The organism is Microcoleus sp. N9_B4, assembly GCF_036701635.1.
Classification (GTDB): Bacteria; Cyanobacteriota; Cyanobacteriia; order Cyanobacteriales; family Microcoleaceae; genus Microcoleus.
Window position 1 is genome coordinate 1 of record NZ_JAUBRC010000029.1, and the last position, 42,906, is coordinate 42,906.

General features: G+C 45.3%; 35 protein-coding genes, 1 tRNA gene and 1 pseudogene. 25 read left to right on the forward strand and 12 right to left on the reverse strand.

What is annotated here, in order from left to right:
* The first annotated feature begins 357 nt into the window (after nucleotides 1-357).
* From QUA43_RS19335 to QUA43_RS19380, 10 genes are all read left to right on the forward strand, one after another.
* Entirely contained in the window at nucleotides 358-585 is a 228-nt protein-coding gene (locus QUA43_RS19335; RefSeq protein WP_015178453.1) for a hypothetical protein, read from the forward strand.
* Nucleotides 586-903: 318 nt separating this feature from the next.
* Nucleotides 904-1,989, forward strand: a complete 1,086-nt coding sequence (locus QUA43_RS19340; protein ID WP_333375928.1) for an amino acid ABC transporter substrate-binding protein — start codon at nucleotides 904-906, stop codon at nucleotides 1,987-1,989.
* Between the two features lie 242 nt (nucleotides 1,990-2,231).
* Nucleotides 2,232-3,446, forward strand: a complete 1,215-nt coding sequence (locus QUA43_RS19345; protein WP_333375929.1) for an ABC transporter permease subunit — start codon at nucleotides 2,232-2,234, stop codon at nucleotides 3,444-3,446.
* A 64-nt stretch (nucleotides 3,447-3,510) separates the two neighbouring features.
* Nucleotides 3,511-4,119, forward strand: a complete 609-nt coding sequence (locus tag QUA43_RS19350) for a hypothetical protein (RefSeq protein ID WP_333375930.1) — start codon at nucleotides 3,511-3,513, stop codon at nucleotides 4,117-4,119.
* A 10-nt stretch (nucleotides 4,120-4,129) separates the two neighbouring features.
* Nucleotides 4,130-5,365, forward strand: coding sequence for an amino acid ABC transporter permease (locus QUA43_RS19355; RefSeq protein WP_333375931.1), 1,236 nt, complete (start codon nucleotides 4,130-4,132; stop codon nucleotides 5,363-5,365).
* Between the two features lie 66 nt (nucleotides 5,366-5,431).
* Entirely contained in the window at nucleotides 5,432-6,184 is a 753-nt protein-coding gene (locus QUA43_RS19360; protein WP_333375932.1) for an amino acid ABC transporter ATP-binding protein, read from the forward strand.
* Between the two features lie 116 nt (nucleotides 6,185-6,300).
* Entirely contained in the window at nucleotides 6,301-8,388 is a 2,088-nt protein-coding gene (uvrC, locus tag QUA43_RS19365; protein WP_333375933.1) for an excinuclease ABC subunit UvrC, read from the forward strand.
* A 143-nt stretch (nucleotides 8,389-8,531) separates the two neighbouring features.
* A tRNA-Gly gene (locus QUA43_RS19370) sits at nucleotides 8,532-8,602 on the forward strand.
* A 426-nt stretch (nucleotides 8,603-9,028) separates the two neighbouring features.
* Entirely contained in the window at nucleotides 9,029-9,706 is a 678-nt protein-coding gene (locus tag QUA43_RS19375; protein ID WP_333375934.1) for an actin-binding WH2 domain-containing protein, read from the forward strand.
* 29 nt (nucleotides 9,707-9,735) lie between these two features.
* Entirely contained in the window at nucleotides 9,736-10,446 is a 711-nt protein-coding gene (locus QUA43_RS19380) for a hypothetical protein (protein WP_333375935.1), read from the forward strand.
* A gap of 192 nt (nucleotides 10,447-10,638) precedes the next feature.
* Here QUA43_RS19380 and mutS read toward each other — a convergent pair whose 3' ends face one another.
* Nucleotides 10,639-13,266, reverse strand: a complete 2,628-nt coding sequence (mutS, locus tag QUA43_RS19385; protein WP_333375936.1) for a DNA mismatch repair protein MutS — start codon at nucleotides 13,264-13,266, stop codon at nucleotides 10,639-10,641.
* 715 nt (nucleotides 13,267-13,981) lie between these two features.
* On the opposite strand from mutS, the gene QUA43_RS19390 reads away from it, so the two are divergent.
* Nucleotides 13,982-15,148 carry a zinc-dependent alcohol dehydrogenase gene (locus tag QUA43_RS19390; protein ID WP_333375937.1) on the forward strand — a complete coding sequence of 389 codons (1,167 nt, stop codon included), beginning with the start codon at nucleotides 13,982-13,984 and terminating at the stop codon, nucleotides 15,146-15,148.
* Nucleotides 15,149-15,175: 27 nt separating this feature from the next.
* Nucleotides 15,176-15,385: an acetyltransferase gene (locus QUA43_RS19395; RefSeq protein ID WP_332982882.1), complete on the forward strand. Its 210-nt coding sequence runs from the start codon at nucleotides 15,176-15,178 to the stop codon at nucleotides 15,383-15,385.
* 187 nt (nucleotides 15,386-15,572) lie between these two features.
* Here the strand turns inward: QUA43_RS19395 and QUA43_RS19400 are convergent, their stop codons facing one another.
* Both QUA43_RS19400 and QUA43_RS19405 read right to left on the reverse strand, forming a co-directional pair.
* Nucleotides 15,573-16,721 carry an AAA family ATPase gene (locus tag QUA43_RS19400; protein WP_333375938.1) on the reverse strand — a complete coding sequence of 383 codons (1,149 nt, stop codon included), beginning with the start codon at nucleotides 16,719-16,721 and terminating at the stop codon, nucleotides 15,573-15,575.
* A gap of 15 nt (nucleotides 16,722-16,736) precedes the next feature.
* Nucleotides 16,737-17,528 (reverse strand): RNA ligase family protein, encoded by a 792-nt coding sequence (locus tag QUA43_RS19405; protein ID WP_333375939.1) that lies wholly within the window; start codon nucleotides 17,526-17,528, stop codon nucleotides 16,737-16,739.
* A gap of 128 nt (nucleotides 17,529-17,656) precedes the next feature.
* Between QUA43_RS19405 and QUA43_RS19410 the strand changes: the two genes are divergently transcribed.
* From QUA43_RS19410 to hpxZ, 3 genes are all read left to right on the forward strand, one after another.
* Nucleotides 17,657-18,526, forward strand: coding sequence for a prohibitin family protein (locus QUA43_RS19410; RefSeq protein ID WP_333375940.1), 870 nt, complete (start codon nucleotides 17,657-17,659; stop codon nucleotides 18,524-18,526).
* Nucleotides 18,527-18,760: 234 nt separating this feature from the next.
* A complete protein-coding gene (locus tag QUA43_RS19415; RefSeq protein WP_333024554.1) occupies nucleotides 18,761-19,180 on the forward strand; it encodes a peptidylprolyl isomerase in 420 nt (139 codons plus the stop codon).
* 224 nt (nucleotides 19,181-19,404) lie between these two features.
* A complete protein-coding gene (hpxZ, locus tag QUA43_RS19420; protein ID WP_333375941.1) occupies nucleotides 19,405-19,797 on the forward strand; it encodes an oxalurate catabolism protein HpxZ in 393 nt (130 codons plus the stop codon).
* A gap of 206 nt (nucleotides 19,798-20,003) precedes the next feature.
* Here the strand turns inward: hpxZ and QUA43_RS19425 are convergent, their stop codons facing one another.
* Nucleotides 20,004-21,128, reverse strand: coding sequence for a THUMP domain-containing protein (locus QUA43_RS19425; RefSeq protein ID WP_333375942.1), 1,125 nt, complete (start codon nucleotides 21,126-21,128; stop codon nucleotides 20,004-20,006).
* A gap of 116 nt (nucleotides 21,129-21,244) precedes the next feature.
* On the opposite strand from QUA43_RS19425, the gene QUA43_RS19430 reads away from it, so the two are divergent.
* From QUA43_RS19430 to QUA43_RS19445, 4 genes are all read left to right on the forward strand, one after another.
* On the forward strand, nucleotides 21,245-21,451 hold the full coding sequence (locus tag QUA43_RS19430) for a hypothetical protein (RefSeq protein ID WP_333375943.1): 207 nt from the start codon (nucleotides 21,245-21,247) through the stop codon (nucleotides 21,449-21,451).
* Nucleotides 21,452-21,573: 122 nt separating this feature from the next.
* Nucleotides 21,574-21,726, forward strand: coding sequence for a hypothetical protein (locus QUA43_RS19435; RefSeq protein ID WP_333375944.1), 153 nt, complete (start codon nucleotides 21,574-21,576; stop codon nucleotides 21,724-21,726).
* A 159-nt stretch (nucleotides 21,727-21,885) separates the two neighbouring features.
* Complete coding sequence (locus QUA43_RS19440) at nucleotides 21,886-23,034, forward strand: JmjC domain-containing protein (RefSeq protein WP_333375945.1); 1,149 nt, start codon at nucleotides 21,886-21,888, stop codon at nucleotides 23,032-23,034.
* A 75-nt stretch (nucleotides 23,035-23,109) separates the two neighbouring features.
* The gene (locus QUA43_RS19445) at nucleotides 23,110-24,156 is read left to right on the forward strand and encodes a sucrase ferredoxin (protein WP_333375946.1); all 1,047 of its coding nucleotides are present in this window, start codon (nucleotides 23,110-23,112) and stop codon (nucleotides 24,154-24,156) included.
* A gap of 25 nt (nucleotides 24,157-24,181) precedes the next feature.
* Here QUA43_RS19445 and QUA43_RS19450 read toward each other — a convergent pair whose 3' ends face one another.
* The 7 genes from QUA43_RS19450 to QUA43_RS19480 all read right to left on the reverse strand — a co-directional run bounded on the left by QUA43_RS19450 (nucleotide 24,182) and on the right by QUA43_RS19480 (nucleotide 31,105).
* Nucleotides 24,182-24,616: a GNAT family N-acetyltransferase gene (locus tag QUA43_RS19450; RefSeq protein ID WP_333375947.1), complete on the reverse strand. Its 435-nt coding sequence runs from the start codon at nucleotides 24,614-24,616 to the stop codon at nucleotides 24,182-24,184.
* Between the two features lie 89 nt (nucleotides 24,617-24,705).
* Entirely contained in the window at nucleotides 24,706-26,049 is a 1,344-nt protein-coding gene (locus QUA43_RS19455) for a TldD/PmbA family protein (RefSeq protein ID WP_333375948.1), read from the reverse strand.
* 61 nt (nucleotides 26,050-26,110) lie between these two features.
* Nucleotides 26,111-26,359, reverse strand: a complete 249-nt coding sequence (locus tag QUA43_RS19460) for a DUF4926 domain-containing protein (RefSeq protein WP_333375949.1) — start codon at nucleotides 26,357-26,359, stop codon at nucleotides 26,111-26,113.
* A complete protein-coding gene (locus tag QUA43_RS19465) occupies nucleotides 26,349-26,690 on the reverse strand; it encodes a DUF6883 domain-containing protein (protein WP_333375950.1) in 342 nt (113 codons plus the stop codon). Before QUA43_RS19465 ends, QUA43_RS19460 begins: the two co-directional genes overlap by 11 nt.
* A 20-nt stretch (nucleotides 26,691-26,710) precedes the next feature.
* Nucleotides 26,711-28,198, reverse strand: coding sequence for a TldD/PmbA family protein (locus tag QUA43_RS19470; protein WP_333375951.1), 1,488 nt, complete (start codon nucleotides 28,196-28,198; stop codon nucleotides 26,711-26,713).
* Between the two features lie 324 nt (nucleotides 28,199-28,522).
* Nucleotides 28,523-29,827, reverse strand: a complete 1,305-nt coding sequence (locus QUA43_RS19475; RefSeq protein WP_333375952.1) for an aspartate aminotransferase family protein — start codon at nucleotides 29,825-29,827, stop codon at nucleotides 28,523-28,525.
* Between the two features lie 240 nt (nucleotides 29,828-30,067).
* Complete coding sequence (locus tag QUA43_RS19480; protein ID WP_333375953.1) at nucleotides 30,068-31,105, reverse strand: adenosine deaminase; 1,038 nt, start codon at nucleotides 31,103-31,105, stop codon at nucleotides 30,068-30,070.
* 374 nt (nucleotides 31,106-31,479) lie between these two features.
* Here QUA43_RS19480 and QUA43_RS19485 point away from each other — a divergent pair, with 374 nt between their 5' ends.
* The 6 genes from QUA43_RS19485 (at nucleotide 31,480) to QUA43_RS19510 (ending at nucleotide 41,879) form a co-directional block, all read left to right on the forward strand.
* Entirely contained in the window at nucleotides 31,480-32,820 is a 1,341-nt protein-coding gene (locus QUA43_RS19485; protein ID WP_333375954.1) for an adenylosuccinate synthase, read from the forward strand.
* A gap of 54 nt (nucleotides 32,821-32,874) precedes the next feature.
* Entirely contained in the window at nucleotides 32,875-33,312 is a 438-nt protein-coding gene (locus QUA43_RS19490; RefSeq protein WP_333375955.1) for a hypothetical protein, read from the forward strand.
* A 17-nt stretch (nucleotides 33,313-33,329) separates the two neighbouring features.
* On the forward strand, nucleotides 33,330-33,698 hold the full coding sequence (locus QUA43_RS19495) for a hypothetical protein (RefSeq protein ID WP_333375956.1): 369 nt from the start codon (nucleotides 33,330-33,332) through the stop codon (nucleotides 33,696-33,698).
* Between the two features lie 64 nt (nucleotides 33,699-33,762).
* Entirely contained in the window at nucleotides 33,763-34,374 is a 612-nt protein-coding gene (locus tag QUA43_RS19500) for a 50S ribosomal protein L25/general stress protein Ctc (protein WP_333375957.1), read from the forward strand.
* Between the two features lie 544 nt (nucleotides 34,375-34,918).
* The gene (locus QUA43_RS19505; protein ID WP_333375958.1) at nucleotides 34,919-39,520 is read left to right on the forward strand and encodes a tetratricopeptide repeat protein; all 4,602 of its coding nucleotides are present in this window, start codon (nucleotides 34,919-34,921) and stop codon (nucleotides 39,518-39,520) included.
* Nucleotides 39,521-39,989: 469 nt separating this feature from the next.
* Nucleotides 39,990-41,879 carry a tetratricopeptide repeat protein gene (locus tag QUA43_RS19510; protein ID WP_333375959.1) on the forward strand — a complete coding sequence of 630 codons (1,890 nt, stop codon included), beginning with the start codon at nucleotides 39,990-39,992 and terminating at the stop codon, nucleotides 41,877-41,879.
* A gap of 25 nt (nucleotides 41,880-41,904) precedes the next feature.
* Here the strand turns inward: QUA43_RS19510 and QUA43_RS19515 are convergent.
* Nucleotides 41,905-42,906 (reverse strand): annotated as a pseudogene (locus QUA43_RS19515) (hypothetical protein); the annotation flags it as partial.

Genomic DNA, 42,906 nt, shown 5'->3' on the forward strand with positions numbered 1-42,906 from the left:
GAGAGTTCAGCCTTGTGGCTGGAAACGCTATGTACGGGCTTTCACCGTGATTTACGTTTCAACGAATCGCACTAATCCTTCCGATACAACCCGAATTGATATCAGTCCTCAAATCGCGTGTAAAGATTTTTAATCTTTTATCAAGATGTTTATCTCAATGTGAAGGAATTGGGAACTCTTATAACATCTTGTGTGTTGTAACTTATGACACTACTGTATTAAGTTATTGTGGTCAAATATAAAATAATCATTAAGCCGATGGCTCAGAGGGTGCTTTTCGTCTATCGGCTTGAAACACCAAGACCAGCTTTTCGCTATGCCCGCCCATTAGTGCGTATTTACGCTCAACGAGGTTTTATGACTCCAGTCATGTTACGCCAACTCTGGTCATTAATTGAGACCACCCAAGCTACTCTGTTAGTCAATTTAGACGATGCCACCCTGGTACAGTGGCTGCTGAAACAGTTAAAGACGAACTCTGCGCTCAATGGCAAAGAAGCAGATTTGTTGGACGAATACATCCAGTCTCGGCTGTCCCTAATCCGCGATTTAGCTGAGCAGCGGCTCGCACCAGAGCTACTGTGAGCGAATTCAATCAAAATCGGATAAATATTCCAGGGAAGGGCGATGATCGCTCGCGCTGGGCAGAAATAGCAGAAAAGAAACCGGGTTTCAGGGATAAATCTTAGGTTTGACGACCAGACCTCCAGCCAGAAACCGGGTTTCTAACTCTGGGCTCCCAGCTTGCTCAAAAAAAAACAGGCGGGTAGTCGGTGCACTTGTCGCTGTGCAGAACCGGATGCAGAACGGCTAATTTGAAACCGGAAGCTGTGTAGATCGCCGATCGCCACAGTTCTGACAGCTACAAGGTAGGATTGTCAGGAAAGCGTTCTATTAAAATCTATGCGTAAATGGGGATTTCTGCTACTAGCAAGTGTGTTGTTTGTGGCACCGTTGGCGTCTTGTAGGGATCGATCGGCACAAACCGGACAAACAACAGCAACAACTGCAGCAGGCGGCAACTCGCAACAAGGTTCCAGCCGGATAGATACAATTGTCAGCCGCGGCAAACTGATTTGTGGCATCAGCGGCGAACTACCGGGTTTTAGCTTTGTAGACGAAAAAGGCAAATATTCGGGACTGGATGTGGATGTGTGCAGGGCTGTCGCAGCAGCAATATTTGACGATCCCGAAAAAGTCGAGTACCGAAAACTCAACGCTAAAGATAGATTTACAGTTTTGCAGGCGGGAGAAATCGATATTCTCAGCCGAAATACCACCTACACCGCGAGTCGCGACAGCACTACCGGACTGGAATTTGCCCCGGTGATCTTTTATGACTCTCAAAGCATCATGGTCAAAAAAGACAGCGGCATCAAAAGTTTAAAAGATTTTGCGGGCAAATCTATCTGCGTGCAGACAGGTACGAGCACGGAACAAAATTTGTCCGATCAAATGCGAAAAATAGGAGTTAAATACACTCCTGTCGTGTTTGAAGATGTGAATTCTACCTTTGCTACCTATCAAGAAGGTCGCTGTCAAGGTGTTACTGCCGATCGATCGCAGCTAGTCTCGAAGCGCACAACTCTGCCGAATTCCGAGAATAATGTTGTTTTGCCGATCGTGATGTCAAAAGAACCCTTAGCCCCAGCGGTGAAAAGCGGCGATCCTAAATGGTCAGACGCAGTGAAATGGATTATTTTCGCGGCGATTGAAGCTGAAGATTTGGGAATAAATTCGGGAAATGTAGACCAAATTGTGGCAAGCACTACAGACCCGAACGTCAAACGTTTGCTAGGAACAGAAGGAGATTTAGGTAAAGGTTTGGGACTCCCGAACGACTACGCCGTCCGCGTTGTTAAGAAAGTGGGGAATTACGGGGAAATGTACGATCGCAACCTCGGCCCAAAAAGTACACTTAAGTTAGAACGGGGTCAAAACAGACTCTGGAAAGATGGCGGTTTGCTTTACTCGCCGCCGTTCCGCTAATTTTAGTTAACTGTTGACTGTTGACTGTTGACTGTTGACTGTTGACTGTTGACTGTTGACTGTTGACTGTTAACTGTTGACTGTTGACTGTTGACTGTTGACTGTTAACAGTTAACCAACAAGATATTTAGACAGCAAGGTAATCCGCGCTTACCCGGCTTGTAAGGTGCTTGCTAGGTGTACCCTACAAGATATTTTAGGCAGGCTAAAGTTAGGTGTAGTGTGCTCTACATTAAACAGTTATGAACCCAGAACCTCAACCGGGCAAATCCCAGAAATTGCCCAAATTTAAAGATATATCAAAACTGCTGCGGGACGATCGCTTCTGGAAAATAGCCGGACAGGCGATCGCCCTAATTTTAGTAATAGTTGTGATCGCGATTCTCTGGGACAATCTCAGTGCCAATTACTCGCAACTAGGGATTGCATTTGGATTTGAATTTCTAAATTCTCAAGCATCTTTTGATATCGGCGAAAGTGTCATTCCCTACAGTCCCGAAAACACTTACAGACAAGCTTATTTTGTCGGTTTAATCAACTCACTGCGCGTGATGGGTATCGGCATTGTTTTTGCAACAGTTGCGGGTTTAACTGTAGGAATTGCGCGCCTTTCGGACAATTGGCTGCTGCGGAATTTGGCTGGCTTGTATGTGGAAATTTTACGAAATACGCCGTTATTGCTGCAATTATTTTTCTGGTATTTTGCAGTTTTCATTTCCCTGCCCAAACTAGAAGACAATCAGCAGATGAGGGGGCCGATTTACTTGACAAATCGCGGCATTGCTGTACCTTGGCCTGTGGCTTTGCCGGGTTTTGAGATTTGGTTGATTTTGCTAACTATCGGAGTTTTGGCTGCCGCTGGGCTGTGGATGTGGCGGGCGCGGGTGATGTTGGAAGAAGCTAAGCCGGGAAGACAGTTGTTTTGGGCTCTAGGTGCGATCGGGCTAAGTGCAATCTTAGCTTGGATTATCACCAAAAATCTGCCTTTTCGTCTAGATTTCCCGCGCCTGACACCAGCATTGCAACTCGAAGGAGGATTAAAATTAACTCCAGAATTTGCAGCATTGGTGACAGGACTCAGCTTGTATACTGGCAGTTACATTGCAGAAATTGTCCGGGCCGGAATTCAGTCAGTATCGAAAGGCCAGTGGGAAGCGGGAAAGTCTTTGGGGCTGAAGTCTGGAACAATGATGCGGATGGTAATTTTGCCGCAAGCTTTGCGGGTGATTGTGCCGCCTTTAACCAGTCAGTATCTGAATTTAGCTAAGAATTCGAGTTTAGCGGTTGCGGTTGCTTATCCCGACGTTTATTTTGTGGTGGGCTCTCCGACGCTGAATCAGACCGGAAGGGCGATCGAAGCAATGTTAATTATCATGGTAACATACCTAACAATTAGTTTGATAGTTTCTCTGTTCATGAATTGGTACAATAAAACCGTACAAATCAAGGAGAGGTAAACAACAGTTGACAGTTGATAGCGAGGTCAGAAGTTAACTTATAATATCTCGAACTAAAGTTGAAATGACTTACAAAGATTTTAACTTAAAAACAGTAACAAAAAATTTCGGTTTGACGATTGGCGATCGAATCGATCTGTTCGCTACTGTGCCCGAATTAGAACCAAGTTCCTTACTTGTAGAAGTTCTAAAAGAGAACGTACCCATAGCCTTAAGCAGCAATACGGACAAATCTCGATCGTCCATGATTACCGCACCGATTTTAATAGAACTTAGAAAACTGTTCAACCATCAAATTGGTATTTTTTGTGGAATAGATTTTACAGTTAATCCCGAAAAAGGATTAAATGGAAATTGCGATTTTTTGATTAGTCGTTCTTCACACTTATTAATTCTTACCGCACCAGTAGTTGCGATCGTAGAAGCACAAAACGAAGATATTAATGCAGGCTTGGGGCCATGCGTCGCAGAAATGTTGGCAGCTAGAATATTTAATGAATGCGAAGGCAACAAAAATGCCACAATAATTTATGGGGCTGTTACTAGCGGTCAGACCTGGAGATTTTTAAGACTTAAAGAACAAGTCATTGAAATTGACTTGACCGAATATTACCTAATAGATGTCAATAAAATATTAGGAATTTTAGCAAGTGCAATTCAGCAAGCAATCTAAAATCTAAAATATGGAAACTATCCCTGTATTACCGCCCCCAGCCACCGAATCGCCTACCCCTTGGAATTGGGCGCGCAAAAATTTATTTAGTACCTGGTACAACAGCCTTCTGACAGTAGTTTGCCTAATTATCGCCTTCCAAACTATTAAAGGAATTATCGTTTGGGCAACTACAAAAGCTCAATGGCGCGTATTAGAAGCCAACTTGCCGCTATTTTTCGCCGGCAGATTTCCCCGCGAATCCTACTGGAGGCTGTGGATAGTAACGGGGATAATTGCCTTGTTGGGAGGATTAACTTGGGGAAACATTCAGCGGCAAGAACGTCTTTGGAATCCGCCTTTACTAATTATACTTGGTGCTGCGGTTGTGGGTGCGGTCATTTCGCCGATCGACCTAACCTCTCGCCTCTACCTCTTAGGAATTATTCTCGCAGCCGCCGCCAGCTATGTCATCGGAAGGCAAATTCACCCCAACCCCCCCTCGCCCCCCCTTAACAAGGGGGGGTTGGGGGGGGTTAGCTGGATGCCGGGAATTTGGGCTCTTTCCTTCCCCATAATTTTGTGGCTAATTAAAGGCGGGTTAGGTTTGACTGAAGTGTCAACAAATGATTGGGGCGGTTTAGTATTGACACTGTTTTTAGCAGTTATTAGTATTGTGCTTTCCTTTCCTTTAGGGGTGTTGCTAGCACTCGGCAGACAAAGTTCTTTGCCAGTTGTGAGATTGTTATCAACATTATACATTGAAATTATTCGCGGTTTACCATTAATTGGCATTTTGTTTTTAGGTCAAGTGATGCTGCAACTCTTTTTGCCGCCCGAATATCCGAAATTAGATAGAGTAATTAGAGCCATTGCTGGATTAACGTTATTTAGTGCGGCATACTTGGCGGAAAACGTGCGCGGTGGCTTGCAAGCCGTACCCAGGGGACAAATAGAAGCAGCTAGGTCGATCGGACTCAATACACCCCTGCTTACAATTCTCATTGTACTGCCTCAAGCACTGCGAATAGTCATTCCTGCGATCGGCGGTCAATTCATCGGATTATTCATGGATACATCCCTGCTATCTCTATTCGGAATGTTAGAATTAATCGGAATATCCCGCGCAGTTTTAGCCAATCCATCCTATGTCGGCAGATACGCCGAAGTTTACATATTCGTCGGCATCATTTATTGGGTATTTTGCTACTCAATGTCCCTAGCAAGCCGCAAAATAGAGCGAACTTTAGGAGTAAGCCAGCGCTAAAAACTCATCTGCGTTTATCTGCGTTTATCTGCGTTCATCTGCCTTCATTTGCGGTAAAAAACAATTATGGAAACTCAACCCACAATCCCAGAACAAGTAATCGTAGCAGAAAACGTCCACAAATGGTACGGACAATTTCACGTACTGCGCGGCGTCAGCATGACCGTCAACCGGGGCGAAGTAGTTGTCGTGATGGGGCCCTCCGGTTCAGGTAAATCGACATTTATTCGCACATTCAACGCATTAGAAGAATACCAACAAGGTAAAATTACGATCGACGGAATCGAACTTTCCCACGACTTACGCAACATCGAGACAATTCGCCGCGAAGTAGGAATGGTGTTTCAGCAATTCAACCTGTTTCCCCACTTATCAGTTTTGCAAAACGTCATGCTAGCGCCAGTATGGGTGCGCCGCTGGCCCAAGAAAAAAGCTGAAGAAGTGGCGATGCAATTGTTAGAAAGAGTGGGAATTTTGGAACAAGCAAAAAAATATCCCGGACAGTTGTCTGGGGGACAGCAGCAGCGCGTCGCTATTGCACGTTCTCTAGCCATGCAGCCTAAAATCATGCTGTTTGATGAACCGACATCAGCATTAGACCCGGAGATGGTGCGGGAAGTTTTAGATGTAATGCGAAATTTGGCTCAAACAGGAATTACAATGGTGGTGGTGACTCACGAAGTCGGGTTTGCACGCGAAGTTGCCGATCGCATTGTATTGATGGATGGCGGCGTTTTAGTTGAAGAAGCCCAACCAGAAGAGTTTTTTCAGCACCCGAAGGAAGAACGCACCCGCAAGTTTTTATCTCAGATACTGTAACAGATTTTCAAGTTTAATCGGTGGGTTTTGCAACGGTAGCAGCCGTAAAAGTCCGCACAATTAAGGTAAAATAAAAGAGTCTACAATAACTCTCTATTTGGCTGAGATAGCTTGCAATGCCATCCACAAAAACTCTGCCGTTAGTTAAAGACTCGGAACGCCTAGAAAGTCGCCTCAAAGAAATCCCGGCGGTTCCTGGTGTATATTTAATGCGAGACGAGAGCGATCGCATCCTTTACATCGGCAAATCCAAAAAACTCCGAAACCGCGTCCGTTCCTACTTCCGCGAAAGCCAAAATCTCAGTCCCCGCATCGCGATGATGGTGCAGCAAGTGCGCGAAATTGAATTCATCGCCACCGACACCGAAGCAGAAGCTTTAGCCTTAGAAGCAAACCTCGTAAAACAGCACCAACCTTACTTTAATGTCCTCCTCAAAGATGATAAAAAATATCCTTATTTGTGCATAACTTGGTCGGAAGAATACCCGCGCATTTTTATCACCCGCAAACGCCGCGCAGGTAGTGCAAAAGACCGCTATTACGGCCCCTACGTTGATACAGGGGCGCTGCGGAGTACGCTGCATTTAATTAAGCGGATTTTCCCGCTGCGGCAGCGCCCTCAACCGCTATTTAAAGACCGTCCCTGTTTGAACTACGACATCGGGCGCTGCGTTGGCGTTTGTCAAGGGTTAACTTCGCCGGAAGAATATCGAAAAATCATCCAAAAAGTAGCAATGATTTTCCAGGGAAGGACTGAGGAATTGCTCGATATTTTGCAGCCCCAAATGGAAGAGGCAGCCGAAGATTTAAACTTTGAAACGGCGGCGCGCATTCGCGACCAAATTAAGGGTTTGCAGTCTTTAAGTGCGGGTCAAAAAGTGTCTTTGCCCGACGATACGGTTTCCAGAGATGCGATCGCACTTGCAGCAGACACCCAGCACGCTTGCGTTCAATTATTCCAGATTCGTGCCGGTCAATTAGTCGGAAGATTGGGATTTATGGCGGAAATACCCTCCCAACCCCCCCTTGCAAAGGGGGGGCAAGAGTTATCTGAATCTCTTGTAAAAAATGGGCAAGAGTTATCTGAACTTTCTCTTTCCTCCCCCCCAAGCCTTGGGGGGGAACGAGGGGGGGTAGAGGCCGGAGCGATTTTACAGCGGGTGTTGGAAGAACACTATCAAAATGTCGAATCCGTAGAAATTCCCAGCGAAATTTCAGTGCAGTACGAATTGCCAGAAGCGGAAATATTAGCAGATTGGTTGAGCAACCGTAAGGGACGAAAAGTTACGATTTTGACGCCGCAGCGGCAAACTAAGGCTGAGTTGATTGAGATGGTGGAACGCAATGCTGAGTATGAATTGGCGAGAATGCAAAGATTGAGCGATCGCAATTCTCAAGCAATGCAAGATTTAGCAGAAATTCTCGATTTGCCAGAAGTTCCTCGCCGCATTGAAGGTTACGATATTTCTCACATTCAAGGTTCTGACGCCGTAGCTTCCCGCGTGGTATTTATTGACGGTTTGCCGGCCAACCAGCACTACCGCCACTACAAAATTAAAAATCCTGAAATTAAATCGGGTCATTCTGATGATTTTGCTAGTTTAGCAGAAGTTATCGGTCGCCGATTCCGAGGATTGAAGGAAGAAGAAAGTTCGGCAACGGATTTTATAACGGATTTAACGGATAGAACGAATAAGGAAGAAGAATTTAGCGATTTAGGAAAATCGGAAAAAATCAGCAATTTATCCTCCGTTTCTCGTACTATTTCGGACAAACCGGACTTAATTATGATAGATGGCGGCAAAGGTCAACTGTCAGCAGTTGTGGCTGTTTTGCGGGAGATGAATTTGCTAGAAGAGTTGCGCGTTGTCAGTTTGGCAAAGCAGCGAGAGGAGATATTTTTGCCGGGGGAATCTTTGCCGCTGCAAACTAATTCTGAGCAACCGGGCGTACAATTATTGCGCCGGGTGCGGGATGAGGCGCACAGATTTGCTGTGAGTTTTCACCGCGATCGAAGAAGCGAGAGAATGAAGCGATCGCGCCTTGATGAAATTCCCGGATTGGGACACCACCGACAAAAACAATTGTTGGCACATTTTCGGTCGATCGACTACCTCCGTTTAGCGACTCCCCAACAGTTGGCAGAAGTTTCTGGGATTGGCCCGCGTCTGGCGCAGCAAATTTACGATTATTTCCACCCGTAAAGTCTTACGCAGCGTGGGATACGGGGATTTTTGGGGCGAGGAGGGCGCTAGTCCCGATTCAGCCACTGTGAGGCAGGTATTCAAAAATTTTGCACAGGCCTATTGCAATCCCCAGAGACTTGTGGTATGTTTAGTTTCTGTGCGCGGGCATAGTTTAGTGGTAAAACTTTAGCCTTCCAAGCTAACTATGCGGGTTCGATTCCCGCTGCCCGCTTCTATCTATAAAAACCTCAAACCCACGATAAATCAACGGTTTGAGGTTTTTTATTGCTGCTTTTTTCGGTTGGTGATGAGTCAAGTTGACTAGAAATTGGATACAAATTGGATACAAAATGACTACGATTTGACTACGGAACGACCAAACTGAGTATCAACTGAGTATCAAATGACTACCCGATCGCCCTTTGTGGAGACAATCTGGAGATAAATGAATACAAATTGAATACAAAGCATACCTGTATTCAGTTTCAGCCGTTTAGCTTTGCAAGTATCTCTCAAAACGCCTCCACCTCTCAGCTTGTGGTGAGCTGGGTACAAGAATAATTAGGTAACATAGAGTGCCCTGATTTGGCAAGATTGTCGATCGAACTCAGCTTGAGTTATGACTGATTCGGAGTCGCATCAGTCACAAGGAGAGCCCGTGAAATATTTTTCAGTAGTAATGTATTTGCTGCGGGAACGGCAACAGTTTCTCGAAGAAATTCGCCAAGGTGTCAAGCTCAAATCAAAAATTTTCGGTTTGTTGATTTCTAGTACCGTATTTTTTGCCATTTACGGAGCGATATTAGGCGCATCTAGTACGTGGATGCAATGTCTGGTTTCAGCAATTAAGTTACCAGCACTTTACTTGCTGACGCTGATTATCTGCTTTCCCACACTGTACTTTTTTAATGTCATGTTTGGTTCAAAACGAACTTTTGAGCAGTATTTGACATTGTTGATGACAGCGATGGCGATGATTAGCGTTTTGCTGTTTGGATTTGCACCTGTTAGTTTGTTTTTCCTCATAAGCAGTACCAATTACAATTTTTATCTGTTGCTGAATGTTGCTATCATGGCAATCACCGGATTTTTGGGAGTAAGTTTCATTTATCAAGGAATGCACTTTCTTTCAGAACAAGATGCGGAAGGCAAAGACATCAGGCTAAATATTTTGCGCTTCTGGTTGGGACTTTATGCGTTTGTTGGCAGTCAATTGGGATGGACGCTGAGACCGTTTTTTGGCGCACCTGGACAAGCTTTTCAACTCTTCCGAGACCGAGAAAGCAATTTTTATATGAGTCTGTGGCAATCAATTATGTCTCTGGGAGGATCGTAATTAATCCATACTTAAGGAGATTGTAAATAGTGATACAAGCGGATTTGGATGATTTAAAAATTTCTGACAAGGAGTTGGAGGATTTGAGCGGCATAGCTTTGAGCGACGGTTTTGCAGCGGATTTTTACCGACCTGCTGCACTCCGGGACGGGAAAAAGCTGTTTTCTCTTTTGTTGAATGAGTTGCTGATATTTTGCCTGACATTAGTTGTTTCGCTGCCTGTTGCTTTACTGGCTAATAAACATGATGTTGGTTCATTTAGCGAGGCTGAGATATTTGTCCGGGTTGTACAAATAACTTTGGGTTTGTCGCTGGCGATTACTGTGGCTTGGAATGTCTATAGATGGCTTAAGGCCAAGCCTCTGGCAACGCTAGCGGGTCTGCTGGATGAAGTTGAGAAATATCATGAGGTGATTCAGGCTTTAGATATTATCGATCGCCTAACGGCGGCTGGCAATTTACAAGCCAATTTAATTAACCGAGGAGATGCAACTGAGGCCTTAAAAATTACTAGAGAAAGTTTAGTCTGTGCTTTGAAAACCGAGAGGATTCTCAGGGAAAATCAGCAATTTATCGGTCGCCGTTACGAGTTATTTGCTAATATTGAAAGTAATTTGGCTGCTTTGATGGCACTGGATGTGAGCGATCGGGCGACTGAATACGGGCGATTGTTGAATGAAGCTTTGGAAATTGGGATGAGCGTGCACAAAGAGGTAAGAAAGTTGCAAAATGGGCGTTAGAGTTGCTGGAGAGTTCCTGGTTTGTAGTAAAAGTAGTAACTGAGATATTGCACCATTTTTATGAACAGGCTTTCCGGCCTGTTCCACAAAAATTAAATTTTCTTGTGGGGTGGGCATCCTGCCCGCCCCTGAAAGGCTTATTGAAAATGGTGCAATATAGAAGTTACTACAAATTTTTTCCCACCGTAAATTTCAATCATCAAAAATATCCAACTGTTCGCCCTCCGACTCTTTTTTACCATCTTTTTTAACACCCTTTCGCAGCCCGATCGCAATTTTGCTATGTTTCTCAATCTGCTTCATCACCTGTCTCGCCCGGTCAATAACCGACGGCGGTAAACCAGCTAATCTACCCGCTTCAATTCCGTAAGATTTATCAGCACCTCCCGGCTGAACTTGGTGCAAAAATACGATTTGATCCGGTAATTCTTTCACTGTCACCTGATAATTGGCGACATTATCTAAAATAGAAGCTAACTCATTTAACTCGTGATAGTGAGTCGCAAAAATTGTCCGCGCCCGAATCTCAGTTGCTAAATATTCGGCCACAGACCAAGCAATCGAAAGTCCGTCAAAGGTTGCCGTTCCCCTGCCAATTTCATCTAACAAAACCAATGATTGCGGCGTCGCGTGATTGAGAATATTTGCAGTTTCGTTCATTTCCACCATAAACGTAGACTGACCGGTTGCCAAATCATCTACTGCGCCGACACGGGTAAAAATGCGATCGCAAATTCCCAAACTCGCAGCTTTCGCCGGCACAAAACTGCCCATCTGCGCCATTAACTGGATCAAACCCACCTGCCGCAAGTAGCAGCTTTTCCCGCTAGCATTCGGGCCAGTTAAAATAATTAAATCTGGGCGGTTTAGCGATTCTTCCCGACCCAAAAAAGCAGAATTAGGTACAAAAAATCCCGGCGGCAAAGACTTTTCCACCACAGGATGACAACCTTCAATAATTTTAATTTCCCGACTTTCTGTCATAGTCGGGCGGCAGTAATTCTGGTAAACTGCTACTTCTGCTAAACCGCACAAAACATCTGCCGCCGCCACCGCGCGGGAAACGTTGCGAATAATTTCGGCGTGTTCTCCTACCTCCGATCGCACTTTAGCAAAAATATCGTATTCCAATTGATTTAAATCTTCCCGCGCCGTCAGAATTCGCACTTCCCTTTCTTTTAATTCTTCAGTGCTATAACGTTCTTCATTGGTGAGAGTTTGCTTGCGGGTGTAGTCCTTCGGCACTTGGTCTACTTTCGATTTGGTAATGCTGATGTAATAGCCGAAAGCTTTATTGTAGCCTACTTTTAAATTAGTAATTCCGGTGCGTTTTCTCTCCGTTGCTTCTAAATTTGCAATCCATTCTTGGTCTGCTGATGCAGTGTGGCGCATTTCATCTAGCATGGCATTGATTCCCGCTCGAATCAAACCTCCTTCTTTTAAATGAATCGGCGGTTCGTCAACTAAATGAGCGTGAATTTTACTTGCTAATTCTTCTAAAATTGGCGGAACATTTTGCAGCGCTTTCAAATAGGGCGATCGCCCTTGGGCTGCGATCAAGGCTAATTCCGGCAGTTTTCCAAGAGAATCAGCTAAAGCGACCAAATCCCGAGCGCTAGCTGTGCCAGAACCAGCGCGACCTGTCAGTCTTTCGATGTCGTAAATTTGGCGCAGCAACTGCTGCAAATCTTGGCGCAGGGCGTTATTTTCTACTAATTCTTGAATCGTGTCGTGTCGGGCGCAAATGCCTTTAATGCTGAGCAAAGGTTGCAGCACCCAGCGGCGCAAAGCGCGGCCTCCCATTGCGGTGCTGGTTTTGTCTATAGCCCACAGCAGCGAACCGTGAAAAACTCCATCTCTCACTGTTTGAGTAATTTCGAGATTGCGGCGGGTTTGGTAATCGAGTATGAGAAAATCGGTGAGAGTGTAAGTGTGCAATCTTTGCAAAGAAACTGCTTTTTCCTTTTGAGTTTCTTCGAGATATTGCAGCAAACCGCCGGCGGCGCGGACTGCGAGGGAAAGGTGGCCGCATCCCATGCCTTCTAGCGATCGCACTTTGAACTTTTGCAGGATTCTCTGTTTTGCTTCGGACAAACTAAACGGAATTTGCGATCGCAAAGAATAGCAAAACGAATTCGGCAAACAATCGGGCAAATGCTCGGATTTCTCTCCGGGCCTCAACATAGTCACCAAATCCGGCGCATTATTCGGTACCAAGACTTCCGAAGGTTGCAAACGCAGCAATTCTAAGGTTAATTGTTCTAAACTGTCTGCTTGGGTAGTGACGAATTCTCCCGTAGAAATATCTGTATAAGCTAATCCCCAATGTTCCCCAGCGATGACAACTGCTGCTAAAAAATTATTTTGTCTGGGTTTGAGCATTCCGTCATCAGTCAAAGTTCCGGGAGTGAGAATGCGGGTAATTTCTCGCTTGACTTGGCGGCCTTCTTTGGCTGCAATCGAAGCATCTTCTACTTGGTCGCAAACTACTACAGCATAGCCTTTTTCTACTAACATTGAAGTGTAGCGATCGAGTGCGTGGTGCGGCACTCCTGTCATCGGCACTCTGCCAATTTCCTTGCCGCTTTCTTTACTCGTACAAACAAGTTCTAATTCCCGCGAAATTGTAACTGCATCTTGGAAAAAACACTCAAAGAAATCTCCAACTCGAAACAATAAAAGTGCGTGGGGATACTGTTCTTTCACTTCCACATACCGCTGCATCATCGGCGTTAGCTTGGTGAATTCTAGTAGGCGGTGGTCGGCATTGCGGATATTGGCTTGATGGGGGTCTGTTGGGGTAGATGCAGTGTAAGGCATAAAAGGCGATCGATAAATTTTAATCTTTAACAACTTTAGCGCAAGCTCGGCTTTTAGCTATCACTAATATACAATATTTGACGATTAATCCTCCTTAAGCAGGGTGCAGGATTCTCCTGATTGGGGTAAAGTGTTGAGCTATACAAAAGTCACGCACCCTGCTTAATAATTGATAAACCCGCTTTTACGTGAGAAGTTTTCGGTCCCTATTTATCTAAAGTGAGCCAAAATATCGGCTATAGTGAGGCGAAATGCAGAAATTTTATTGATTGTGAGAAGGAAGCGAGTGGCGATCGACAAAAACAATCTCAGCTATGTAGTTGTTAGCTGTTATAGCAGATGTTGAAGGAAGAAAGAAGAAGGAAAAAGGAAAAAGGAAAAAGGCTTTAGTTATCTAGAAGAGAAGGAAGAAGCAATCTTCGGCAAGGTTTTCAGTAATTAAGAACCTCCTAAATGTCGGGCGCGGTTGCTATAACTGTTGGCGGTTAACAGAAGAACGTGAAATCCCCCGCACTTTAGTGCGGAGGATAAACTTTACCTTTTTGTTATTGAAAACAGCCGAAAGATAGATTTATAAATTATACCTCGGATAGAGAGATAAAAATTTTTATATGCTTAAAATTAAAACATCCAAGCAGGTAATTTATCGGCGTAGTAAATTTAAGATTTAAAATCAAAAATCTGCTAGCTAGTAGTTAACTAGAGGAAAAAAATAATGAAAGCTCTTTGCTGGCACGGAGCAAATGACGTGCGAGTTGATAATGTACCAGACCCAACAATTATCAATCCGCGCGATGCGATAGTTAAAATCACGTCTACAGCAATCTGCGGCTCAGATTTGCACCTCTATAACGGCTACATCCCGACCATGCAATCGGGCGACATCATGGGCCACGAATTCATGGGGGAAGTAGTCGAACTCGGCAGCGAAGTCAAGAACTTAAAAAAGGGCGATCGCGTCGTGATTCCTTTTACTATTTCTTGCGGCAGTTGCTTCTTTTGCAACCGCGATTTGTGGTCGCTGTGCGACAACTCCAACCCCAATGCTGGGCTGGCTGAAAAAATATACGGTCATTCGCCGGCTGGACTGTTTGGCTACTCGCATTTAACGGGCGGCTATGCAGGAGGTCAAGCAGAATACGCGCGGGTTCCGTTTGCAGATGTCGGCCCTTTAAAAATTCCCGACGGACTTTCTGACGAACAAGTATTGTTCCTCACGGATATCTTTCCTACCGGTTACATGGCTGCCGAAAACTGCAACATTCAGCCGGGGGATACTGTAGCAGTTTGGGGATGCGGGCCGGTCGGACAATTTGCAATCAGAAGCGCGTTTATGCTGGGGGCCGATCGAGTAATTGCGATCGACCGCATACCGGAACGCTTGCAAATGGCGGCCGCGGCCAAAGCTGAAATCATCAATTATGAAGAAATGGACGCCGGGGAAGCCGTCACCGAAATGACGGGGGGACGCGGGCCCGACTCTTGCATCGACGCGGTGGGAATGGAAGCCCACGGCACCGGTCTCGACGCTTTGTACGACAAAGCTAAGCAAGCCGTGCGGTTGGAGAGCGATCGACCTACGGCCCTGCGACAAGTGATCCTCGCGTGTCGCAAGGGCGGCACAGTGTCAATTCCCGGCGTTTACGGCGGCTTCGTTGACAAAGTGCCATTAGGTGCAGCTTTCAACAAAGGCTTGACCATGAAAATGGGACAGACGCACGTTCACCGCTATTTGCGACCTTTGCTCGATCGCGTTCAAAAAGGCGAAATTGACCCGTCATTCGTAATTACGCACCGAATGAAATTGGATGAAGCGCCCCACGCCTACGAGATTTTCCTCAACAAAAAAGACAACTGCATCAAAGTTGTCCTCAAACCCTAACTCACATTCAACTGACAAGGAGAAACTATGCTTTTACAAGAAAAAGAATCAGGCGACTTGGTAGAAATCCTCGATATCGAGGGTTTAATCAGCCCTGCAAAAAATGAGGTATTAGGGCGAAATCAAGCAGGTGAAGAAGAGCAAGAGCCAGCGAATTTTCCGAAGGGTAAATTAGTTTTCCCCTCCGGCGAAGTTTTGCCGCGCTGCTGGACTGAGAAAAATTATAAAACTAATTGATATCGTTTCCGTTTGCATCGGAATAATAAAATCGAGTCAACAGTTAACAGTCAACAGTCAACAGTCAACAATCACCTGACGGTGCAACCGGAATTGATATGATTCAAGGGAAACCGCCAACCTAATACCAAGAGCCCAGACTTCTTTAAGAAGTCTGGGCTCTAACAATTTTAGGTAAAAAGGGAGATTAATTGTTAACGATCCGATCGACTTGATGCGCTTCTGTGATGTCTGGAATATCCAGCCGCGCAGCTAATTTGCGAATGACTGCTTCCGGTACTGTTGCTGTGCGCGATCGATTCCGCCGCCATATTTCTTCTAGAGGTACTTCCAGATAAACAATCCGAATTCTGGCTTGATAACCGGCAAAGAAATTAACTAATTGCTGGCGCATTTGTTTGGTTGTATTTGTAGCATTCCACACAAAAGAACGTCCATCAGTCATGTATTCGCGCGCTCTTTGTTTGGCGGCAGTCACCACATTTCCAGGGGTTTCGTCGGGAGGAACATTCATCTCTTTTCGCAGTGCATCCAGCGAGATTACCGGCAAATCTGGAAGATTTTCCCGAATCCAATAATCTTTACCGCTTGCGGGCAAGCCAGACATCAAAATTACTTCGCATTTAGTGTCGTCAAATGCTTCGTAATCTGGGTTTCCGTTCTCTTTGCGGAAGTAGATAAATCTGCTGTGCTCTGATGCAAATAGTCGTGGAGAATCCAAGCAATTGTTTTCTTGACAAAACTCCCGAAATAGTTGTATTTTATCGAGCAATTCTTGTTTGTCGGCGCAGTGGCGGCCGCGCACGTCTGCTTCGGCTAATAGTGCGAGGAAATCGCAGCGGACAACTTGACTGACTTTAATTACCGACTGCTGGGGGTTGGGTTTGTCGATTAGCCAGATGGGTAAACTGCCGAATTGGACGATCGCCACAACTGTTTCGCGAATCTCAAACTGCACGGGCGGCTCGAATTGAGATAAAATTTGTCTGACCATCCTGGCACCTTGGCGGGCGTGACCTTTTGAGCTAACTCTGCCGTCGGCTTCTATTTTTGTAAAGGCTGGTTTTGCGACATCGTGCAGCAAAGCGGCCGCAAAAAGTATCGATCGTTCTTTTTCGGGAAGCTGCCGCCAATTTGGGGAAGATATTAAGGCTTCGCAGACCATTTTTGTATGAATAAAAACATCTCCTTCGGCGTGGTAAATCGGGTCTTGCTGACATCCTTTTAAGTTTTGAATCCAATCAAAATAATTTTGAATACCGTCCCAATCCAGGAACCAACCGGGCGGTTGGGGACAAAAGGGAAAAGTCCAAGTTGGCGATAACAGTGCAGTCATAAATTCACCTGCGGGTTAACTAAAATTAAATAAATCTGCACCGGGACGCAGAATATTGGGTACAATTGGGCGATTTAGCCAATGTCCTTCGGCATTTTTAATGGCAGTCAAAAAACTGGCACGCACGTATTTGTAACGCGCCTTTACTATGCCATCTTCTTCGACTTTAATGTACAGCCCCTCCATAATCTCGCTCTTGTCAGTCTCTTTCAAACACCGTTCTTCATCTAATCCCAATTCTCCGCAGTACAAACGCAATCGATCCAAATGTCCCGGTAGAATAAAATTAGATTTTTCCATAAACTGCATCATTTGCTTGGGCGATTTCAACACTCCTGAAAACAGCACGGGAACTGACACCAACGGCAGTCCGCTTAACAACTTGCGGCGGGATTCTGTACTCAGAAATTGACTGGTTTCTAAGTCCAGCACATCGTATTCCATAAAATAGTGCGGCAAAAAATCATAAAAAACAGTGTGTTTGGCATACAGCCATTCGCCGTAAAGAATGTAGCGATTTCCCAGCACTTCTCCCAGGGTTCCGCTGAGACTGAAAGCCCACTGTTTGAATAAGTTAAAATGTTTTTCCCTCGGCCCGCCGGTGAGATAGTGGCCGCGACTTTGCAGCAGCATTTGTCCGTCTGGTGCGAAGCTGATGCCTGTATTAGCGCCGTCTACCTTTTCTTCTATAATTAGAGGGCGATCGATCAAAGCGCTAAATGGCACGCTGTCGAGGTCTTCATCGCCTGGTTGGAAACGCGAACCTTCGATGTGATAAGTTCTAGGATATTTAACAATTTTGAGCATCAGCCAATCCCTTTTAGATTTTAGATTTGAGAGGCGACCCCATCCATTTTAGATTGTAATTTTAGATTTTAGATGCGACCGAATCTATTTAACCATTATAATGGAATGATCACAAAGGAGCGTGTAAGTTGAAAAGTCAAAGTTTCCAGAGCATATCATCAGCATTCGCTGGGATTCTATTAGTCGGCGCGCTACTCCTGGGATTAAACTCTTTTGTCGTCATCAACCCAGGTGAAGCAGGGGTGGTTAGCGTTTTAGGAAAAGCCACAGATGGAGCATTGTTAGAGGGGTTTCATCTCCGACCCCCGCTGATATCCAAGGTAGATGTGTACGATGTAACAGTGCAAAAATTTGAAGTTCCCGCCCAGAGTGCTACTAAAGACCTTCAGGATTTAAATGCTAGTTTTGCGATTAACTTTCGCCTCGATCCTGAGAAAATAGTGGAGATCAGAAGGACTCAAGGAACTTTGGAGAATATAGTCTCAAAAATTATTGCTCCTCAGACGCAAGAAGCCTTTAAAACAGCGGCTGCACTGAGAACCGCCGAACAATCTATTACTCAAAGAAGTGAACTGAAGAGAGACTTTGATACTGCGCTGAAGGAGAGGCTATCAAAGTATGATGTAATCGTACTAGATACGAGCGTTGTTAACATTCGATTCTCCACAGATTTTGCGAAAGCGGTTGAGGAGAAACAGGTTGCTGAACAGCGAGCGCAAAGAGCTGTTTATGTGGCTCAGGAAGCAGAACAGCAGGCTCAAGCTGACATTAACCGCGCTCAAGGTAGGGCTGAAGCTCAAAGACTTTTGGCTGAAACTTTGAAGGCTCAGGGCGGGAATTTAGTTCTGCAAAAAGAGGCGATCGAAGCTTGGAGAAGCGGCGGCGCTCAGATGCCAAAAGTGCTGGTGATGGGCAGCGGTTCGAGTCGGGTTCCTTTCATTTTTAATATGAACGATATTCAGGAAGAACCAGAGCACCCGCAAGTGACCAACAATTAAAATATGACTGAGGGTAACAAACTCGGTGTCTCCGAAAATATTGGCTTTGCTAACCAGAAATCTCGCAATAAACCGAGTTTTCTCAGAAAGCGCACATAAGTCCTATGAGAGTTGCGGGAATATGCTACACTTCTGAAAGCCACAATATAACGACAGTTTGAATCTGTCGTTATAAAAGCGAAGTCCGCAATTAACACGCAGGCAACACACTCATTTTAGGAACCAGGAGAAATCATGACTCGCGCTATTATGGAAACCGACAAAGGCACAATCAATTTGGAATTGTTCGATGCGGATGCGCCTAACACAGTGAAGAATTTTGTTGACTTGGCGGAAAAAGGTTTTTACGATGGATTGGCTTTTCACCGAGTCATTCCTAACTTTATGATTCAAGGTGGCTGTCCAAAAGGCAATGGAACGGGCGGCCCCGGCTACAAAATCAAGTGCGAAATCAACTCCAACAAACATTTGGCAGGAACTTTATCGATGGCTCACGCAGGCCGGGATACGGGTGGCAGCCAATTCTTTATTTGCCATTCTCCCCAGTCTCATTTAGATGGAGTTCACACAACTTTTGGCAAAACTGAGGATATGTCTGTCGTCAATGCTATCCGCCAAGGTGACAAGATTATTTCGCTCAAAATTGAGCATTAATTTCCAGTAATTAGTTTTGTTTGCAATAAGGAATTTAGTCCTTATTGCAAACAAAACCTGTGAAAGTTACGAGTTTTAAAATCTACAATTTATGACCAATAATTTCTTGATGGTACCCGCCACGTGATTTATCCGTGGAATCAATCCAAAATCCAAAATCCTTGCATCCTCAAGCCCCCGGATTTATCCGTGGTGTCAATCTAAAATCTAAAATCTAAAATCGAATGACTGTTATCAATGATTCTGCTGTGGTGACTGAGTTAACTGAACTATATTTAAAATACGAAAAAGCTCTTTGTACGAATGATATTGAAACTCTCGATAATTTGTTCTGGGATGCGTCGGAAGTCGTGCGGTTTGGGGTGACGGAGAACCTGTACGGAAGTGATGAGGTGAGGGCTTTTCGCCAAGGGCGATCGCCTGTAAATGTCGATCGAGAAATGTTCAACCTCAAAGTCGTAACATTCGATGCAGACACGGCGGCTGTGACGCTGGAATTTCGCCGTGTAATGGATGGAGTGGTGCGCCTGGGGCGGCAGAGTCAGATGTGGCGGAAGTTTCCTCAAGGGTGGAAGATTGTTTCCGCTCACGTTTCTTTTTTGCCGATGGAGGGATGAGCGGTGACATACCTCAGATCAAGGTGAAATAACTTCCCCTGTCGGTATTTGAATTTGATTATTGTTGAGCCATTTAATTCGGCAGATATTCTTTTTTTCCTTTACTATTAGTGCCTCTCTCTGCCTTCTCACCTATCTTCTGCTTTCTTGGTTCTCCACTTTTGCAGTAGCATCGTGATTACCGCTATTTTCCCTGCTCCGAGCCCCTAATACAGTTCATATTTGAGCAAAGTACACGGAATCGATCCATTAAAAACAGGAATCCGGCGCGATGTCCTGAGTCCCACCTTTTTACCCAACTCCTTATTTCCAGTCAAAATAAACGCATTCCAACCTTTAAAACGATTCTTGAAAATATCCCCCAACATCTTGTACAAATCTCCCAATTCGCTAGCATCCCCCAGGCGCTCTCCGTAGGGAGGATTGCAAATCAGAACGCCTCTGTCTGCGGGTGCTTCCAATTGAGATAACTCGGTTTGAGCAAACTGAATCTTACCGGAAATACCAGCTTGCTGCGCGTTCGTGCGAGCTTGAGTTAACATATCGGAATCGCGATCGCACCCAGCAACCACTTGCTTAAGTTCCGGTAACTCGCTATTTTCAGCTTCTGCCCACAATTGATCCCACAAAGGTTCGTCAAAATCCCGCCAACTCATAAATCCAAACTTTTCTCGAAACAATCCCGGTGCAATATTCAATCCCTTTAAAGTCGCTTCCAAAGGCAAAGTTCCAGAACCGCACATCGGGTCTAAAAACGGCAAATCTGGCGTCCATTCTGCCATCTCCAACAAAGCCGCAGCTAGGGTTTCTTTGAGGGGAGCAAGCCCCATCGCCGGTCGATATCCCCGGCGGTGCAAACTGCCGCCAGAACTGTCTAAACTTAAAATAGCTCTATCTTGATGAATGTGAAGGTTAATTAGCAAATCGGGATGCTCTACATCGACATTAGAACGCTTGTTAAATTGAAGGCGCTGTTGGTCGGCGATCGCATTTTTGACCTGCAAAGCTGTAAAGTGAGTGTGGTTCAACTTTTCGTTGCTGCCGGTGCAGTTTACTGCTAAAGTATTGTCAGGATATAAGTATTCGTCCCAAGGGATTTTCTGCACTTCGCGGTAGAGCATATCCGAGTTGTAACACCGGAATTCGGCGATCGGCATTAGCACTCGAAAAATTGTTCTCGACCAAAGATTTACGCGGTACAATAAAGTGCGATCGCCCGCAAAGTAAACCCCAGTAAAATCTGGCTTGACATCCTGGGCCCCTAAACGTTCTAATTCTTGGGCGGCAATAGTTTCTAAACCGCGCGCAACTGTAGCAAAATATTGATTCATTGGGAATTGGTAATGGGGAATGGGGAATGGGGAATTGGTTTTTCTCGATCGCCCTTAATGAGATAGTAGCTGGTTTTAATCCTAACTCTCACAAACAATACTCTACCTTAAGGTAGATGCCTCGGATTAAAAAGAATGAAAACTTTCAGAACTGTTTGCTCAACAGGCGATCGCCCGCCTCATGTTGGAAGGTCGATCGACCTAACCCGCACCCGCTCAACCTCCAAAATCAGGCTGCTGTCGCGAATTTACCCCTAATCCTCAACTGGATTTGCCACTGCTGGGAAGTAAGCTGGCATCCGCTTATTGAAAAATATTATTAATTACTTGCAGAGTTTATTGACTTCATGTTAGGCTTCTAGTCAAAGTTGAGAATTAAAGCCCTAATGTCACAGTCAGGGAATATTTCAGCTAAACTGGTGTACTACAACAATTGGAGACAATTATGTCAAAGCAAATCAACGGATCGGCTCTCAAACTGTCCCGCGCTAGCAAAATCCAAGTAGAAGTCAAGGAAATTGCCAAGCACGCCACAGCTAAAAACATCTCTTCTGGGCTCAACGTGGATGCCGATGGCGGCGACCGTACCAACGAGTAATTGTAGGTTTTTCCGTTAGACTTCGCATCCCCAAGCAAGAAGTAATAGATTTTACTTTTGTTTGTCGGGAAGTGTGGAATAATTGAGGACAAGGCTTTGCGCCTGTCCTCAATTATTCAATTGTTTAAAGTTTATTGCAAATATTTATTAATAAACTGTATGCGATCGCTAGCGAATCTACTCAAACCATACAATCTCAAAGATTTTCTAAATGACAACTGGACAAACAAAGCAGTTGTAATTCCCAGCGAAGGCAAAAAAGACTTTTCACATTTATTTTCCTGGGAAAAACTGAACTACCTTCTCAACTTTCACGAATTAAAATACCCCGACATCCGCTTAGCAATAGGAGGAAAAGTCCTCGAAGAAAGCGCCAATGAAAATCTCATCAAATCCTGCCAATCGGGAGCAACTTTAATTATCAACGAAGTACACAAACTAATTCCAGAAATCGCTCACTTTGCAGCGGAAATAAAATCCGATTTTGGCTATGGGAATCAAGTAAATGCCTACTGTTCCTGGCCGGAAAAACAAGGATTTTCCTCCCACTACGACACCCACGAAGTTTTTATATTGCAAGTAGACGGAATCAAGCAATGGTATGTATTTGAAGACACAATTAAGTATCCGCTGAAAGATCAAAAATCATCATCTTTTCCACCGCCAGAAACCGAAGCATATTTAAGCTGTATTTTACATCCAGGGGATGTGCTTTACATACCGCGCGGACATTGGCATTATGCAGTTGCTTGCGAAGAACCATCGCTGCATTTAACATTAGGAATACATTGCAAAACCGGAATTGACTTTTTAGAATGGTTGGTTAGCGAATTGCGCGAACAATCAGATTGGCGCAAAAGTTTACCGCTACGAACAAACGCAGATTCTATCAATGCAAATGTCAACAGTTTAATTGCTGAACTGCACCGCTACGCAAACAGTAAAAATCTTGCAGATGAGTATAGCACTTATCTGGACAGTTTAGGAAAACCTGTTGCCAAATATTCTTTGCCCCATCAAGCAGGATTCAATATTTTTCCCTATGGTGTGCAAACCAAGTTTAGAATTCCCAAGTTTCAGCGGGTGAGAATTCACGAATTATCTGATGGTGGCGGATACAAAATAGTTGTTGCAGGTAAAGAAGTATCACTGAGAGGAGTCACAGCTAAATTTATGGACAATTTATTTAGTACGGAGTTTTTTACTGGGGAAGATGTTATGGATTGGTTGCCGGATTATGATTGGGAAATAGATGTAGTGCCACTTTTGTCGAGGCTGGTAATTGAAGGAATTATTTTTGTTGGTTAAAACTGGAGAAGAACATGAGTTCTTATAAATGGGTTGTAAAAAGAGCAATTTCTGACACATACAATGAGTTAAACAATGATGGATAAGTTTTTTTGTGCTGATGCTTCTAAATGCGTTCAAGAGGATATTATTGGTAGCGGCAGTAACTACCAAACCTATATATTAATTGAATGTTGTTTACCTTGGGAATCTGAAGCGTTTAATTCTAAACAAATTTCCCAAAATCTCAAGGATTTGGTAGAGGAAGTAGAACATTCAAAACAGAAAATCCGATTTTTGTTGATAAATAACTATCGAACTCAATGTGCAAATCAGCGCAAAGTTTTGATTTATGAGAATAAAGATCGGGAACTTTTTGGCGGTTACGAAAAGCATGAATTTAATGTAGATAGTTTTGATAAAGTAGCGGGAATTATCAAAAGCTATTTAGCTGGAGAAGTCCCTGGTTGCGAAACCGAAAACAAGCAAACTAGAGATATTTTGGTTTGCACTCATGGCAGTCACGATATGTGTTGTGCGAGATACGGCAATCCTTTTTATGCCCAAGCAACTGCTTTAGCTTCTGAGTTAAAATTGAATGATGTTCGCGTTTGGAGAGCCAGTCACTTTGGCGGACACCGCTTTGCACCGACTGCGATCGATTTGCCTGATGGCAGATATTACGGAAATCTCGATCGCGCGTCGTTCCAATCTATTTTAACGCGAACTGGCGATATCGAATGCTTGAATAAAGTTTATCGTGGTTGGGGAATTTTGCCAAATCCTATCCAAGTTTTGGAAAGAGAATTGATCGTGCTTTACGGGTGGGATTGGTTTAACTACAAAGTCGCCAGCAAAATTCTCGATTTAGACACAAAAAATGATGCTTTTTTAGCTGAAATTACCTTTGAGAAAGCCGACGGTACGTACACCTATCGCGCCAATTTGGTAAAAGATGAAATAAAAACTGTTCGACTCAAAGGTTCCTGCGGTGCTACAAAAGAGTCGGAATTTGTCAAATATTCGGTAGAAAATATCCATTTTTACTCGAAAAAGGAGGAGTTAAAGTTTGTAAGCTACCCTCTTTATCATTCGGCGATTGAAATCGCTTCTAGACAAACAAAGTCCGCCTGCGCGGACTGAAGAATAAGGTGGGATGTGCCGGTGATTAAATTTCTAACTGCATAAATATGTGCGGGATTCCCAGGTACTCAAAGGGATTTTCTTGTTCGGAAAATCCGAGTTTTTGGTAAAATTTAATGGCATTAATGCGAGACATAAGTCTCAAAGTTTTGAGATTTTTTTCCTGAGCTTTGGCGATTAATTTTTTAATCAATTTAGTGCCAATTCCCTGATTTTGAAATTCAGGAAGGACGGCAACGTAGCTGATGCTTCCTAATTTTGGGGATAATTCTCGCAGTCGGGCTGAAGCAATGATTTTGCGATCGCACATGGCAATTAAATGCAAAGCACCATCTTCGTGATTATCCCTTTCGCTACCAATCTCCATTCCTAGAGGCGATCGCAAAACCAGCCACCGCTGGTAAAACATCTCTTCTAATTCTTGTTGATTTTTAACTGGATGTATATCTAGTTGAGGCATTTTTATCTTGTAGGGTGCATCGCCGCCAGATTTTAGATTTAATTTGCAGATTGTAGGATGCCGACGCACCCTACGGTATAATGTGCGAGTTACAAACTGTCAGTAATACTGGTGAAATTAAAAGCTTTCACGCGCACTCCGGGCACAACACTACCGCCATAACGCTTCACCGCACTAACTGCATCCACATCGCGCAACATATCAGGTAAAACTTGATTGAAACGCAGGTTTTTAATCGGATAAGCAATTTTGCCATCCTCAATCCAAAAAGTACCGTCGCGAGTCATTCCCGTTACTTCCAATGTTTTCGGATTCACGTAGCGCACGTACCAAGCTCGACTGACGAAAATTCCGCGCTCGGTTTGAGCAATTAAATCTGCTAAACTTTGGTCGGAACCTGTCATTACGATCGGGTAATAAGCACCTTTTGCCTCTTTGCCTTTTTGTGCGGCCCAGTAGCGGGAATAAGACAAACTTTGAGGGACGCCATCTTTGATGATTTCCAAATAGTTATTGCTTAATCCGTCGCCGAAAAAAGTATTCGATCGCAGCAAAGGATGAGCCGGATCGCGCTGCACTTGCACTAACGGGCTGAAAAGTTGTTCCCCCGCACGGTTTCCCGCTGGTTTTCCCTCTGCATCGGCGATCGACATAAACGATCGCCCCTCATCCGCCGCCCTCGCATCCAAACTCCAAATTACCCACGGTAGCAAATCCGCAAAAGCAGCACCATCAAAGATTACCGGATAAATGCCGGGAGTGACTTCGCGGGGGTTGCGGGATGCGATCGCCCGATCGAGCACTTGTTCTGCTAATTGGGCGATGGGCAATTCGTTGATACTCCAAGCAGTGCTCTGAGCCCAGCTAGAACCGTTGTCAATGCGAGCAGTAAAGCTGAAATCCGCCTCTGTAGACTGGTTGCAGGCGCGGAGTCCGGTTGACGAGGCGATCGCGTACAGCGACGCCTCAGTGCTCAAAGTGCCCGAACCGTGAGCCCCCCCCTGGGAGGATCTCGCGCACGCTTGCTGCACCATTTCGGCCCGTGCTAGAGGCGATACAGTTGCCGTTGCTGTGTCGAAGGCGGGCGATCGCAAATCGTAGGTTTGAGGCGGCAGCAGCGGCATCCATTCGGGGTCTGCCGGCGCAATTCGGGCCAATTCTTCCGATCGCTTGATGGTTTGGGCGATCGCATCTTCATCAAATTCTGTAACAGCAGCAGAGGCGCTTTTGTTGCCGAAATAGCTAGTAATGCTCAGGCTAAATACAGTTTTGCTAATATTTTGGCTGATTTGATTTTCCGAAAAGCGGGAAAGAGATTCTTCGCCAGTATAGAGACTGACAAATACTTCCTCTGCTTCCGATTGTTTGACTGCTTTTTCTAGTAAAGATAAGGCTTGGTCTTCACTTAAAATTGCGGGAGATGTTACGAGCATAAGCTAGAATGCTAGGAAAATTTGTTGGTATTTGAAAACATATTGAACCGCGCTACAGCGGTTAACTAGCCTGTACTAAAGAGCGAACGGCTAACACTTCATCTGCTCGCAGAAGTTCCACCTCTGAACGGGAGACAGCCACAACTAAAATCGATTCTCCTAAAGCATTAAATATTTCTAGAACGCAGCCATCTTCGCCTTCGTTTGGGTGAGGTACGCGATCGACTAGCATCGCTACATCGCCTTTTTTTAGCTGATATAGCGGTATATCCCGACACAATGCTACACGCTGGTAAAGTTCAAGTTTCACGTCGAGACTCCTTTTTCGGTTTGAGAGTAATAAAATGAAAACTTCCGTCAATTTGCCACTGCAACCAAATTGTAACAACTACTAAATTACGTCCATTAACTCCTGGCAGCTCACCTTCCGCGCGAAAAAACTTTCCGAATTCATTAGCACCATCTTCTACGGCATCTGCTGAGGTTATCAAAAACTGGATGGCTGCTAACAAAGCTTCTGGGTTATCTTGGCTAAAACCACCCTGACTCAGAAACTTTGACTTGTCATCTTGCGCTTTTAAAACAAGTAGATAGCGCGTTAATTTTGCTTCTGGTATTATAGCATCCGGTGGAATTTTCACGTTAAAAACCTACAAACTAATTAAGAATTTCCCCCAATTTGAATATCTCTCACTCGCACCGGCACACAAGCGTGAGTCATCTGAGCAACCTGCACCGGCTCGCCTTTTCCGCATATATGAGTACCGCACTGAACCAGCTCCGAAGCCGGCCCGATCGCATCTATTTGATTCCAGAAATCAGTAGTCATCGCCTGATAAGTTACATCCTTCAACATACCGACAACTTTACCTTTTTCCACCTTCCAAAAAGCATCGCCGCCGAATTGAAAATTGCGCCGCTGCTGGTCGATCGAATAACTACCAATACCGTCGATTAAAATCCCGTCTTCGGTATCAGCAATCATCTGGGCCAAAGTAGCAGTATGGCTGCCGCCATCCGGGCCCGGTTCCAATCCCAAATTGGGAATTCTCACCATCGGTACGCTCGACCAACTGTCAGCGTAGGCAGAACCGTTGCTGCTGGCACGTCCGAGGCGATAAGCCGTCTCTCTGTCAGTGAGATAATCAACTAAAATTCCATCCTTGACAACGTACCAATCTTGTGATTTTACGCCCTCATCATCGTAACCCATTGTACCGCGGCCACCCGGTTGAGTGCGATCGCACTTAAAATTAACCCAAGGTGCAGCATATTGCAGTTTATTTAAATTATCAGTAGTAGCAAAGCTCGTGCCAGCAAAATTAGATTCGTAGCCGTAAACCCGGTCTAATTCAGTTGGATGTCCGACAGATTCGTGAATAGTTAAGAACAAATTTGTCGGTTTGAGAATCAGCGATTTGCAAATACCAGCCGGGAGTTTGGGAGCAGCCACTTTCTCAATAGCTTCAGCGGCAACTCTTTCGACTTGACTCAACAAATCATCGGGATTAATATGTTCGTAACCGATATTCAGCGGCGGGCGTTCGTAACTGCGACTTTGGGCATCGCCGCCCGCAATTGCAGTACAGTCAAAACCAGCATAGCTGCGGTAGATTGTTTGTTCGATTAGCGAGCCTTCTGTAGAAGCAAAAACCTTGTCTTCGCGGCTGGACTGCAAAAAAGAAGAAGCTTTTTTGATGCCTTGTGCGCCGTGTGCTAGCAGCTTCTCGTTGATAGTTAGCAGCAGTTCGGCTTTCTCAGCAACTGGTACAGAAAAAGGGTCAATGGCAATGGGAGTAATGTAGGTATCGACATATTTTTCCACAGGCACTAACCGCACCGGTTCCTTCTGAGTCAAGCGGCTGCCTTTAGCGATTTCTACAGCCAAAGCGACTATTCTTGCAACCTCTGCGGGTGTTTTGCTGTGACTGGCGGCAAACCCCCAAGCGCCGTCTAGAAGCACCCGCACGCCAAAACCGGAACTTACATTATCTGACAAATTGCTTAAAGATCGATCGCGCGCGTAAAGATTCTGCCTTCGATAACTGCAAAAACGCACATCACCGTACTCGCAACCTGTTTTCCGAATCAAATCTACAGCCAAATTTGCTAACTCGTTAGCAGAGATTTTTGCAGTTAATTGCACCATAGTTATTCGTCATTCGTCGTTAGTTGTCAATTATTATAGCGCTTTTCAATTTTTTGAACGAACCGCGAAGACGCAAAGAGCGCGAAGGAAGGAAAGAGAGAGGTCTTTTTCATATCGTTTACGGTTGTTTCGGAATAATTAAACCGCAGAGACCGCAGAGACCGCAGAGGAAGAAAAGAGAGAGATAAATAATTCCGATACCAACGAATTTGATGTCATTTCTAAGTAGAGTTTTTACCTGAAAACATCTTCTTCTTTCTCTTCCTTCGCGTCCTACCCTTCGGGAACGGCTTCGCCGAACGCGTCTTCGCGGTTCGTTAACTCCTACTCCATCTCCTGCAAAACCCCTGTCAAAATTTCCACAAGGCGATCGATATGTTCCTTCTCAATAATCAGCGGTGGCGACAAAGCAATAATATCACCAGTTGTGCGAATTAGCAACCCTTTTTCATAGCACTGCAAGAAACAATCAAAAGCCCGTTTCCCCGGCTTCCCAGCAATAGATTCCAACTCAATACCCGCCACCAATCCCAGATTACGAACATCAATTACGTGCCGCACCCCCTTCAAAGAATGCACCGCATCTTCCCAGTAACCAGCCATCTTGTCTGCCCGTTCAAACAGCCTTTCTTCCTCATAAATATCCAGCGTCGCCAAAGCAGCCGCACAAGCCAGAGGATGACCAGAATAAGTATAACCGTGAAAAAGCTCGATCGCATTTTCAGGAGCATTCATAAAAGCATCATAAATGCCTTCTTTCACAAACACCGCCCCCATCGGCACCGTACCGTTAGTTATCCCTTTCGCCGCCGTCACAATATCGGGAACCACCCCAAAATATTCCGTTGCAAAACTAGAGCCTAGCCGTCCGAACCCGGTAATTACCTCATCAAAAATCAGCAGAATTCCGTACTTGTCGCAAATCGCCCGCAGCCGCTCCAAATAACCTTTCGGCGGAATCAAAACCCCTGTAGAACCAGCCACCGGTTCCACAATTACCGCTGCAATATTCGACGCATCGTGCAAAGCGACAATCCGCTCCAATTCATCGGCCAAATGTGCTCCCCATTCCGGTTGTTTGCGGCTGAAAGCATTGTGTTCGAGACTGTGAGTGTGAGGCAAATGATCGACTCCCGTGAGCAAACTGCCAAAAAACTTGCGGTTTATACCGATACCGCCGACAGAAATTCCCCCAAAACCAACGCCGTGATAGCCGCGTTCCCTACCGATTAATCTTTGGCGAGTTCCTTCACCTTTCACCCGGTGATAAGCAATCGCAATTTTTAAAGCAGTTTCTACAGATTCAGAACCCGAATTAGTAAAGAAAACGCGATCGAAATTGCCCGGAATCATCTTTACCAAACGTTCCGCCAATTCAAAAGCACCCGGATGTCCCATCTGAAAAGCCGGGGAGTAATCCAAACGCAAAACTTGCTGTTTAACTGCTTCGGCAATTGTCTCGCGGGCGTGTCCTGCATTCACGCACCACAGCCCCGCAGTACCATCTAAAATTGAGCGGTTATCATCGCTTGTAAAGTGCATATCTTTTGCCGAAACCAATATTCGCGGATTCGCTTTAAACTGTCGGTTGGCAGTGAATGGCATCCAGTAAGCGTCCATATTTGTCATGTTTTTTTATCTTTTTATATTGAGGATTCTGCCTTCAAACTATAACTTGCTACGGATTGCCGATCGCCCGACGCTTATTATAATTTTACAAATATCTTTTTTAAACGAACCGCGAAGACGCAAAGAGCGCGAAGGAAGAGAAGAAAGAGGTTTTTCTCATTTCCAAGTAGAGTTTTTACCTGAAAATATCTGCCTATCTTCCTCTTTCTCTTCCTTCGCGGTTCATTAAATAGATATTCTTTAATTAACGATCGCACCGACAGACTCATGCTGCAACAAACCAGTTAGCATTTGGGCCGGTTGCTCTCCGTAGGGCCACGCGAAAGCATGGCGGAAAGCGGCATTTTGACACGCTTGCAACTGCCGAAAATCAATGATATCCAAAGTTAACAAATTCTCGTACTCGAAAGGCAATCGCACGTTGTGCAATCCCGCGTTGTCGGTGCAAATGGCAATATCGACGCCAGCTTCAAAACATCGATCGAACACAACCTTCAATTCGCGCATATCTTGCAACGTGCCCGTTTTGAGATAGGTAGTCGGGCAAACTTCCAAGCATTGACCCCTGCGCGCGACTTCTGGCAGCAGTTCGGGATATTTTAACGGAATTTGAATCCCGTGGCCGATACGCATCAGATAAGGCAGAAGTTCGGGATAACAGCCAGAGGTAGTTTCATAGAGGTGGCCGGTAGTTTTGATGCCGATCGACCTCGCGTACTGGTACAATCCGACAAACTCCTCCAAACGCTCGCCAATACAATCATCGCCGCCAGCTATATCGATCGCACAAACATATTCTCCCATCCCGGCCGCCAAATCTACGATCGCCCGATTCACCTCATAGGGTAAACGCGAGTGCATACACAAAATTTGGCTGGTAACAATCGGACAATCGCTAATTTGACTTGCCTTGCCCACAACCTGTACAATTTCTGCCATCAAATCAATGCGTTCTGACTGATTTAAATGTTCTGGAGTCCGCAAATAAGGCGTATAGCGCAACTCCAAATAAGCCAGATTTTCAAACACGTAAGCGCCCCGCATCAACCGATAGATAAAATAAGGCAAAGTTTCAACAGTTTGAACGCTTTCTACCAGCGTGTGCAGTTCTAAATACTCATTGAGAGTATTGCGCGGACGAGTGTAAAACTCTTCAAACTCCGAGTATTGTTGAAATCGATTAACCATCTCAGCATTGTGGCGATCGAAATACCGCCACAGCACCCTAGGAACGACAGAACCACCCAGATGGCGGTGCAACTCAGCGTGTAAAGTCATGGCAACCAAGCCTCTATTTTCTCAATGTTAACAAAAATTAATTAGTCAGTAGTCAGTAGTCAGCAGTCATTAGTCATTAGTCATTAGTCATTGGTTATTTGTGAGTTCCAATGCCTAATGCCCAATAGACATCTCCGATAATTCTTGTGGAACAGGCATCTTGCCTGTTCAAAACAGGCTTTTTGGGAGATGCCCAATGCCCAATGCCCAATGCCCAATGCCCAATGCCCCACGCCCCACGCCCCACGCCCCACGCCCCATGCCCGTATCTAAAATCTCAAATCCAAAATCTAAAATCTAAAATTGATTGACATTTGGGACGCATTCATACATAATCGGAGATTGTGTCAACCTGAACTGAACGCGAGAAACCCTTGGCTAACGTAGTTGTGATCGGCGCCCAGTGGGGCGATGAAGGAAAAGGCAAAATTACCGATTTGCTCAGCAAATCCGCAGATATCGTTGTCCGCTACCAAGGGGGCGTCAACGCCGGTCACACCGTGGTAGTAAACGGTCAGACTTTCAAGCTGCACTTAATTCCGTCCGGGATTCTCTACCCTGATAAAGAGTGTATTATCGGCTGTGGCACCGTCATCGACCCTAAAGTTTTAATTGCAGAGTTAGATCAGCTAGAGGCACTGAATATTTCGACAACCTCGCTGATGATTTCGGAGACGGCTCACGTGACGATGCCCTATCATCGATTAATTGATGTAGCATCGGAAACGCAGCGGGGAAATTATAAAATCGGGACGACGGGACGCGGCATTGGCCCTACTTACGCCGACAAGTCGGAACGCACTGGCATTCGGATGCTAGATTTAATGGACTTGGAAGGGTTGCAAGAACAATTGGAATGGACGATTAATTGTAAAAATGTCCTTCTCGAAAAACTCTACAATTTGCCGCCTTTAAATCCGCAAGATGTAATTGATGAATATCGGGTGTATGCGGAACGTTTGCGGCCGCACGTAGTTGATAGTTCCCTGAAGATTTATGAGGGAATTTACAAGCGGAAAAATATTCTGTTTGAAGGCGCGCAAGGCACTTTATTAGACTTAGATCATGGTACTTATCCTTACGTTACTTCCAGCAATCCCATCGCTGGCGGTGCTTGTGTGGGAACCGGAGTCGGCCCAACAGCGATCGATCGCGTAATTGGCGTAGCAAAAGCTTATACAACCCGCGTCGGAGAAGGCCCCTTCCCTACCGAAATGGTAGATGGAATAGGAGCAGTTTTGGGCGAGAGAGGTGCAGAATTCGGCACGACAACGGGCAGAAAACGCCGCTGCGGTTGGTTCGACGCAGTAATCGGCCGCTACGCAGTCCGCATCAACGGCCTTGACTGTCTGGCAATTACCAAACTAGATGTTTTGGATGAATTAGAAGAAATAAAAGTTTGCGTTGCTTACGAAATTGACGGCGAAAAATGTGTTGATTTCCCGAAAAGTTCCCGAATCTTTGCTCGGTGCCAACCTATTTACGAAACCCTTCCCGGTTGGAAACAGTCTACGGAAGAATGCCGGAATTTGGAAGATTTACCGCCGCAAGCTTTGAATTATCTGAAGTTTTTGGCAGATTTGATGGAAGTGCCGATCGCAATTGTTTCTCTCGGTGCGAGCCGCGACCAAACTATCATTGTAGAAGACCCCATTCACGGCCCGAAACGCGCTTTGCTCTCTGCTGACGGTACGCCAGTAGCAGCACAATCATAACAGGTTTAGTTATAATAGACAAAAAGGGTCTATCTCATGTGTGACGAGGCTCCAATGACCGATGAAGATCGTCTGATCTACCAACTAACCCTTCATCGAGATTTGGTTGGCTGGGTAATCGGAAAGTTAGCTGAAGCTGGCATTGCATCCCAGAGAACTACTGGCAACGATCCGAAAGGAGACATTTTGATTGTCGCTCCAAATGAGGCCTCGCAAGTAAAAGAAATAATCCGGGATATTCATAATCAATACACGATTGAAAATATCAAAGATTCACAGTCCACCTTAGAGGAAAGAAAAACAAACTTACCGCATATAGAAATCAAAACCACATACCTTTCAGGAAAAGCAGTTAATGAAATTATTGATACTGCTACTGTCATTGCAGTTGTAAGTGCCGATAGAATTTCTGGACCTGGCAAGGCAAAATTTATAAAAGCAGGTATAGCTTATGCAGAAAATATTCCTTTGAACGAGTTTCTAGATGTTTAGTAGCAGGAGTAATCCCAATGTTTAACATCAGTTTTTATTCAGCCAATGGTGAACCGTCCGATAGTGTAAGAATAACAGCAGCTACTTACGAGTGGTTAGCCAAATCAGCATTTTCAAAAATAGGTGGCGAATCCATCGAAACCCAAATTCACCTAGATGAAGAAAATGTAATTCTGCCTTTAGTTGAATTAAATCAAGATATTCGCCAGCAGTTCAAGAAAATTTTCAGCGAAGCAATCATCAGTGAAAGCGATGCAGTTCTTACTAAGCTGGGTGATTCCCCTTCAAAAGAAGAGTATCAAGCAGGAACGTACCGTTTGAGAAAAATGCTGGAATTGCTCAAGTGTGTGGAAAACGAAAATTATCAATACCTTCAGCGAATTTAATTGAGCGCGATCACAATATCACAATTCTGGTAAAATGTAAAAACAATCAACAGAAAGTCATAAAATGGAACTCGCAGTAGAATGTCAAAAGCGGGCAGAAGGCAGCAAACCTAACGCCCTCCGCCGCTCTGGATTGATTCCCGCCGTCCTCTACGGTCACAAAGGATCTGAATCCATTTCCCTTACCATCAAAGCCAAAACAGTTGAACACCTGCTCAAAAAGCACGTAGTCAACAATGCCCTAATTGACCTCAGCATTCCCGACCTCTCTTGGAGCGGAAAAACCTTGCTCCGGGAAGTTCAAGTTCACCCTTGGAAGGGCTATCCTTACCACCTGAGCTTTTTCTCCGTGGCGACTCAAGACAGCCTGGAAGTTGAATTGTCACTGCGTTTTGTCGGCGAACCTGTCGGCGTCAAGTTAGAAGGCGGCATCTTGGATACCGTGCTGACGCAACTGGCAGTTAAGTGCAAACCTGACAGCATTCCTGAAGCAATTGAAGTAGATATTTCTCATTTAAAGGTTGGGGATGCGCTGCACATTCACGAGTTAGTTTTGCCTGCGGGAGTGGTAGCTCTCGGCGAACCAGATCAGGTGGTTGTTAGCGTGCTGGGAATTCAAGCAGGTTCTGAAGCCGAAGACGCAGAAGAAGACGCAGCCGCAGCCGCAGCAGCTTAATTAGTAATTGCTAATAGTTGTTAACTAATTAATTCTTGAAAAAAAAGGGCGATCGCTTTCTCCCAAAAGGGCGATCGTTTTTTGCTAAAAAGGCTATTCTCGTTTGGGTTCGATCGCACATTTTGCGCCCTGCTCAGAAACAGGCAAGATGCCTGTTCCACAAACAGTGAATTACTTTCTTGTGGGGTGGGCTTAGAGCTAGCCCGTAATATCTTTTTAGGCGGGTTCCCCTCCACACCACCAGCAATCATCCCACAAGCAAAAACCGGCAGTGTTTACTTTGCTTTACAAAACCTGCGATCGACTCTTTAGCTAAAAAGGTCGGGACTGGCGCGCAAAGAAGCCAGAAACCGGGCTGATTCGTACATATTTAGCCGTAAAATCCAAAAAATCAGCCGAGAATCCCGGTTCCTCGCCAGCACCGGGAATCAAAAAAATTAAGAATTGGGGGAACAAGTCCGGTATTGTTAGTGTCAAACGCGAGTATAATTGTGAAACGTTTTGACTACCCTATTTAATTCCTGCCTCTGGAGCCGCCGCCCATATGCCATCAACAGTGAATACAGAATCAACAGCGGTTCAATTTAACCAACAGGGAGAAACATACTTATCCCAAGGAAAAATAGAAGAAGCGATCGCCTCCTGCGAGCAAGCTTTGAAGATTCACCCCAATTTTGCACCAGCTTACAAGACTTTGGGCAACGCGCTGCAAGCTCAAGGCAGGATGGAAGAGGCGCGGCACTGGTACGCTAAAGCGATTGAAATAGAACCGAATTTTGCGGAAGTATATGCGAATTTGGGCAGCCTGGGCGCGCAGCAGCAAAAATGGCAGGAGGCGATCGGATTTTATCAAAAGGCGATCGCGATTAAGCCGAATTTCGCGGGAGTGTACCGGAATTTAGCAAAAGTATTCGGACAAATTAGCAAACCGGAAGAAGCCCAGCATTGCTGGTATCAAGCATTTAGTTTGGAACCGGAAAAAGTAGCGCCGGGGGAACACTTGAATATGGGCGACGCTTTTTTTCGGCAGGAAAAATTTCCCGAAGCGATCGCCTGTTACGATCGCGCCATAAAATTAAATCCTAATGTGGCAACTGCTTACCAAAATTTGGGCGAAGCGCTCAAAAAACAAGGCAAGTTAGAGGAAGCGACAGCATATTATCGCAAAGCTATTGAACTGAACGCAGCTAATGCGAGAAATGGCAGCGAGGGACAGGAAACTTTGGCGGGTGCAACGGCGACAAACGGTGCAGTTAAGCAGCAGCCCGCAGCAACCGCAGTTAAGCCACCAGTGCAGCAGGCAGTGCAGCCGCCAGTTAAGCCGCCAGTTCAGCAGGCAGTTAATTCTACAATTAATATAGAAGATCCAGAAGCATACAAAATACTAGCAGAAGGCTATTTTGCTCAAGGCAAATTGGAACAGGCAATTTCTGCTTGCAAGAAAGCGCTGCAAATTAAGCCGGAAGCGCCGCTTTACAAAATGCTGGGCAACGCCCTGCAAGCTGGCGGCAAAATTGATGAAGCTAAAAGTTGCTATGTCAAAGCAATAGAAATTAACCCAAATTTTGCCGAAGCATACGCTAATTACGGCAGCATTTGCGCGCAGCAAGAACAGTGGCAGCAAGCGGTTTCTGCTTACGAAAAGGCGATCGCCCTGAAACCGGATTTTGCAGGTGCTTTTCGCAATTTTGCGAAACTTTTGACGCAGTTAGGCAAGTCGGAGGAGGCGGCTGAGGCTTGGTATCGAGCATTTGCGATCGACCCCAAATCCGGCACCGCTGAGGAACACGAAAATTTAGCCAAAACTTTGATCGAGCAAGGTAAGGTAGAGAAGGGAATTGAGTGTTACCGGCGCGCGGTTGAGTTGAACCCAAATGCTGGCGCAGCTTATCACGAATTGGGCGAAATTCTTAAGGGTCAAGAACAGTGGGAAGCGGCGGTAGAAGCTTACACTAATGCCATTAGAAACAATCCTGATCTTTCTTGGTCGCACAACAATTTAGCTGAGTCGCTGGTGAAGTTGGAACGGTGGGAAGAATCTGTAAATGCTTACCGCAAGGCGATCGAATTAAATCCAGATTTTAGCTGGTCGCACAACAATTTAGCCGATGTGTTGCTGAAGTTGGAACGGTGGGAAGAAGCTGTAGAGTCTTACCGGAAAGCAACAGAATTAAATCCAGATTTCAGTTGGTCGCACAACTATTTAGCAGACTCGCTGATTAAACTGGGAAGGTGGGAAGAGGCAATTTCGGCTTACCAAAGGTCGATCGAACTCAATCCTGACCATTTTTGGGCGCATAACAATTTAGCAGAAGCCCTGGTGAATTTGGAACGTTGGGATGAGGCGGTTGTTGCGTACCGGCGTGCTAACGAAGTTAATCCGAATTTCTTCTGGTCGCAGAGCAAATTAGGCGACGTGCTGCTAGAAATGGAAAGGTGGGAGGAAGCGATCGATGTTTACCGACGCGCGGCCGAGTTAAATCCTGATTTTCCGTGGACTTATTACAACATGGCAACGGCTTTTGAGAAGCTGGAACGGTGGGATGAGTCGATCGCCGCTTACCGCCACGCTGCGGAGATTCAGGCGGATTTGCCGTGGCTTTCGCAAAAGTTGGCTGATGCTTTGAGGATGCGATCGCAGTGGGATTTGAAGGATGCTATGGGTTTGTATCGGCGGGCGATTCAGGATAATCGTGATGACGTGCAGTTGTATCACAAGGCGCTGGAGATTGCGCCGAATGATGCTGATCTTTATGTTGAGTTGGCTAATGCTTTGGTGCGGAAGAATTGGCCGGATGGGGCGATCGTCTTTTATCAGATGGCGTTGCAGATTCGGCCGGACGATCGGGGGATTTCGGCGCTGCTGGAAGAGGTGTTAAAAAAAAAGGGTGTAAGTAGGGCAGCGGAAAAGAGCGATCGCGCTGTTCATGGACACTCGGTAAATGCGATCGAACACACCCCTGGGATAGCTGCGGAGTACCACGAATTAGGGGCGTCTCTGCAAGAAGAAGGTAAATTTGCCGAGGCTGTGGCCGCCTACCGCAAAGCAATTTCAATTAATCCCAATTACTTTGGAACTCACCACAATTTAGGCGATGTCCTGAAATGGATCGGTAAAGTTGATGAGTCTATTAAAAGCTATCAGAAAGCAGCAGAACTGAATCCAAATTTTGTTTGGTCCCACCACAACTTAGCGGATGTATATCAACAAGAAGGTCGGCTTGATGAAGCTGTTGCTGCTTATCGGAAAGCGATCGAGGTTGCTCCTGACTTTGGCTGGTCGTACCACAATTTAGCAAAAACTTTAGCTAAACAAGACAAGCTTTCGGAAGCTCTGGAAGCTTATCAGACGGCGAGCAAACTCGATCCGAAACTTTTTGGTTTGGATTATCAAAACTTGCGAGATTCGCTATTCCTCGGTCAAGACCCAGCTTACACGAAGTGGCGCGCTAAGAACAGCCCCAGAGAAGCTGACTTGCGGAAGATGGCGGAAACATTAGAAATCTTTAACTACAAGCCGCTGATTAGCATTGTCATGCCGGCTTACAATACGCCAGAAAATTATTTGCAGGAGGCAATAGAATCAGTTCTCAATCAGATATATCCTTATTGGGAATTGTGCATTGCGGATGACGCATCAACCGCGACTCATGTCAAGCAAATTTTGCAAGAATATGCAGCCAAAGATAGCCGGATCAAAGTAGCTTACAGAACCAAAAACGGTCACATTTCTCACTGTTCTAATTCTGCTTTGGAGTTGGCGACGGGTGAATTTGTATCTTTGCTAGACCACGACGATACGCTGACACCAGAGGCGTTGTATGAAGTGGTGCTGCTGCTGAACCGCCACCCGGAAGCGGACATGATTTATTCAGATGAAGACAAGATTTACCAAGATCAGGAACTGATAAATCCTTTCTTCAAGCCAGAATGGAGTCCGGATTCATTTTTATCTCGGATGTACACTTGCCATTTGGGAACTTACAGGCGATCGCTAATTAATGAAATTGGCGGTTTTAGACCAGGTTTTGAGGGAGCTCAGGATTATGATTTGGTTTTGAGGTTTACGGAAAAAACTGACAAAATCTTTCACATCCCTAAAATTCTTTACCACTGGAGAATGCACGCGGGTTCGGCTGCTGGCGGTGTAGATGCTAAACCCTATGCCTATGATGCAGGGCAAAAAGCTTTGCAAGAGGCGATCGAACGCCGGGGCGAACCGGGGAAAATTGAAGGTGTTCCCTACTTTTTGGGACACTTTATTGCACGCTACAAAATAGCGGATTACAAGCGGGTCAGCATCATTATTCCGACGCGGGATTTGGGGGATGTTTTGGACAATTGCTTGGAGTCTATTTTTACTAAGAGCGTCTACCCCAACTACGAAGTTATCGTGCTCGATAACGGCAGTCAAGAGAAACACACGGCGGAAATTCTGGCTAAATGGACGGCTAAGGAATCAGCGAGGTTTAAAAGTTATCGCCTCGATATTCCGTTCAATTTCTCTAAGATTAACAACTACGCTGCTAGCAAAGCGGAGGGAGATTACTTGCTGTTCTTGAATAACGATACAGAGGTAATTACTCCCGATTGGATTGACGGGATGGTTGAAGAAGCTCAGAGAAGCTCGATCGGGGCTGTGGGCAATTTGTTGATATACTCAGATAACAAAATCCAGCACGCGGGAGTGGTGATGGGACTCGGCGGCGGAGTGGCAGGTCACAGTTATTACCATATGCCGCGATCGATACCAGGGTATTTCGGGAATGTGGTAGGCATGAACAATGTTTCAGCCGTAACTGCTGCGTGTTTAATGTGTCGCCGCGAAGTATTTGAGAGTATTGGGGGGTTTGACGAAGAGCTAACAGTGGCGTACAATGATGTGGATTTGTGTTTGAAAATGCTAGAGAAAGGGTATCGCAATATTTACCTGCCTCATGTAGTTCTCTACCACCACGAATCTAAAAGCCGGGGTTACGAGGATTCGCCTGAAAAGAAAGAGCGGCTGAGGAAGGAATCGAAGCTGATGGAAAGCAGGTGGCAAAAATATATTGAGAATGACCCTTACTACAGCCCTCATTTAACCAGAGCTTGTCAAGACAGCGGTATCAGATTGGAGGACGAGAATTGGCGGCCGACGAATTAGGAACATCCCCATGAGTTTAGGGTGTCAACTTAAGTCTAAAGCCCTCTGTCTCTCTGGTTTGCACCAAAGTCTCGATCCCCCTAAATCCCCCTTAAGAAGGGGGACTTTGAACGCTTATTGTTCACCCCCGTACCCGCCCTGGACTAGGGAAATCGAGAGGATTGTGACTCAGACTCAAGAAGAGGGACTTTGAACGCTCTTGTCCCCCCCTTGCTAAGGGGGGCTAGGGGGGATCGAGAGGATTGTGACTCAGACAGAAGACCGATACAATTCACCAGACGGCACCAATGTCAAAAACCTGTAGGGGCAGGTTCACCGATAGCTTCAAGGGATACCCAAAGACTAAAAAACCCGCCCCACCCCGCGCGAGCATCCTGAAGATTGACATTGGTGCAAGATGTCAGATACAAGGTACTTATAAACCCAGCCTCGACCAAGCTAAAAAAAATAAAATCTACGGTACAAAATTATGAATAACTCATTACAAGTGAATGAAGAGACTGCTTCTAGTTATTTTCATAGAGGCAACCTCCTGAAACAATCTGGTAAATTAGAGGAAGCCGCCGCCGCCTACCAGCGCTGTACTGAACTCAACCCGGATTTTTCCTGGTATCACCAGAATTTGGGTGAAGTTTTGGTGAAATTGGGGCAGCGGGATGGGGCGGAGAAAAGTTACCGCAGAGCCTGCGAACTCAACCCAAATTCGGCTTGGTATTGGCACAATTTAGGGGAGGTTTTGGAAGAGCAGGGCAATCTTGATGAAGCAGTGGCTGCGTACCGCACATCTGTGGAAATATATCCGGATTTCTACGAGTTTCACAATAGTTTGGGAAAGGCTTTGTGCTTGCAAGGCCAACTGGATGAATCTATAAGTTGTTTGCGAAAAGCGATCGAGCTTGACTCAGAATCGGCTTTGCCTTACCAAAATTTGTGGGAGGTTTTGGCAAGGTTGGGACGGGTTGATGAAGGGATTGATTGCTTGCGAAGGGCGATCGAGCTGAATCCGGGCGAGGGAGATTTGTACCTGAAGTTGGCAGAAGCTTTGCAAGGCAAGAATGAATTAGCAGAAGCCATGGGTTATTACCGGAAGGCGATTGAATTGAAGCCTGATTTGCATTGGTCTTACTATAAAATGGGAACGGCTTTAGCGGCACAAGGTAAATGGGAGGAGGGGATCGCGGCTTACACGAAGGCGACTGAGTTGGAACCGGGTTCGGCGATCGTTCACCACTATTTGGGGCATACTTTGTCGCTTATGCAGCGGTGGGAGGAGGCGATCGCATCTTATCGGAAAGCGATCGCTCTTGCCCCCAACGTTGCTACCGTATACTTTCATTTAGGCGATGCCTTAGCGACACAGCAAAGGTGGCACGAAGCTGTAGCTGAGTACCGGAAGTGTGTCGAAATTGAACCAAACTCTCTTGAATCTCAAGACCATTTAGGATTTGCTCTGGCTCAACTTCAGCGCTGGGACGAAGCGATAGACTCCTATCGCAAAGCTATTGAGCTAGCCCCCGACTCGGATGTGGTTTATTATCATTTAGGAGATGCTCTACAACAGCGATCTTGTATCCCGTCTCTTACACAAGAAGTTCAGTCGGATTTAGATGAGGCGATAAAGTGTTATCGCAAGGCGATCGAACTTAATCCAAGGAATGTGGAGACTTACCAAAAGATGCTGGAGATTAAGCCAGACGAGTATGAATTATACATACCATTAGGGGATATTTTGTTAGAGCAAAATCGGGTGGATGAGGCAATCCCTTGTTATCAAAAGGCACTTGCAATTAAATCGGATGATATTGAAATCCACCAGAAGCTAGGGGAAGCTTTTGTCATACAAAATGCTTTAGAAGACGCGATCGCGTCGTATCACCAGGCTGTTGAGCTTAACCCAGAGGATGCTCAAATTCACCATAAGTTAGGGGAAGCTCTGCAAAAACAAGGTAATTTAGATCAGGCTATTGTCGCCTACCAAAGAGCTATTTATATCGAGCCCAACTACTTTGGATCTTACCATAATTTAGGGGATGTCCTTCAACAAAAAAGTTTTCTTGACGAAGCTATCACCGCCTACAATCAAGCTATTGAACTCAACCCAAACTTTGTATGGTCTCACCACAACTTAGGGGATGCCCTGGCAGCAAAGGGAAATCTTGAAGAAGCTATTAGTTCATACCGCCACGCTATTGAGGTTGATTCTAATTTTGCTTGGTCTCACCACAATTTATCCAGAGTTCTAGCCAAACAAGCTCGGAATCGTGAAGCTGTTGCTTCTTGCTTGAAGGCTATAGAACTCGATCCTAGTTTTTTTACCCAGTATTACCAAAAATTAGAAAAGGCTCTACTGGGTGACTAAGGTGCGATTCACCGGAAGTTTTATTTTATGCCTGTCCCACAAATCGACTTCTACCTAGTATTGGCTTAACCCCAACTGCTCGACGCATTAATTGTTTCCACTCTTGTGAGTTAGTCAGCGAATATGTATCAAACTCACAACCTTTTTCTGAGGAAAACTTAGCCAAACTCTCTAACCAGTCATTAACAGTTTGGGTTCCTGAAAAAGGCGTATATTTTAAAGATTGCTGCAAGCACTCCCGCATCTTAATCAAAGCGTTATTGTGATAAGCGCGACACGCCTCCCACACTAAAAGTCTGTACTGCATCTGGTCTTGTCCATCTTTATCGTTGCCTAAAGCTTGCTGAAACTGGGATAGTTCTAATTCTCCTTGAGTCTGATGAAGTTGAGTCTGAGACTGTTGCAATTGCTCTTCCGTTTGATGAAGTTGAGTCTGAGACTGTTGCAATTGCTCTTCCGTTTGATGCTGTTGCGTCTGAGACTGTTGCAATTGCTTCTCGGTTTGATGCAGTTGCGTCTGAGATTGTTCTAATTTTTCCTGAATTTGATGCAGTTGCGTCTGCAATCGCTCCCATTCCTCTTGCTTCTGATGCAGTTGAGTCTGCGACTGTTCTAATAAAGCCTCGGTTTGATGCAGTTGAGTCTGCGACTGTTCTAATAAAGCCTCGGTTTGATGCAGTTGAGTCTGCGACTGTTTTAATTTTTTCTGGCTTTGGTAAACTTGAGAGTGCGATTGCGCCAATTCTTCCTGCGTCCGATCCAGTTGAGACTGCGATCTCTTTAATTCCGTTTGAGTCTGATGCAGTTGAGTTTGGGAGTGTTCCAATTCCCCTTGAGTCTGATGCAGTTGAGTTTGGGAGTGTTCCAATTCCCCTTGAGTCTGATGCAGTTGAGTTTGGGAATTTTCTAATTCCCCCCGAGTCTGATGCAGTTGAGTTTGGGAATTTTCTAATTCCCCTTGAGTCTGATGCAGTTGAGTTTGGGAATTTTCTAATTCCCCCCGAGTCTGATGCAGTTGAGTTTGGGA

What these genes read in the sequence shown, in the direction of transcription:
- QUA43_RS19335 (WP_015178453.1), top strand. Translation starts at nt 358, where the DNA reads ATGACTCCAGTCATGTTACGCCAACTCTGGTCATTAATTGAGACCACC.
- QUA43_RS19340 (WP_333375928.1), top strand. Translation starts at nt 904, where the DNA reads ATGCGTAAATGGGGATTTCTGCTACTAGCAAGTGTGTTGTTTGTGGCA.
- QUA43_RS19345 (WP_333375929.1), top strand. Translation starts at nt 2,232, where the DNA reads ATGAACCCAGAACCTCAACCGGGCAAATCCCAGAAATTGCCCAAATTT.
- QUA43_RS19350 (WP_333375930.1), top strand. Translation starts at nt 3,511, where the DNA reads ATGACTTACAAAGATTTTAACTTAAAAACAGTAACAAAAAATTTCGGT.
- QUA43_RS19355 (WP_333375931.1), top strand. Translation starts at nt 4,130, where the DNA reads ATGGAAACTATCCCTGTATTACCGCCCCCAGCCACCGAATCGCCTACC.
- QUA43_RS19360 (WP_333375932.1), top strand. Translation starts at nt 5,432, where the DNA reads ATGGAAACTCAACCCACAATCCCAGAACAAGTAATCGTAGCAGAAAAC.
- uvrC (WP_333375933.1), top strand. Translation starts at nt 6,301, where the DNA reads ATGCCATCCACAAAAACTCTGCCGTTAGTTAAAGACTCGGAACGCCTA.
- mutS (WP_333375936.1), bottom strand. Translation starts at nt 13,266, where the DNA reads ATGCCTTACACTGCATCTACCCCAACAGACCCCCATCAAGCCAATATC.
- QUA43_RS19390 (WP_333375937.1), top strand. Translation starts at nt 13,982, where the DNA reads ATGAAAGCTCTTTGCTGGCACGGAGCAAATGACGTGCGAGTTGATAAT.
- QUA43_RS19395 (WP_332982882.1), top strand. Translation starts at nt 15,176, where the DNA reads ATGCTTTTACAAGAAAAAGAATCAGGCGACTTGGTAGAAATCCTCGAT.
- QUA43_RS19400 (WP_333375938.1), bottom strand. Translation starts at nt 16,721, where the DNA reads ATGACTGCACTGTTATCGCCAACTTGGACTTTTCCCTTTTGTCCCCAA.
- QUA43_RS19405 (WP_333375939.1), bottom strand. Translation starts at nt 17,528, where the DNA reads ATGCTCAAAATTGTTAAATATCCTAGAACTTATCACATCGAAGGTTCG.
- QUA43_RS19415 (WP_333024554.1), top strand. Translation starts at nt 18,761, where the DNA reads ATGACTCGCGCTATTATGGAAACCGACAAAGGCACAATCAATTTGGAA.
- hpxZ (WP_333375941.1), top strand. Translation starts at nt 19,405, where the DNA reads ATGACTGTTATCAATGATTCTGCTGTGGTGACTGAGTTAACTGAACTA.
- QUA43_RS19425 (WP_333375942.1), bottom strand. Translation starts at nt 21,128, where the DNA reads ATGAATCAATATTTTGCTACAGTTGCGCGCGGTTTAGAAACTATTGCC.
- QUA43_RS19430 (WP_333375943.1), top strand. Translation starts at nt 21,245, where the DNA reads ATGCCTCGGATTAAAAAGAATGAAAACTTTCAGAACTGTTTGCTCAAC.
- QUA43_RS19435 (WP_333375944.1), top strand. Translation starts at nt 21,574, where the DNA reads ATGTCAAAGCAAATCAACGGATCGGCTCTCAAACTGTCCCGCGCTAGC.
- QUA43_RS19440 (WP_333375945.1), top strand. Translation starts at nt 21,886, where the DNA reads ATGCGATCGCTAGCGAATCTACTCAAACCATACAATCTCAAAGATTTT.
- QUA43_RS19445 (WP_333375946.1), top strand. Translation starts at nt 23,110, where the DNA reads ATGATGGATAAGTTTTTTTGTGCTGATGCTTCTAAATGCGTTCAAGAG.
- QUA43_RS19450 (WP_333375947.1), bottom strand. Translation starts at nt 24,616, where the DNA reads ATGCCTCAACTAGATATACATCCAGTTAAAAATCAACAAGAATTAGAA.
- QUA43_RS19455 (WP_333375948.1), bottom strand. Translation starts at nt 26,049, where the DNA reads ATGCTCGTAACATCTCCCGCAATTTTAAGTGAAGACCAAGCCTTATCT.
- QUA43_RS19470 (WP_333375951.1), bottom strand. Translation starts at nt 28,198, where the DNA reads ATGGTGCAATTAACTGCAAAAATCTCTGCTAACGAGTTAGCAAATTTG.
- QUA43_RS19475 (WP_333375952.1), bottom strand. Translation starts at nt 29,827, where the DNA reads ATGACAAATATGGACGCTTACTGGATGCCATTCACTGCCAACCGACAG.
- QUA43_RS19480 (WP_333375953.1), bottom strand. Translation starts at nt 31,105, where the DNA reads ATGACTTTACACGCTGAGTTGCACCGCCATCTGGGTGGTTCTGTCGTT.
- QUA43_RS19490 (WP_333375955.1), top strand. Translation starts at nt 32,875, where the DNA reads ATGACCGATGAAGATCGTCTGATCTACCAACTAACCCTTCATCGAGAT.
- QUA43_RS19495 (WP_333375956.1), top strand. Translation starts at nt 33,330, where the DNA reads ATGTTTAACATCAGTTTTTATTCAGCCAATGGTGAACCGTCCGATAGT.
- QUA43_RS19500 (WP_333375957.1), top strand. Translation starts at nt 33,763, where the DNA reads ATGGAACTCGCAGTAGAATGTCAAAAGCGGGCAGAAGGCAGCAAACCT.
- QUA43_RS19505 (WP_333375958.1), top strand. Translation starts at nt 34,919, where the DNA reads ATGCCATCAACAGTGAATACAGAATCAACAGCGGTTCAATTTAACCAA.
- QUA43_RS19510 (WP_333375959.1), top strand. Translation starts at nt 39,990, where the DNA reads ATGAATAACTCATTACAAGTGAATGAAGAGACTGCTTCTAGTTATTTT.